The organism is Hymenobacter guriensis, from assembly GCF_015773195.1.
Classification (GTDB): domain Bacteria; phylum Bacteroidota; class Bacteroidia; order Cytophagales; family Hymenobacteraceae; genus Hymenobacter; species Hymenobacter guriensis.
In genome coordinates this window covers 1-57,671 of sequence record NZ_JADWYK010000018.1, presented here as the reverse complement: position 1 = coordinate 57,671, position 57,671 = coordinate 1, and the positions used below count along the sequence as shown (strand labels likewise).

Here is a 57,671-nt window from a genome sequence, read left to right as displayed (position 1 = left end):
TGACCCACGAAATCACCGTAAAAAGCACCTTTGAGGGCGTCCACTTCGACGTATCGGATGTGAAGCCCGAGAGCGTAGCCTACCAGGTGAAAGCCTAAACCACGGATTCGCGCGGATTTTTCGGATTTCGCGGATTTTGTAGTCGGCGCGGTTCCAATTGGAGCAGAAAACAAAAGGGCTTGCCTTCCAGCAAGCCCTTTTTAATCGTCTACAAAATCCGCGAAATCCGAAAAATCCGCGCAAATCCGTGGTTCACTTCTCCCGCTCTATCGTGTAGTTGATCAACTGCTCCAGGGAAGTGCGGGAGGAGGAAGCCGGGAAGGTGCGAAGGATGTCTAAGGCTTCGTCGCGGTAGCGCTCCATGGTGCGGATGGCGTAGTCGAGCCCGCCGGACTGCTTCACGAAGTCGATAACCTGCTGCACCCGGTCCTTGCGGCCCTCGTTGTTTTTCACGTTGAAGATGACGCGGCGCTTGGTGAGCCAGTCGGCCTGCTGCAGGGCGTAGATCAGGGGCAGCGTCATCTTTTTCTCCTTGATGTCGATGCCCACGGGCTTGCCGATTTCGGCCGTGCCGAAGTCGAACAGGTCGTCTTTGATCTGGAACGCCATGCCCACTTTTTCGCCAAAAAGCCGGGCCCGCTCCACCGTTTCCAGATTGGCCCCGGCGGAGGAAGCCCCCACAGCGCAGCAGGACGCAATGAGCGAGGCCGTTTTCTGGCGGATGATGTCGAAGTACACGTCCTCCGTGATGTCGAGGCGGCGGGCTTTTTCAATCTGCAGCAGTTCGCCCTCACTGAGCTCCTTCACGGCGTTGCTCACGATTTTGAGCAGGGCGTAATCGTCGTTTTCCAGGCTCAAAAGCAGGCCTTTGCTCAGCAGGTAGTCGCCCACGAGCACGGCAATCTTGTTTTTCCAGAGGGCGTTGATGGAGAAAAAGCCCCGGCGGTAATTGCTTTCATCTACCACGTCGTCGTGCACGAGGGTGGCCGTATGCAGCAGCTCGATGAGGGCGGCCCCGCGAAACGTGGCTTCCGGCAGCGGCCCTTCCGGCTCCGTGCCGCTGATTTTGGCCGTGAAGAACACGAACATGGGCCGGATCTGCTTGCCCTTGCGCTTCACGATGTAGCCCATGATCTTATCGAGCAGCAGCTGCTTGGTTTGCATGGACGCGCGGAATTTCTTTTCGAATTCCTCCATCTCGGCGGCAATAGGCGCCTGTATCTGGTCCAGCGTAACGGTCATGCAGGTATTTTGGGCGCTGCAATGATACGGGGAAAAGGTGAGATGGTGAGATGGTGAGATGGTGAAATGAGGAGTGTGACTTTTCTCCCTGCACGGCTGGCGCAACAAAAGATTACTGAGCCGGCCCCTGTTATCCGAAGCCGGACGAGAGCCTGAATTGCGGAACCACCAGAACATTAAAATCACCATCTCACTCTCTCATCGTCTCACCTCTTATCTTCGTCGCTATGCCTGCACTGCCCGTTCGCCTCGATTTTCTGCTCTCCAGCCCGCACCATGCGCGCCCCTTCGCGGCCGATGCCCGCTACGTGCCCAACGGCCAGGCTAAACCGTTGGTAGTGTTTGTGCACGGGTTCAAGGGGTTCAAGGATTGGGGCCACTTCAACCAGCTGGCCGACTGGTTTGCCTTGCAGGGCTTCGTGTTCGTGAAGCTGAACCTTTCCCACAACGGGCTGGTAGTGGGCGGCACCGGCGACCTGGAGGACCTCGAAGCCTTCGGCCAGAACAACTTCTCGCTGGAGCTGGGTGACATCGGCGCCCTGCTCGACCAGCTACCGGCGCTTCTTCCCGCTGCCGAGGCCGATTGCGCCCGTCTGGCCCTCATCGGCCACAGCCGGGGCGGCGGGCTGGTGCTGCTGAAAGCCGCTGAGGACCCGCGCGTGCAGGCTGTGGTTACGTGGGCGGCCATCAACAACGTGAATCCCGGCTGGCCCGAGCCGCTCCTGCAGCAATGGCAGCAACAGGGCGTATTTCACGTGGAGAATTCGCGCACCGGCCAGCAGCTGCCCCTGTATTTCCAGATTGTGGAAGACTACCACCGTAACCGCCTGCGCCTGGATATTCGCCACAACGTGCGCCGCAAGCTGCAGGGCCGCCCCCTGCTGGTGGTACACGGTGAGCAGGACGAAACCGTGCCGGTGAAGCGCGCCTACGAGCTGCGGGAGTGGTACCCGGCTGCCGAGCTGGCCATCCTGCCGGGCGTCACGCACAACTTCGGCGGCGCCCACCCGTGGCAGTCAGATGAGCTACCCGCCCAGGCTCGCCAAACCGCCGAAACCACCGCAGCCTTCCTGCGCCGCGTGCTGTAAAGAGAAGGCGTTTCGACCACACAGTATTCCGCTCCACCAAACGTCATTCCGAGCATGTGGCGCATCAAGCCAGGGACCGAGGAATGACAGACGTCCCTTTTTTCTCACCCAGACTCCTATGCCCCTTGCCTACCTCCTGCTTGGCTCCAACCTCGGCGACCGGGCTGCTACGCTGAGCCAGGCCCGGCAGCAGCTGGGCGAAACGGCGGGTACCCTCGTGGCCGCTTCGGGCGTATACGAAACGGCGCCCTGGGGCCTGACGGAGCAGCCCGCTTTCCTCAACCAGGCCGTGGCGTTGCGCACTGCTCTCTCCCCTACCGAGCTGCTGGCCGCCTGCCTGGCCGCCGAGCAGCGCGCGGGCCGCACCCGCCACGTGCGCTGGGACGCCCGCACGCTGGACGTGGACATTCTGTTCTTTGATGACGTAGTGCTGGACACGCCCGCGCTCCAGCTACCCCACCCGCGCCTGCCGGAACGCCGCTTTGCCCTGGTACCCCTCTGCGAAATTGCCGCCACCATGCGCCATCCGTTGCTGCATTGTACCATAGCTGACCTCCTGGCAGCTTGCGCGGATACGCTGCCGGTAGAGCGGGTGAGTTAACTTCGTTTCCCTTATTACAAAACTCTATTAACACGTTAACCCAATGCTTATCACAGAAATACACGTGTATGACGCCCTGGAGAAGACCACCACGACGCTGGCTGTGGAACAGCTGGCGGATACAAGGTTCAGAGCACTAGAAAATGATATGTTCGATGCACGACTGACCTTCGGAATGGAATTCGAAACGACTATCAACGAAAGCGGCGCGCACGAGGTCCTGCGCATTACCAAAGCTTCGGAGTACACCACGTGGCGCTTCTGCCTAAGCCCGCGCTACAAGGAATCGGAGTACCGGCTGTTGGGCGATGAGGTGATGCGGCAGGGAGGTTTCTGGCAAGTCGATTTAGGTATCTTCGCCATTGTAAACCTACCCCCGCACAGCCCCTTTGATCTGCCCGAAATATTCAGGCTGTTCGGCCTGGAGCCGCCGGAGCTGGTGGCGTAGCTCGGCCACCGGTTGACCGCCCTACATTTACCAGGCCGCTCCGCCCGGGCAATTTCTGTCTTCAGTAAAAAGTGCCTTAAGCCTCTGCCCGCAGCCACGCGGCTGCGGCCTGAGCATCGTTGAAGACGCGGTAGCGCAGGGCGCCTTCGCGGGCATCCTGCATCAGCGAAGTCATACCCAGGCGGGCAAATACATCGTTGGGCAAGAGCACGGCGGCCAGCATTTCGCGCTGCACGGCATGGCTGACCTGCAGCCACTGCTCCCGGATCCAGGTGCGCTCCTCGTCTGTGAAGGGCGTCAGCAGGCGTTGGTTGGCCAGCATCTTGTTCCAGCCCCGCAGCTTCAGCAGGTTCTCCAGGTGCGTTAGAAAAGCCCGGTACTCACTCATCACCCGGTCGCCCGCGTTGTAATCTATCACCACGTAGCCGTCCGGGTGTTCGTAGAGGCGGCCAATGGGATTTTCATAGTAGAGAGCAAGTCCGGTAAGCTGAAGCATGGCAGTAGCACGGCAAAAAAGGCAGACAAAACGCCGGCAATAATACGCACCAGCCTGAATTGAGGCTGAAACAGGCTCGTCTGGCTAGCCGGCTGCCAAGTGCTTTACAACCTTCGCGGTGGCTTATGGGTTTCAGAGTCGGTACTCTACCGGGCGCTCTTCCTTTCATCCGTGCTTTTGCTTTTTCTATGGCTTCTTCCTCTTCCGCTGATTCACCGCTTATCGTGCTGGCTGGCGCCACCGGCTCCCTGGGGCTGCTGATTGCGCATCATCTGCGCCAGCGCGGCGCGGCCGTGCGGGCCTTGGTACGCCCCGCGGCCAGCACTACGGCGGAAACTGAATCGTTGCGGCGGCAGGGCGTGGAGGTGGCTGTAGTAGAGTACGCCAACGCGGCGGCACTCCGACAGGCCTGCACCGGCGCCGTGTGCGTGGTGTCGGCGCTATCGGGGCTGCGGCCGGTGATAGTGGACGCGCAGACGCAGCTGCTGGAAGCGGCCGTGGCGGCCGGGGTACCGCGCTTTATTCCCTCGGATTTTTCGGCCGACTTCACTCGGTTGCCCGAGGGTTCCAACCGCAACTTCGACCTGCGCCGGGAGTTCCAGCGCCGGCTCGACCAGGCGCCTATTCAGGCCACGTCCATCCTCAACGGCATGTTTATGGACCTGCTCACCGGTCAGGCGCCATTGGTTCAGCCCGCCATCCGCCGGATCGTGTACTGGGGCGACGCCGACCAGCCACTGGACTTCACCACGATGGTGAACACGGCTGAATTTACGGCGGCCGCCGCCCTCGATGCCACCACGCCCCGCTACCTGCGCGTGGCCGGCCAGGTAGCCAGCATCCGCGGGCTGCAGGCCGAGGTCCAGGCTGCCACGGGCCAGGAGTTCAGGCTGCTGCGCGTAGGCGGGCTGGGGATTTTGGGCGGCCTTATTACCGTAACCCGCACGCTGCTGCCGGCCAAAGACGAAGTGTTTCCGCCCTGGCAAGGCATGCAGTACCTGCACAACATGCTCAGCGGCCAGGCCAAACTGCCGGAGCCGCTCGACAATGCCCGCTACCCCGATATCCGCTACACGCAGGTGCGGGACGTGCTGGCGGGGCAAAGCTGACGGAAGTAGCCTCTCTTAATTTCTGGCGAAATACCCACCGGCAGCCTCGTTTTTTTCAGGCGCTTTGCTTACCCTTTACGGGCGGGTAGTGCGCCCGGCATAAGCTTATCCTGGGGCACTTGCGTTCTGCCTGCCTCCTCGGAACCTGCAGGCTGCCGCTTCTTTTGCGTAAATAGTATAAAGAGAGCCGTCAGCAAAACCGTCTGCAGAAAGGTAAGACCAGCACATACGGCGGCCTGCAGCGGCGAGAGGTGACCGGTTGACCAGCCGAGCAGCCAGGCGTTCAGGGAAATCAGGAACATATGCGTGAAGTACACCACCATGCTATAGGTGTTGATCAGCTTATGATATTTCCGGATGCCGGCTGACTGAATATGCAGCACGCCATAGAACAGAAACACACTGATGGGCAGCATACTCACCGCCAGCTGATACTGAAGCGGCCCCTGGACAAACCAGCCAAGCAGCATGAATTCTGTGCCCACGCAAAGCCCTGTCAGAATGACAAACTTCCGGGCCCTGATTTGCAGGAAAACGTCTTCGTATTTGGCCACGAGTACGCCGCCGAGGATAAACGGAAAGCCAACTCCCAGGTAATTGGCCGTTGCATAGCCCAGCAGATACATGTGCTTTAGCTGGAACAGTGGTATCACCGCCGGGAACCAAGCCTCAACCACCACCCGCAGACTGCCATTTAAAACTTGGGCCAGGACAAAGCCGGCCAGTGCCAGCCAGACTCCTTTGCGCAGCTGCTGTCGGCTGTCGAGAACATACGAAACGAAAATGCCGAATAGCAGGGGTGGAATAAACCACAGAACCAGATACGGTCCCCTTACCAGATAACGCTCGAAAAGTACCTTGAGCGGCTGCAGGGAAAAGTTGCTTGCCACTAGCTGAGGCACTACTACCGTACCGAAGTGGAGCAAACAAAAGAACATGTAAATCAGGCCAACCCAGCGCAGATAAGCCGCCACGTACCGGCGCGGCTCCCGGGCATGGTGCCAGCCCTGGTAGGCCAGGAAGCCCGCTATCATGTAAAAACATGGCACCACCATACTTGCGGCCTGAACCAGTCCTGGTAGTTGCTGATTGAGCTCCATGTACGTATCCGACAGCCGGATATGATTCTGCATGACCAGCAGCGAGCCGATCAGCTTGAATATCGTTATGCCCGGATAATACCGGCGTAACCCGTTAGTCATGCTTAATCTGTTCTAAAACGAGTTGCTTTATCGACTCACTGGAGATTTTACCGGAGCCGGAGAGCGGAAATTCGGTTAGCGGTACCACGTATTTCGGCACTTTAAACTGCGACAGGCGCGTGGCCAGATCGGCCTGTATCTGAGCAGCGCTTACCGAGGCCCCAGGCTGTACAATGATAGCGGCGCATACCTGCTCCCCATAAAGCTCATCGGGAATGCCTACCACGAAGGCTTCGGCCACGCCAGGATGCTGCAGCAAGGCATTTTCTACTTCCACGGGGGAAATCTTTTCTCCACCTCGGGAAATAAGTCGCTTCAGCCGGTCGGAAATGATGAGGTAACCTTTGGGGCTGATGTAGCCGATGTCGCCCGATTTAAACCAGCCTTCGGGCAGAAAGCTTTCCTGCGTTATCGACGTTTGGGCGTAGCGCATCACGCGGTGGCTGCGAAGCTGGATTTCACCGGGCTGGTCGGGAGGTAGTACTTCCCCCGTATGCAGGTCGGCTACGCGCACCTGCACGTGCTTGTCGATGGGCCCACAAATGCTGTGGGGCGTAGCCTGAAACTCTTCGTAGGCGATGAAGCCATTCAGCAGGTTCATACCTCGCAGTAGTTTCAGAAACAGGTTTACCCACAGATTGCCTTGCTTGGTCACGAGGCAGGTGCCGTTGGCCACGGCCCCGGCTTCTGAGGAGCCGTAGCTCACGGTGAAGAAGTATAGCTGTGGAAGTTTGGCCAGGATTTTTTCGAGCATGGGCCCGTTCACGGCCGCTGAAGTGAAGGCAATACCCAGCACCGACATAAGCGGGGTGGTGTGCGCCAACGGACTTGTAAGCATAGCTTGCACCATGAAGGGCGTGCCAATCAGAAACTGGCATTTTTCCTGAGCAGCCGACTGCAACGCCCGCACCGGATTGAAGCGCGTGAGCATAACCACGCGCACATTGCTAACCTTCAGGGCCGTGAACAGCAGCCCAATACCCCCCAGATGGTAGAGCGGCAGCATGACCAGAGCCGTAAAGCGGTTAGTTAGCTGGTCGCTCAAGCGCGTGATGCGCGCTTTCAGCCACCCGCCAAGGCCGCTGCGGTTGGTTTGCTTCGCAATCAGGAAAGAAGCCGTGGTGCGAAGTACTCCTTTGGGTTGGCCAGTGGTGCCAGAGGTATAAAGCAGAAAAGCAGGCTCTTGGGTGTAGGAAGCCCGGAAGAGGGTCAGCAGGCTTTCGTCGGGCAACTGGTTTTCGGTCTTCAACAAGTCGGAGAGTGTCCGGAACGGCGACGGTACTTCTTCGGGTGGCCCCTGCACAAATACGTGGGGTGGCAGCCAGATAGAGAAGCCCGGGGTAGCCTGAGCCTCGGTGGCCAGCTCTGCCGAGGGCAGCAGCTTGGGCCCCGTACCCAGTAACAAAGCCACCGGGCGGGCATCCAGGCAATACGCCTTAAGCTCTTCATTTTTGGAGTAGGCATTGATGGGCACGGCCACCGCACCCACCGCTACTATGGCCAGCAGCGTCTGAATCAGCTCAGGGCTGCCTTCCATTAGAACGGCTACCCGGTCGCCTTTCTGGATGCCAAGGCGGTGCAACGCCCCGGCCAGCAGCCGGACACCAGCCCACAGTTGCTCCCAGGTGCAGCTTTGCTGTAGCTCGGGAAAACAGAAAGCCACATCCCGGGGCGAGTAACGGGCCCGGTGGCAAAGCATTTCAGGAATGGTATCCGGGTTGAGGGCAGAAGGATGTATCATAAAGAAGCCCGTCCCGGCAGTAACATGCATCGGCGGCATCTGCTTTTCATTCCTCTGCCATGACAGCATAAAACAGGCCGGCACACGATTACGCTATTGCTTAGGGCTAAGGGGTAGGTGTAAAGAAGCACTCGGAGTCGTTGGCTTCTGAGCAGTGTAGTGGACGAAAATACAGCTGAGGCTTTTCCGACTCTATTTGGCAAGATACGGCAACTGCTGCATCTACTCAAGGCCTTCAACTTATCAGCAAACTATTACACTACATCCCTGAATTTTTCCGCGTATTTATGCAGCTATGAAACACCTTCTGCTGGCGGGCCTGCTGCTGACGCACGTAGCCTGCGCCCAAACCCCCAGGCATACTGCGGGTAAGTCTAAGTCCGCAGCCGTAACCAAGCAGGCCGGCAACCCGGTATTTCCCGGCTGGTATGCCGACCCGGAAGCAGTCATCTTCGGCAAGGAGTACTGGGTATATCCTACCTACTCGGCCCCGTTTGATGAGCAGGTGTTCATGGATGCTTTTTCGTCGCCTGACTTGGTGCACTGGACCAAGCACCCGCGCATTGTGGATACCACCAGCATCCGGTGGGCCCGGCGGGCTATGTGGGCCCCGGCCGTGGTCAAAAAGGACAGCAAATACTTTCTGTTCTTTGGGGCCAACGACGTGCATGAGGGCGAAGTAGGCGGGATTGGCTTGGCCGTGGCCGACCGGCCCGAGGGCCCGTTCCGCGACTACCTGGGCAAGCCGCTCGTGGGCAATATTCACAACGGCGCCCAACCCATCGACCAGTTCGTATTTCAGGATCAGGATGGGCAGTACTACCTCATTTACGGAGGCTGGTCGCACTGCAACATTGCCCGTCTCAAGCCCGATTTCACCGGCCTGCTGCCTTTTCCCGACGGCCAAACGTTCCGGGAAATTACTCCGCAGAATTATGTAGAAGGGCCGATTATGTTCCGGCGCCAGGGCAAGTACTACTTTATGTGGAGTGAGGGCGGCTGGGCCGGGCCCGACTACTCCGTGGCTTATGCCATAGCCGACTCCCCGCTGGGACCGTTCCGGCGCATTGGCAAGATTCTGCAGCAGGACCCGGCCGTAGCTACCGGCGCCGGCCACCACTCCGTGGTGCAGGTGCCGGGCACCGATGAATGGTACATTGTGTATCACCGCCGCCCGCTTTCGGAAACCAACCTGCACCACCGCGTCACTTGCATCGACCGGATGTACTTCGATGCCCAGGGCCATATTCAGCCAGTGAAGATTACGCAGGAAGGCGTAGCGGGCCGGAAGCTGTAGCGGGCCCCGGCACGCCTCTTTTTCTGGCCATTATAGGCCAATAAGCATCATATTCACAGAGTCTTGCTGTGGGTGTTTGGCTTTACGTCTTGTCTCTACGCAGCCCATTCGTCCGGGCTTGCGTTATTTGGGTTGCGCCCGCACCGTTGCCCTGCCTGTTTTCGCCTGATGATGAACAAACCCTTTTTTGCAGTATTGCTGGCCGTCACGGCGCAGTTGCTGCTTCCTGCGCCGGCTGCGGCCCAAACCGACTTTACGCCTACCTGGAGCAAGGGTGTGGTGTGGTACCAGATTTTCCCGGAGCGCTTCAGCAACGGCGACCCCAGCAACGACCCCAAGGTAACCGACCAGGATGGCGCCTACCCCTTCGACACGGCCTCGCCCTTCCAGATTCATCCGTGGCAGAGCGACTGGTACCAGCTGCAGCCCTACGAGCAAAAGAACAGCAAAGACCTGTACTATAACCTGCAGCGCCGGCGCTACGGCGGCGACCTGCAGGGCGTGCTCAACAAGCTGGACTACCTGCAGAAGCTGGGCGTGCAGGCCGTGTACCTCACGCCGGTATTCTGGTCGCCGTCCTCCCACAAGTACGACGCGCTGTGCTACCACCACGTCGACCCCACGTTCGGGCCCGACCCGGAGGGCGACAAGAAGCTCATAGCTACCGAAGACCCGCTCAAGCCCGAAAGCTGGGTGTGGACCAAGGCCGACCTGCTGGCGCTCAAGCTGATTGAGGAAGTACACAAGCGCAGGATGCACATCATCTTCGATGGGGTGTTCAACCACCTCGGGGCCAAAAGCTTTGCCTTTCAGGACGTAGAGAAAAACCAGCAGGCCTCGCCCTACGCTGATTGGTTTATGGTCAAGAGCTGGCGCGACGCGAGCAAGGGCACCAGCTTCGAGTACAACGGCTGGTTTGGGGTGAAAACCCTACCTGAGCTCAAGGAAGATGCCAACGGCATCGTGGCCGGGCCCAAGCAGTACATTTTCGACGCTACCCGGCGCTGGATGAACCCCATGAACAAGGGCGCCGACCACGGCATCGACGGCTGGCGGCTGGATGTGGCTTACGACGTGGGTCACCCCTTCTGGAAAAGCTGGCGCGCCCACGTGCGCAGCCTCAACCCCCAGGCCTACCTGACGGCAGAGCTGGTGTTTCCAGTTGAGCAAACCCGGCCTTACCTGAGCGGCGAAGAGTTCGACGCCACTATGAACTACAACTTTGCCTTTGCCGTGCACGACTTCTTTGTGCAGGATGCCACGGCCTCTACTGCCTCGCAGTTTGATGCCCGCCTAAAGGAGCTGCGCGAAGCTTTCGGGCCGGGCGTGGCTCTGAACATGCAAAACCTGGTGGACAGCCACGATGCCACCCGCATTGCCAGCGCCGTGGCCAACCCCGACGGCAAGAAGTTCGGCGACTGGGGCCAGTACTTCAACTGGAGCCAGAAAAGCAACAACAAGAGCTACAACGCCCGCAAGCCCACGGCCCCGCAGCGGCAAAAGCAGAAGCTGATTGCCGCCTTCCAGATGCTGTACCTGGGCTCCCCGATGATTTTCTACGGCGACGAAGCCGGCCTCTGGGGCAGCAACGACCCCGACTGCCGCAAGCCCATGCTCTGGCCCGAGAAAACCTACGACCCCGAAACCTTCAACCCCGACCAAACCCGGCACGACCCCGACCCGGTAGCCTTCGACCCGGAGCTGTTTGCCTGGTACCAGAAGTTTATTGAGCTGCGGGCAAAGCATCCGGCCCTGCGTCTCGGCACTTTCAGCACCGTGGCCACCGACGACGCGCAGAAGCTCTACGCCTTCCGCCGCCAGCTGGGCTCCGATGATGTGCTGGTGGTCTTCAACCGCGGCAATCAGCCCGCCACCTTCACCAACGACCTCCTGACCCAGACAAAGTACCGTAACGCCTTCACCAAAAAGCGGGTAAAGCAGGTTACTATTCCGGCTATGGATGTGCTGGTGTTGAGTAAGAAGTAAAAGCATCCGGTTTGGCAACGTAAGCAGGCGCTGGATATGGCGTCAACAAAAGTGCCGCTTAGGAAAACTGAGCGGCACTTTTGTTGACGCCATATCCAGCGCCTGCTGGGGCGGCAGCAGCCAAAGCCCCAAACCCGATATCAGGCGCGGGTAGCAAGACACTCGCAGAAAAAAGTAAATCCGTTAATATTTACTTTGAAATACAAAGCACTTTTATTTCATTTGCATCGACCCAGTTTCTTTGCCGGCCAACGCTCCCCGCGTGTGGTGTCGGCCAGAGAGATGCCGGCCCCAGTGTTTTTTCTCTTTCACACCTCCAAACCGTACCGCTATGACGCTGCCCCTCAGAACTCTTGTTCGCCTTGCGCTGATAACCGCCGGCATTCTGCTGGTGCCCCTGGTGCTCACGCAGTTCTCCGATGGGGAAGGCTGGAATCTGTTTGATTTCATCGTGGCCGGGGGCCTTATATTCGGTACGGGCCTGGCGTACGAGTTGGTAGCCAGCCGGCGGGGCAATACTGCCTACCGGCTGGGCACTGGCCTGGCGCTGGCGGCTACCTTGCTCCTTATCTGGGTGAACCTGGCCGTCGGGATTATCGGGAGCGAGGACAACCCGGCCAATCTGCTGTTTGGAAGCGTCTTCCTTATCGTATTTCTCGGGGCTATCCTGGCGCGACTGCAGCCCCGCGGCATGGCTCGCACGATGCTGGCGGCGGCCGGCGCGCAGTTTCTGGTGCCCGTGGTAGCAATGCTGATCTGGAGGCCCGAGCTTACCATGGGAGTGGCCAAGGTGTTGGCGGCCAATCTGCTGTTCGTTGCGCTTTGGGTGGGCGCGGGTCTGCTCTTCCGACAGGCCAGCGGCCCCCGACCCGAAGCAGCATCCACCGCTTCCGGGGCAGCGTAGGCTCCCTCCCGGACCGGCAGCTCTGCTCCTGGCGCTACGAATACCGGCGTCGCCAGATTTTGTACCAGTGCTTGTTGCTTGGGTAGCTGCGCGTGGCCGTGATGTTGTTGACTACCAGGGCCACTCCGAGCAGCAGCAGCACACCCACGAGCACCGGCATCAGCACGTACCAATACCCCAGCGCCTTGAGCTGCGCCGAGCCCACCGTGGCAATAAGGGCCGTGGCACCACCCGGCGGGTGCAGGGTTTTGGTTATCTGCATACCCACAATGGACAAGGCCACTGCCAGCGCCGCCGCCAGCCACAGCTCTTCGCCCGCCATTTGCTGTACCGTTACGCCAATAACCGCGCTGATGAGGTGCCCTCCAATAAGGTTGCGCGGCTGCGCCAGCGGGCTGTTCACGACCCCATAAATCAGCACCGAGGAGGCCCCGAACGAGCCCACGAGCAGCAGCGTATCGGAAGGGCCAAAGACGTAGCGGCTCAGCAGGCCAATCAGCCCCATGCCGGTAAACGCCCCGATAAATGTCCAGAGGTGCTCTTTATAGTCGAACAGGGTTTCCTGGTAGATGATGACCCGTGCCCGGCGTGCGTGTCCGCGTAGCTTTCTTCGCATGTGCAGTGGTTGGCGGCGGCCGGCTATCCTTCGGCAAATATAGGGCAAGGCTGTAGGAAGGCCAACTCAAGCGTAGATGCCTCAGCGCGGCCCACGAGTTGTCAGGACCACATACCGGAGCGTCAACGGCCTGAGCCAAGACCTCAGAGCCTTGGCCGGGGCGGCAGAGCGTTTTACCGGGGTACCCATGACCATATCCTCGCGGCCCTGGGCTTTGCTGGGGTAACAGGAAGGCGAGGCAGCCGCGCCGCCGGTTGCTTCCGGCGCGCAACCGGCTAGGGTTGCTGGGCCAGGGCTTTTGCCGAAACCGAGGAAGCTGGTGCTGTAAGGAAACTGCCCGAAACGAAAAGCGCCACCCCGGTTTCCCGGGGCGGCGCGGTATCAGCTTGCCGCTGATGCGGCAGCGGAGGCACAACCTTCGCTCTATACCAGCGTGTGGGCGCAGAATGCCCAAAGGCCGTCATGCTCTATCTGGCGTCCGTTTGCCGTAGCATCTCTACCGCTGGCTTATCAATTCCATTACAACGAAGAAGTAAAGCAGCTTCAACTTCGCGGACGCCGGATAGAGCGTGACGAAGCTTTTCGCATTGACTCTGAATCGTTTTTCAGCTGGAGTTTTCGGCCCTCAGCTACTACAGCTTGATGCCCTGCGCCGCCATGGCCTGTTCCTGCTGGGCCTGGTTAGCCAGGAACTCGGCGTGCTGCTCCGGGGTGCGCTCGGTGCCGAGGCTGGTCAGCTGCTCGCGTAGCTTGTCGGCCGGCAAGTCGTTGCAGTAGATGGGGCCGCCGGGCTGCTGCCGCCACGATTCGCGCAGGCTGCCGGCGTCAATGGCGTCGTAGCCCAGCTCTTCTACCAGTTGCATTACCTTCTGCTTGGCGGCGGCATCATCGGAGGCCACGGGCAGGGCAACGCGGCCGGGCGTACCAGCGGGCTTCCCCGGCTGGGCGAGGTGGTCGGCGAGGATGTTGTTGAACACCTTCACTACGGGGCGGCCCAGGTGCTGCTGCACCCAGCCGCTTTCGGTCAGGTCGCCGGTTTCCAGCTCCGGCAGCTGCCCGTCGCGCAGCAGCGGGTAGTAGTTGCTGGTGTCGATGATGGGCACCTCGGCCGGTACGCTTGCCAGCAGGTCTTTGGGCAGGTCGGGAATGTTTTTGAGCGGGATGGTTACCACGATGAGGTCGGTGCCGCGCTGGGCCGCTTCCTGGGTGGTGACGGGCGTAGCGCCGGTTTTCCGGGCCAGGTCCTGCAGCGTCTCGGGGCCGCGGGAGTTGGCAATGTATACTTGATGGCCGAGGCCCGTAAGCCGCCCGGCGAGGGCGCTGCCGATATGGCCGGCGCCAATGATTCCGATGTTCATAGTTGGGGTGGTTAGTAGTTCGTGCGCCGGTGACGTGCCGGTGCAGGGAGGTAAACAACGGAGGCGGGTGTTTTGCTTTTTTCTTCTTGGGATGGGCTAGAATGGTTAACGCCGCCGGAGCGGGGCTCGGGCGGCGTTGGATGGTGGTAATTAGGTAAGACTATGGACACACATTACGTCAGTCATATCTTTTCCATACGACTTGCTTCTCTTGTTCAAGAGTCAAATCCTGAATTGGAACTACTTTAACTATATCTAAATCTTTTAGTTTTTGCCAAAAAACAGCCTCATTATCAGTCTTTATAGCATCGACAATCAAAGATATATTCTGCCTCACTTCAAATTCATCTGCTCTCAAACTTTCAAGCTCAATTTTAGCTTCTTCACCAAACCAATGTGCATAGTCATTATCTGTATTATTTTTTATAGACGACTCTAAAACACTTTTCAACATTACAGAGGCTATCAAGGTAAAAACAACTTGTGCGTATGCTTTTAAAAAACGAATATCATACCTCAGTACATCCTCATCCAGTATAATTCTGTTATTTTCATCGACTGATTTAACTAACTTGTGCATAGCCTCGTCATTAGTTTGCAAGTAGCCATCATCATGCTTGCAGCAATTGGCAATCATTCTAAGCCTGTCAACTAGGCTATTAGCAACGGATCTTTGCGATGCACTCTTGTATAGTAAGTCTTTTTTCAATCCATACACTTCATTAAGCTCTTGAAAAGAAGATTTTAAGTTTACAGCATAACCCTTAAATATTCCGAAGTGAGAACCTTCTGAAAAGGCAAACATATGCTTAACTAAACTTTCTATCTTATGATATATCAAAACATAAGCATTTCTCAAACATTCCTGAACTGGGTCCTCAAAGAAACCTCTTGGTAGATCAATACTCTCCTTCAAGCTTGCCGATTCATATTCATCTACAAGTGATAATGAGTACGCTTTGGCCGCTGGTAAATAATATTCAATATACTTCTTCTCTAGTTCATCAATATCGAATGCAAAGAATATATTATACTTTATAAAAGCAGCTGAATGATCATTAACTTCTCCATGCACAGCCTCAGCGTGGTTGCTCATTGCTTCATTGATACGACCGTAGATAAAATCTATCTTATTCATTTTCGCTTGCAAGTTTCCATTATGGAGTAATTATACTTATTTTCTCACATCAGCCTCATTTTGCCACTCTTGCTTTTTAGTTCTTCCGCCGCGCTCAGGATTGTATCTTAGCTGCCAGCGTAGTTCTGTTCCCTGTAGCGCGGAGTTTCTGCTTTTGCTTCCTAGCTACCACGAAGCGGGCAATTTCCTGAGCGGCTTGCACCGTCAGCGGCTCGGCAGGCGCAACGACTAAATCCACCTTGCGAGGCTCTATGCCTATTTTCTTGCTCATAGTTGGTGTGAGTATTTGATTATTTATGCCCAATTGAATTCCATATAGGCTTAAGGTCTCGAATAATTTTCTCTTCTATGCTAGACACGCTAATCCACTCATTGTCAGATAAGCCCAACTGTTCGCGAAGTTGCTCTTCCGATTGTGCAAAAACTATAAGCTGATGGTTGGCCATAAGTGCAGTTGCAATTAGCCCACGTTTAAAATGATAGACGTACTTGCCTTTTGTGTACAACCATCGTTTCGCGAAAGTATTGGTAAACTTTCCACAATAAACGATTGAGTTATCCTGCACGATGAGGTATACTCCCTTTCGAGTAGAAAAGAACTTCTCATCATTTACTATGTAGCGAACTATCGGCCCATCCTTATTTTCTCCATCTACAGAATCTAATTCTAAGATTTTATCGAATTTGAGTGGGGTGTTTGCTAAATGCATTGCTTCCTATTTTCAAATGCCTATTATAAGTCTAACTCCTACTCTCGCCCCGGAATCTTCACCCCGCGCTCCTCGGCTACCTGCTGGGCCAGCTCGTAGCCGGCGTCGGCGTGGCGGAAGACACCCATGCCGGGGTCGGTGGTGAGCACGCGGCGCAGGCGCTCGGCTTTTTCGGGAGTGCCGGTGGCCACGATGACCATGCCGGAGTGCGTGCTGTTGCCGATGCCCACGCCGCCGCCGTTGTGCAAACTCACCCAGTCGGCGCCGGAAGCAGTGTTGGCCAGGGCGTTGAGCAGGGGCCAGTCGGCTACGGCGTCGGAGCCGTCCTTCATGCCCTCGGTTTCGCGGTTGGGCGAGGCCACGGAGCCACAGTCGAGGTGGTCGCGGCCGATGACGATGGGGGCCGAAACTTCGCCGCGGGCCACCAGGTCGTTGATGACCAGGCCGAACTTTTCCCGCTCGCCGTAACCCAGCCAGCACACGCGGGCGGGCAGGCCGATGAAGGGCACCTTGGCCTGGGCCTTCTCGATCCAGCGGGCCAGCATCTTGTTGTCGGGGAAGGTTTCGAGCAGGGCGCGGTCGATGCGCAGGATGTCCTGCGGGTCGCCGGAGAGGGCGGCCCAGCGGAAGGGGCCTTTGCCCTCGCAGAACAACGGGCGGATGTAGCCGGGCACGAAGCCGGGGTAGAGAAACTGCCCGTTCTCGTCGCGCACCCGCAGGCCGCCTTTTTCGGCCTGGCCGCGCAGGTTGTTGCCGTAGTCGAGGGCCACGGAGCCGGCCGCCTGCATATCAATAATGGCCTGGCAGTGCTTCACGATGGAGGCAATGGCCTGGCGCTTGAATTCCTCGGGGTTGTTTTTGCGCAGCTCTAGTACCTCCATGATGTCGCCCTCGGGAATGTAGTCCATCAGGTCGTGGGCCGAGGTCTGGTCGGTGATGATGTCCACCTGAAAGCCGCGGGCCAATAGCTCGGGCAGCACGGTGGCGGCGTTGCCGGTGAGGCCCACCGACCAGCCGATGCGGTCTTCTTTCGAGCGGAGGCAGATTTCAAGGGCGTGGTCGAGGTCCTTGGCCTGCACGTCGAGGTAGCCTTCCTGCACTTTCTGCTTTACGCGGGCGTCAATGGGTTCGATGACCAAACACACGCCGTCGTTCATCGTCACGGCCAGCGGCTGCGCGCCGCTCATGCCGCCCAGGCCTGCCGTGACGGTGATAGTACCGCGCAGCGTGCCGCCGAAATGCTTGTCGGCCACGGCAGCAAAGGTTTCGTAGGTGCCCTGCAGAATGCCTTGGGTGGCAATGTAAATCCAGGAGCCGGCCGTCATCTGCCCGTACATCATCAAACCCAGCTTGTCGAGCTCGTCGAAGTACTCCTGGGTGCTCCAGGCGGGCACGATGTTCGAGTTAGCAATAAGCACGCGCGGGGCGTGGGCCCAGGTGCGCAGCACGCCCACGGCCTTGCCCGACTGCACCAGCATGGTTTCATCGGGCTCCAGGTTCTTGAGGGTGCGCACAATGGTCTGGTACTCCTTCCAGTTGCGGGCCGCGCGGCCGGCGCCGCCGTACACGATCAGCTCGTCGTACACTAAGCTCACGGCCGGGTCCAAGTTGTTTTCGAGCATGCGCAGGGCCGCTTCGGCTTCCCAGGTTTTGCAGCGCAGCTCGGTACCGTGCTGGGCTTTTACCGTTTCCTCGGGCTTGTACTCGTAGTACATGGGCCGGGTGGTGGGCTTTTCGGCCGAGGATTTGGAGGTGGCTTCGAGGTTGAGTTCAGGCGTTTCGAGAGTGGAGTGCGACATAGTCGGGTGAGGTAGTTCCGGATAGTGGGTGGAGTGGCGAATATAGCGTTTTCGGCGCGTGGCAACCGGGTTTTTCAGCAGCGCAGCCATTAGGCTAAGGCGGCGGCTTTCGGCTGACTCTCTCGCCCTGCTAGCAGGTAATTCCACTCCCAAGTGCTTGCGCCATGACCGGTCGGCATTAATCTCAATATTAAAATAATATTATTAAATAAGCCAACTGACGATTTAGGTGCAAGATTATGACAATTTTATTATAAAGCGGGTTACAAAGATTTAGGGGCAAGTATAAACCCTTCGACTGCGACCAGGTAGGCGCGGCTCAACCACTTCTCTTTTCACCAAACCCTTCACCCTAGTATGAAAAAGGTTCTTTTCTTGGCGCTGGCTACGGCCTCGCTCACCTTCGCCTCGTGCGGCGGCAATCAGCAGGAAGGCGCCAGCGAAGGCACCGGCACGGAAACCGGCACGGAATCGGGCGACATGGAAACGGGCGCCAACTCCGACATGGGTGCCGACACGAGCATGAGCGGCACCGGCGACGCCAGCGGCGCGGGCGCTACCGACGGCAGCACCTCGGGCAGCACTTCCGGTACCACAGCTGGCGGCTCCACTTCCGGCGCGGGCACCACAGCTGGTGGTTCTACCTCCGGCGCCGGCACCACGGCTGGTGGCTCTACTTCCGGCATAGGTACCACGGCTGGTGGCACGGGCTCTACGGGCACGGCCACTACCTCGGGTCAGTAAGCTTTTTTGAAGTTAATGAAAAGCCCCTCGCAGCTTTGCGAGGGGCTTTTTGTTTCAGCCGGTTCCAGGCACGGAGCAACCCTCTCTTTTAAGACTGGGAAACCCAAGTTATAGGGCTCGACGAAAAATTTCCTGGCATATGGTGAGCCATCATTGCCTTATTGAGAGTATAACCGCCTGATGTGCAGCTTGGCTGCTGTGCAACTACGCTTTCTGGCTTCTACCACAACCAACTTGTCTCATGAAAAAGATTCTTTTCCTGGCCCTGGCAGCGGCCTCTTTTACCCTGGCTTCCTGCGAAGGCAACGGCACCGGCTCGGAGCGCGGTGAGGGCGACCAAACTACCAGCATGGCTACCAACTCGCCAAGCGAGCAGGCTGAAGCCGGCGCAAACACTGACACTACCGCTACCACCGACACCACTACTACCACTCCATAAGGTATCGGTCGGCAAACAGTAAAAGCCTCTTGCCAGCAAGGGGCTTTTTTGTGTCCATAACTCAGTGGCTATAACATGGCTGCCGCCTGATACTACTCGCGTAACCGCTTAGTGCCTAACGCCCGTTTGCCTGCAAACGAACCCAAAATTTTATTATTAGTACGCCATCGATACAACTAAGCGCATATATCACGCACCTTTTTCAGATTATATACCTCTGATTATCTGCACATAATACTTAATTACCAGCAGGCAGTACGGCACTTGGGAAACGCTTCTATCACAAGCTTGCTGCCGTAGCCGGGCAAAAGCCTATACGGTTCCTTCAGTTTCTTTTGTCTGCCAGTTTATCGACTCTATTTTTCAACGAATTATTTATATACCTTGAGGATCGATATACGATTCTTTATAATGTTTATCTTATATAGCCTATTCTGGCCTTTTATCAAAGGTTACTTATCATAAGTGTATCCACCTTCTAAATAGCGACTTAGCAAAAGCCTGCTTTTAAGTTGCTCCAATTGATATATATGCTGAGTTCAGCTCCGCTGCTCAACATACAGTTTAACAGCTCTTACCCAAGCTATTGCTTGCAGAAAGCCCTTTGCAGCAATCGTTTCCACAGCGTTCCGGGAACGATTGTGCCAGATTCGGTTCCATTTGTCACTCCCCTACAATTACATAACCCCACCAAACCTCTCTACAATGGGTAAAACCCTACACAACCGCCTGCTCCGCCTACTGCCGGAGTGGCTCGCGGGGCCGCACACCCCCCGCGCCCGCGCCGTAAAAGCAGCCGCGCTTTCGGTGCTGAGTATTGGTCTTGCCACCGCCCCGGCCCACAGCCAGATCGTAGCCGTAGGCTCCGGCAGCTACACCACCCAGTTTCCGGGAACCGACGCCGCCGGCCGCAACGCCGTGCCGGCCGGCTCGCCCCTGCTGAGCGGGGTGGCCGCCACCAAGCCGGTACCTACCAATGAGTGGTGGTCGGGCAAGCTGCGCAACAACCACACGAATAACATCTTCAACTACCCCCTTACGCTGCGCACGCACGAAACGGGTCTGGTGGTGAACTACATTATACCGCCGGCCAGCACCACGGAATACCGCCAGCCCAACAGCGACGTAATGGCCGTGACGGTGGGCGTGCAGAGCCTGAATGCCACGGCCGCCACCGTGTCGGACTACTCCGACTGGACCGTGACCATGAACTGGCACAGCGGTTCCAACGACTTCAATGCCACCGTCGGTATGGGCATGCCCTTCGTGTACCTGACCAAAGGCGCCTCCGACGTGGCCACGGTGAAGGTAGCCGTGGGCACGGTAACCATCAACGGGGAAATGCTGCTGATCAAGGACTCTTATAATGGAGCCGATTACGCGGTGTACGCCCCCGTGGGGTCTACCTGGACCAACAATGCGGGCACCTACACCTCTACGCTGAATGGCAAGACGTACTGGTCCATTGCCCTGCTGAACCCAACGGCACCGGATGCCCTGGCCGCCGCCAACGCCTATAAGCAGTACGCCTACGTATTCCCGGCCAGCACCAAGGTCGACTGGGTGTTTACTGAGAGCACCTCCGTAGTGAAAACCACCTTCACCGTGACGCCCTCTGTGAAGGAAGGCGCCAATGGCGTAGTCCTACAAGGACTGCTACCCCACCAGTGGGGCTACATGGCGGCGGGCTCGGCTCAGCCGGCCGGGCAGATCTACCCTTCGGTGCGGGGCCAATTGAAGATGCTGGCCGGCAACGTGTTTTCCACGGCCTACACCTTCCACGGCATTCTGCCCACCCTACCCTACCTCGATAACTACAGCACCGGATTTAGCCCGGTGAAGTTGAACGACAAGGTGCAGGCCCTGCAAAACAATGGCCTGGCCGAGTGGACGGACTCCTACAACGAGGGCCAGGAAATGAACAAGCTGATTCAGACGGCTCGCATTGCCGATGAAACCGGCAACACCGCCGCCCGCGACCAGATCGTGAATACCATCAAAAACCGGCTTCAGGACTGGCTGTCGGCGGAAAGCGGGGAAAACGCCTTTGTATTCTACTACAACTCCACCTGGTCGACGCTGTTCGGGTATCCCGCCGGCCACCACCAGGACGACAACATCAACGACCACCACTTCCACTGGGGCTACTTCATCCACGCCGCCGCCTTTCTGGAGCAGTACCAGCCCGGCTGGGCCGGCCAGTGGGGCGCCATGGTGAACATGCTGGTGCGCGACGCTGCCAACCCCAGCCGCACCGATACCCAGTTCCCCTTCCTGCGCAACTTCGACCCCTACGCGGGCCACTCCTGGGCTGATGGCTTTGCCAGCTCGCCTATGGGCAACAACCAGGAATCGACCTCGGAAAGCATGCAGTTCAACTCGTCCCTGATTCACTGGGGCGCTATCACGGGCAACAAAGCCACCCGCGACCTGGGCATCTACCTCTACGCCACCGAGCAGGCTGCTATTGAGGAATACTGGTTTGACGTGAACGACCGCACCTTCCAGCCCAACTACGCCTACAGCGCCACCGGCCGCGTGTGGGGCGCGGGCTACGACGCCGGTACCTTCTGGACCCAGGACATCCGCGCCGTGTACGGCATTCAGCTTTATCCTATGCACGGCGGCTCACTGTACCTCGGTCAGAACCACGCCTACGTGCAGAAGCTCTGGACGGAAATCACCCAGAACACGGGCATTCTGCAGAATGAAGTGAATGCCAATACCTGGCACGACCTGCTCTGGGAATACCTGGCGTTTATCGACCCGGTGAAGGCCATTCAACTCTACGACGGCTTCCCCAACCGGCCCATCAAGTTCGGGGTTTCGGATGCGCAGACCTATTACTGGCTGCACGCCATGAATGCCCTGGGTCGGGTAGATGCCTCCGTGACGGCCAACAACCCCGAGGCCGTGGTCTTCAACAAGGCCGGCGTGAAAACCTACGTGGCGCACAACTACACCAACGCGCCCATCACCGTAAACTTCTCCGATGGCTACGTGCTGAACGTGCCGGCCCGCAAGCTGGCCACCAGCAAGGACGTGGCCGTGGCGGGTACGCTTACGACCAACGCCTCGGAAGTAGCCGCCAACGGCAGCGTGACGCTGAGCGTGGCTACCACCGGCTCCGGCGTAACGGGTGTGGAGTTCTTCGACGGCAGCACGTCTTTGGGCACGGTAGCCACCGCGCCTTACACCAAAACGGCTGCTAACCTGAACGTGGCTATCCACAACTTCTACGCGAAGGTGTACGCTGGCTCACTCTTCAAAGTCACCAACATTGCCTCGGTGCAGGTAGGTAAGCAAACCTCCTTCACGGGTGCGCCGCAGGCCGTGCCCGGCACCATTGAGGCCGGTAAGTACGATACCTACGCCGGCGGACTAGGCCAGGGCATTGCCTACAACGACGCCAGCGCCTCCAACCAAGCTACCTTTGAGCCGTCGCCCACGGTGGCGTTCCGGCCTACGGAGTACGTAGATGCCGTAAGTGATGCCGCCGAAGGCACGACCGTTGGCTGGGTGGATGCCGGCGAATGGCTGGAGTACACCATCAACGTGGCTACGGCCGGCACGCACACGCTGGCCCTGCGCTACGCCGCTGGCAACTCCACCGGCGGGGGACCTTTCTCCCTCTCGATTGATGGCAACGTCATCAGCGCCAACCAGACCGTGACAACTACCGGCGACTGGGGAGCCTGGGGCACGAAAACCATTACCGGCCTGAACTTGCCGGCTGGGGAACATGTGCTACGCCTGAGCTTCACGCAGGGCGGCTTGAACGTAGGCCGCATGACGTTCACCTACACCGGTACCTCAACCAACACCCCGCCTACCGTTAGCCTGACTTCGCCGGCCAACGGCGCCGGCTTCACGGCCCCCGCTTCCATCACGATTAATGCCAACGCCGCCGATGCCAACGGCACGGTGAGTAAAGTAGAGTTCTTCCAGGGCGCAACCAAGCTGGGCGAGGATCTGACGTCGCCCTACTCTTACGTCTGGACGGGCGTAGCGGCCGGCACGTACTCCCTCACGGCCAAAGCCACGGATAATGCCGGCGCAGTAACTACTTCCACGGCTGTAAGTGTGAGCGTGACAGCGGCTCCCACGGCGCAGGCCATTCCCGGCACCATTGAAGCCGAGAGCTACACGGCCCAACAAGGCACCGACAAGGAAACCACGACCGATACGGGCGGCGGCCAGAACGTAGACTGGTATGAAACCGGCGACTGGCTTGACTATTCGGTCAACGTGGCTTCGGCCGGGCAGTACACTGTGGGCTTCCGCGTGGCCTCGGCCAACGGCGGGGCGACGCTGCAGCTGCGCAACAGCGCCGGCACGGTGCTGGGCTCGGTGAATGTAGGCAACACGGGCGGCTGGCAGAGCTGGCAGACGCAGACCACGACCGTAACACTGCCGGCCGGCGTGCAGACCCTGCGCCTGTTTGCCTCCGCCTCCACGGGCACGAATGTGAACTGGCTCTCCTTCACGGCCGTAACGACCAACACCCCGCCCACGGTTAGCCTGACTTCCCCGGCTAACGGGGCCAGCTTCACGGCTCCGGCTTCCATCACGATTAACGCCAACGCGGCCGATGCCAACGGCACGGTGAGCTCGGTGGCCTTCTATAATGGTACCACGCTGCTGGGCACGGACACGTCCTCGCCCTACTCCTACACCTGGACCGGCGTGGCCGCGGGCACCTACTCCATCACGGCCCGCGCCACCGATAACGCCGGGGCGGTAACCACGTCTTCGGCCGTTAGTGTGACGGTAACGGCCGCTCCCGTTGGCCAGACCATTCCCGGCACCATTCAGGCCGAAAGCTACTCGGCCATGCTCGGCATCCAGACCGAGACGACCACCGACACGGGCGGGGGCCTGAACGTGGGCTACATCGAAGCCGGCGACTGGATGGACTACGCCGTGAACGTGACCACGGCCGGCCAGTACACCGTGGGCTTCCGTCTGGCCAGCGAGCCGGGCGGCGGAAGCCTGCAGCTGCGCAACAGCGCCGGCACCAGCCTGGGCAGCGTGACGGTTGGAGCGACCGGGGGCTGGCAGAGCTGGCAGACCCTGAACGCCACGGTGACCTTGCCGGCCGGTGCGCAGACCCTGCGCGTGTACGCCACGGCCGGGGGCGTGAACATCAACTGGCTCAGCTTCACCGCTGTGACCACCAACACGCCGCCGACGGTGAGTTTGACTTCGCCCAGCAATGGCGCGACGTTCACGGCTCCGGCTTCCATCACGATTAACGCCACTGCCGCCGATGCCAACGGCACGGTGAGCTCGGTGGCCTTCTACAATGGCACTACGCTGCTGGGCACGGACACGTCCTCGCCCTACTCCTACACCTGGACCGGTGTCGCTGCGGGTACTTACTCTATCACGGCCAAGGCCACCGACAATGCCGGGGCAGTAACGACTTCTTCGGCCGTGAGCGTGAGCGTGAGCAATGCATCCACGGGCGGCTACTGCGCCGTGACTTCAGACTTCAGCTACGGGGCCGTGAGCAGCGGCGGCAACCTGACCATCACCTTCCACCCGCTGGGGGCCACGGCCGGTGGTAACCTGGCGCTGCTCTACCTGCGCCAGGGCACGAGCGGCGCTTATCCAGGCTACACGATGACCAAGAACGCGGCCGGGGACTTCACCTACACGCTGCCCATGGCCACGGGCACGGTCGTGAACCTGTACTTCACCTATCAGGTGGGCGCCGGGGGCCCCGAGCGCAACAACTCGGCCACGCCTTTCTCCTACACCGTGGGCACTAGCTGCAACCTGCAGGCCCGTACCGGCACGGCCCTGGCAACCAACGCCTCCTCGGCTGCAACGGCTGAGCTGCACGTAGCGCCCACGCCCAGCCTGGGCGATGCCACGGTGCATTTCCGGTTGCCACAAGCTGGTGCCTACACGCTCACGCTCTACGACATGAACGGGCGGCTGCTCCGCACGCTGGCTACGGGCCAGGGTAGCGGCGCTCAGACGGTGACGCTGAACACGCGCCAGTACTCGGCCGGTGTGTACGTAGTGCGCCTCACCGCAGGTCAGCAAACCCTGACGCAGCGGTTGGTGGTGAGCCATTAACCCACAGACGGTAGTTTGTCCCAAAAAGCTCCACCCGATATGGGTGGAGCTTTTTATTTGGGCAAAGGCGAGATATAGCCCGTAGCAGCTGCTTTTGCGTATGGCATTTACAAGACCAATTCACCTGACTTCTATGAAACAAGTAGCTGCTGGCGTACACCAGCTCACCATCCAACGCTTCGTCAATCTGTATTTCGTAGAAACCACTACCCCCGGGGCATGGGTGCTGGTAGATACCGGCCTGCCCGGCTCCGAAAAGGACATCATTGCGGCCGCCGATAAGCTGTTTTATCCGGGTACGCACCCCGAGGCCATCATCCTTACCCACGGCCACATAGACCACTCCGGCTCGGCGCGGGCCCTGGCCGAGCACTGGAAGGTGCCAGTGCTGGCTCACCCGCTGGAGTTGCCTTTCCTCAGGGCTGAAGCCGTGTACCCACCCGCCGACCCCACCGTAGATGGCGGCGGCACGCTGGCCTTTGTGGCGCGGTTTTTCCTGCCCCAGAGCTTCCAGCTGAGCGACGTGGTGCAGGCCCTGCCTACTGAATCGGAGGAGGAAGTGCCTTACCTGCCCGGCTGGCGCTGGCTGCACGTACCCGGCCATGCGCCCGGCCAGGTTGCCCTGTTCCGCGACGAAGACCGCACCCTGCTTGGGGCCGATGCCTTTGCCACAGCCAACCACGAGTCGGTGCCTTCCCTCTTGCTCCAGATACCGCAGATCAGCGTAGCCGGAGCGCCTTTCAATTACAACTGGGAGCAGGTGCGCGAGTCGGTCCAGAAGCTGGCGGCCCTGCAGCCGCTGGCCATTGGCTGCGGCCACGGCCCGGTTATTACGGGTTCGGCGGCGGCTGAAGGCCTGGCCAGGCTGGCAGCCGATTTCCCGATGCCAGCGCACGGCCGCTACGTGCAGGAGCCGGCCCGTCTGGATGCAGGCGGCGTCCAGCACCTGCCCCCGGCTCCCCACGATGCGCTGCGGGACAAGCTTCGGCTTACGGCCGTGGGCCTGGGCGCTCTGGTAGGGGCAGCACTGGTAGTGCAGCGCTACAAAAAGCACCAGCAGAACGAGTACCCGCTGAAACAGTCGGAAGCACCTAAGCGCAAGCGCACGGGAGAAGTAAAACGCTTTGTACTGTAAGCTCCTGGCAGGTTTACAAGCATGAAAAGCCCCGCATCTTCACTGATGCGGGGCTTTTCATGAATTAGAATCTGCGCATAGTCTACTGGCGCACCGTGATACCGCCATTGGTCGTGACGGCCCGGATTGGGGCGCCGCCGCTGCCCAGCGTGGTAGCTACTTCCTTGCTCATCATGCCGGTTTTGGTGACGGGCAAGTCGCTGTTGATGCCGCCCATATTGGTGCTGGTGTAGAACCTGGCCGAGTAGCTTTTGGGCAGTTGCCAGGTGATGCCGCCATTGGTGGTCGATACGTCGAGGCCCGCACCGGTCCATTTCTCTCCGGCCAGCTTGATACTGAGGCCGCCGTTGGTGGTGTTGCCTTTCACGTTGCCGCCTACTTCTTCGAGCGAGATTCCGCCATTGGTGGCATCAAACGCAATATCGGCCGATACGTGGTCGACGTGGATGCCGCCATTGATGGTTTTCAGGTTGAGGGCCGTGTGGCGGGGCACGAACACCTCGTAGCTCACGGCCCAGCCGTTTTCGCTGCCTTCGGCCCGCAGCTTATTGCCTTTAGTACTGATGCTGATGCCCTGGGCGGTTTTCTGCGCGGCTTCGGCCGAGCGGGCCCAGGCCGATACTTTCGCCCGCACCTTCACCTCGGTGCCATCGTAGCCGTGCACGGTGATGCCGCCGTTGGCGCGGCCATCAATCAACAGGGTGGCGGTGCCGGGGCTGGCCAGGGTCAGGTCGCGGGTTTCGCAGAACTGCTTCTGGGAGCTTCGGCCGTCCCCATCCTTGCAGGTCAGGGAAAAGTTGGTGGTGGTTTGGGCAGTGGCAGCCGTAGCGGCGAAGCCCAGAGCGAGGGCGAGGAAAGTGGTTTTCATAGCTAAAAGAGAAAGGAGAAAGGAGAACGTGAAAGCCAGGGTCTTCAGGACCCGTACTTGCCCTATAGATGAGTGGCCGCGGCAAAGCGTTGCCTGAGGCATGTCTCAAGCTGAAAATTTTATACGAAGCCTTACGTAGATGCCTTGGTTAGCCGCGAGGCAACGCCCGTGAGGTAGGCCGTGATGATGGTAGCCGCCAGCCGCCCCGTCTGGTTGTCCCGGTCGTAGAGCGGATTGAGCTCCACCACCTCAAACAGACGCACTGCTTCGGCCTGGCCTGCCAGGAAAGCGGCTTCCGTGGCCTGGCGCGGCGTGAAACCATCGGCGCTTGGGGCCGATACGGCGGGCGCATACGCCTCGGCGCACCCATCAATATCAAAGCTCACAAACGCTGGTCCGCCGGTGCTGGCCCGGCGCAGGGCGCGCGTCATGTACTCGGGCATACCGTCCTGCTGCACGTGAGCCAGGGGCACTATATGGGCTTGTTGGGCGTGCAGAAAGTCGATATCCTCCCTGGTGTTCAGATTGGAGTGCAGACCGATTTCGGTGAACTGCTTTCCGGCCAGAAACCCTTCCCGCAGCAGATTGCCAAAGGGCGTACCGCTGCTGATGAGGCCAGGCTTGTCTTTCACGTCGGCGTGGGCATCAAGGTTGATGCCGCCCACGGCCTGGGCCCCGTTGGCATCGAACAGGCCGCGCACGGTGCTGTAGGTGCCGTCGTGGGAGCCGCCCAGCACGACCACGCGCGGGTAGCGGCCCAGCAGCCGCGCCAGTTCTTCCCGGATGAGCTGGTGGTTGGCGGCGTGGTCGGCGGAGGCGCGCAGGGCCAGGTTGCCGGCATCGGCGATGCGCAAGTGGTCGAGGCTGACGTTGTGCTCCAGATTATAGGTTTTGTGGTAGCGGCGCAGCTCCCGCCGGATGGCGTCGGGGGCGCCGGCGGCCCCGGCACGGCCGCCTTCGAGCACGGTGCCGAAGTCGAGGGGCAGGCCCACGAGGCACACATCGGCCTGGGGCAGCGCGGCGGCGGGTTGAATCAGTTCACGCAGGAAAGTAGCCATGGGCCAAAGGTAGCTGAACGGGCCGGAGCCGGATAAGCGGCGGATAGCGTAATTTGCGGGATGAAGCTGCGTATCCTTTTCTCTTTGCTAGCCGTGCTGTTCCTGGTTTCCCAGGCAAGAGCTCAACAGGCTCCTACCCGCCCCAAATCCGGGTTCTATACCACCTACGAGTACCTTACCTACGCCATCCTCGACCAGAGCGCGGGCCCCGAGCCGGTGGCAGCCCAGGGCGTGGGCGGCACCCTCACGCTTCGCCCCGACGGCACCTACCAGAAGCGCCTGACGCTGGCTGCCAACGGTACCACCCTGCACTTCGACCAGGATGGCCGTTTTGCCTTCACTGCCGACCATATCACCTTCACCTATACCGACAGTAAAGGCCAGCCCCGCACCGACGAAGGCACCTTCATGCTCCGTAGCGGCTTACTTACGCTTACCATGCAGGGCTACCCGGCCGGTAACCAGGGAATCTATACGCTACGCGGGCACTAAAACATAACTTTACTTATCCTGATCCGCGCTTTATCAAAGAAAAAACATAGGATATACGCATAAATTTCAAAACTTAAAAACCTGATATCATGAACCAAACAGCTGTAAAGTCTATTTGAGGGGAAAACTAATTTCATCCTATGTTTCGGTTGTCTACGCTTGCCCCATTTAGTCTTTTTCTCATTTTGATTGCTGCCGGCTGCCTGCGTAAGGAAGAAGTAGCCCCGGCCACTGCTCCCACCGCCGTAGCTGCTTCGGCCGATGCCACGGCGGCCACCGAGCCGGGCGTGCTTTACACCATTCTCAAGGGCCAGCACTACGCTACCAGCAACCCCGTGCGGCTGGTAAGCAAGACCAAGCTCAAGTTCTCGGTGAAGTTCGACAACACGGCGAGCTACAAAACCAAAGCCACCAACAACCAGGCTGACGTGAACAAGCTGTACGGCGTGGCCGATTGCAACTCCCTGCACCAGACCAACAGCGCCCGGTTTGGCTGGCGCTGGTACCAGAACCGCCTGGAGCTGCTGGCTTACTCCTACCGCGCCGGTGTAAACACCACCACCCTGCTCACGGCCATCGACCGCAACAAGTGGTACACCTGCGAGCTGCAAATCACCGATGGCAAGTACACCTTCCTGGTGAATGGCAAGAAAGTGGAGCACAAGCGCAGTTGCACGGGCGCGGCCAAGGGCTACCAGCTCTACCCCTACTTCGGCGGCGACGAAACGGCCCCGCAGAATATTACCCTGCGCCTGCAGGACCTACCCTAACGCCACAGGCTATGAAGTAACCCGGCGCCCCGGTTTTCAGCTTTATGTGCTGGAAGCCGGGGCGCCGGTGTTTGCGGACGGATGCGTTGCGCCCCGCCGCCGTTTCTGCTAACTTGCGGCCCCTTCGGCCCGCCGGCCGGGTGGCTTACTCATTCACTCAATTACTTATTCACCATAGATGGGACGCGCGTTTGAATTCCGCAAAGGCCGCAAAATGAAGCGCTGGGACCGGATGTCCAAGGATTTCACCCGCATTGGCCGGGAGATTGTCATGGCCGTGAAAGAGTCGGGACCCAACCCCGACACCAACTCGCGCCTGCGTACGGCCATGCAGAACGCCAAGGGCGTGAACATGCCCAAGGACCGGGTGGAAGCCGCCATCAAGCGCGCCAGCAGCAAGGAAGAAAAAGACTACCAGGAAGTGGTGTATGAGGGCTACGCGCCCCACGGCGTGGCCATTGTGATTGAAACCGCCACCGACAACCCCACCCGCACGGTGGCCAACGTGCGCATGTACTTCAACCGCGGCAACGGCGCCCTGGGCACGGCTGGCTCCTCCGACTACACCTTCACCCGCAAAGGCGTGTTCAAGCTGGCCGCCGAAGGCCTCGACCTCGACGAGCTGGAGCTGGAGCTGATTGACGCCGGCGCCGAAGACGTGTACGCCGACCAAGAAGAAGACGAGCACGGCGCTGTGAAAGACTACATCGTGGTAGAAACCGCCTTCACCGACTTCGGGCAGATGCAGAAGGCACTGGAAGAAAAAAGCCTGAACGTGGTATCGGCGCAGCTGCAGCGGGTGCCCAACACCACCGTGCACCTTGAAGGCGAGCAGTTGGAAGAAGTTATGAACCTCATCGAAAAGTTTGAGGAGGACGACGACGTGCAGGCCGTGTATCACACCCTTGGGTAGTCAGCGTTTCTGAAGACGTAGAAGCGGGCCACTCCATCAGGGTGGCCCGCTTTATTTTTTAGTGGAGTACTCAATACCTTTTAGCCATGTCTATTCACGACACTATCCGCCACATCCATCATAGCCTCATCCAGACGTTTGCCGCCCTGGATACCTGGTTTACCAAAGATGCCGACCTGCGCCGCTACCGGCCGCTGGATGGCGGCTGGACGGTTGATGAGATTCTGGAGCACGTGGGGCTCACCAATCATTTCCTGCTTATTCTAATTCATAAAGCCGCGCGCAAAGCCCTGCAAAACGCTCAGCAGCAGGACCTGGCAGTGGCTCTTGCTGAGCAGATATTTCAGCAGGATAAACTGGCCGAAATTGGCCGGCATAAGTCCTTTCCCTGGATACGGCCCGAGCATATGGAACCCAGTGGCACAAAGCCCATGGCCGAAGTTCGGCAACAGCTGGAGCAGCAGCTGCAGGAATGTTTGCAGACGCTGGACAACCTACCGAACGGGGAAGGCATCTTGTACAAGACGACGATGTCGGTGAATAGCCTGGGCAAGATTGATGTGTATGAATACCTGTATTTTCTGGCCCAGCACGGCCAGCGCCACCTGCAGCAAATGGCGCGCAACGAAGTTGAGTTTGATACCGGCCGGCTGTAATTAGTCACTTGAACTTGCCTTTGTCGGTCTAATCAGTTCGTTTTTCTTTCTCTTACTGCGGCTAGTCAGCTGCGCCGGTTACCGCATGAAATTTCTGAGCACTCTTTTCCTAGCCTTCCTCTCCCTAACGACCACCGCCCAGCAGCAGGAGTTGGCCGCCCTGCTCAAGCGCGAAAATGTACCCGGCTTGCAGGTGGTGTACTCCAAAAACGGCAAATCCACCGCGTATGCGCTGGGGCAGCCCAAAAGCGGCACCCCGCAGGCACTGACGGGCAAGACCACGTTTCAGGCAGCCTCTCTGGGAAAGGTGGTGCTGGCCTACGTGGCCCTGCGCCTGCACGACCGGGGCGTGCTGGCCCTGGACAAGCCCTTGCTCTCCTATGCGCCCTACCCGCGCCTGGCCGTCCAGCCCGGGGCCTATAAGATTACGGCCCGCATGGTGCTGACGCACTCCGCCGGCCTGCCCAACTGGGCCGAAAATCCGCTGGCCGAAAGCTGGAAAACTTCCATCCTACGCCTTAAATACGCCCCCGACAGCTGCTGGAATTACTCCGGCGAAGGCTACGTGTGGCTGCAGAAAACCCTGGAGCACCTCACCGGCAAGTCCTGGGAAGAACTGGCGCAAGAAGAGGTATTTAAGCCCCTGAAAATGCAGCACAGCAGTTTTGTGTGGCAGCCGGGCTTCGACAAAAACGCCAGTTTCGGCCACGACAACGATGGTAAGGCTACCGAAATCCGCCGGTTCGCGGAGCCCAACGCGGGCTTTAGCTTGCTGTCCACTGCCGAAGACTACAGCCGGTTTGTGCAGGCCCTGCTAGCCGGTACCGGTCTGCAGCCGGCTACCCACCAGTTACTGGTCCGGCCCGCCAACGAAGCCAACCGTTGCGGCCACGCCCTCACCCCCACCGATGCCCACATTGCCTGGGCCTGCGGCGTGGGGCTGGTAACCACCAGCCGCGGCCCCGCCCTGTGGCACTGGGGCGACAATGGCGACTTCAAGAACTTCTTCCTGGCTTTTCCCGAGCAGCAGGAAACCCTAGTGCTGTTCACCAACGGGGCCAACGGCCAGCGCCTCACCGACGACGTGCTGCAGCTGTTTTTTGGGCCCGGCGAGTACCGGGCGATGCAGTGGCTAGCCGAGGAGTAGACGGATATATACTTATATACTATTCAAAGAATCAAAAGAACATCATGCTGAGCGCAGCCGAAGCATCTCTACCGCTTCGTTAGGTTGCTGCTAAATAGTCCGAGGTAGAGATGCTTCGGCAAGCTCAGCATGACCCAAAGCCGATTCTCAAATTTTGATTCTCAAGCCTTACTCTACTTAGCTTTTATGTCTTCAATCCTAACCCGCCCTTTTGCCCTGCTTCTTCTGTTGCTATTGCTCCCAGAGCTTCCGGCTTGGGCGAAGCGGCCCGACAACCTGCCAGCCTGCTGGAAGCAGCAAGTCCAGCCGGTGCAAACCACTTACCTCACCCTGCGCTACCACGAAACGCTGGCGCAGCTGGAGCATAGCTTCCAGCCCTGGCAGGCCACCAACTACACCGGCACCGGCCGCATATGGAGCACCGCCACCAGCTTTCTGAAGAGCGACACCCTACGGCAGGAAGCCAAAACGTACTTCTCGCGTACCCAGCTCACGCCCGCCACCCTACTATTTCAGGACTACGGCGACGATAAGCCGACCCGCGTGACGCCCAATGCTTTTCGTGGGCAGGCCCTGCAGGCGGCGCGCTATACTCCGGCTCCGCTTCTGCACTACTTCTCCCAGCGCAAGCCCAAGCCCGCGCCGGAAAGCACCCGCACCGAAACCGTGTACCAGGATACCCTCGGCGGCAATATTGTGCGGCTCTACATTCGAACTGCCGATAACCGCCTGAGCAAGGTAACCGCCCTGAGCCACGACGAGCTGTTCGGGGACGTGCTGACGACCTACACCTACCAGGATTACGCCTCCGTGGGTAAGCTGACCTACGCCCGCACCATCGTTGTTAGTAAAATCAACGGCAAGCTCACGGATACTGTGCGGGTAACAGCGGCGACCCTGGAGCCGGCCGCGCCTACGCTGCTCACAGCACCCGCCGGGTATGCCCTGGTTTCGCCCCCCGTCGTCAAGCCCGAAGTTACCGTAACGCACCACGGCGCCCACCTGCACTTTCTGGAGCTCAAGCACACCGACGATAAAGTGCTGGTGGTGGAGTTTAGCTCGTTTCTGCTGGTGGCCGAGGCGCCGCTGAATAGTGAGAATGGAGAGCTGATTCTGGCCGAAGCCCGCAAGCTGGCCCCGGGCAAACCCGTACGCTACTTTGTGGCGGGCCACTACCACCCGCACTACCTGGGTGGACTACGGCCCTTTGTGCACCGGGGCGTCACCATCCTCACTACGCCCGCCGATGTGCCCTACGTGCAGTACCTGGCCGCCGCCCCGCACACCCTGCACCCCGACAGCTTGCAGCTGCACCCCCGCCCGCTGCGCACCGAGGAAATAACCACCAGCAAGACCATTGCAGAGGACGGATTTGAGATGCAGATTCACGTCATCGGCAGCAAGTCGGCGCACACCAACGACTATTTGGTGTACTACTTCCCCAGTGAAAAGCTGCTGTTTGAGGACGATTTGGTGTGGATAGCGCGGCAGGGCCCGAGCCGCAAGGCCAGCGCCCGGCAGGTAGGCTTGTATCAGGCTATCCGCGACCTGGGCTTGCCCGTGGAAACCATTGTGCAGTCGTGGCCGGTGCAGGACTACGGGGTGAAGACCGTTATTCCGTTTCGGGAATTGGAGCAGTCGGTAACGGGCAAGTAGCATAGGCGTGGGCAACAGTTGGCGCCGGCGGGAATTATCGGTAGGTTTAGCTTTCCGCACCTTTCCCACTCCTTCAACCATGCGCACTCCTTTCCTTGGCACCTGCCTGCTACTCCTAGGCCTGTTCAGCGGCGCCTGCTCCTCGCCCACCAAGCCGGAAACCACTACTGCCGACGGCAGCCTCACCACTTACTTCAGCGGCGACACCGCCCGGGTAAAAACCGGGGGCGTGCAAATCGTTTCTATCAACACGCCTAAGGGCAAGTTCAACGTGTGGACGAAGCGCTTCGGCAACAACCCGCGCATCAAGCTGCTACTGCTCAACGGCGGGCCGGGAGCCACGCACGAGTACTTCGAGTGCATGGAAAGCTTCCTGCCCCAGGAAGGCATCGAGTTCATCTACTACGACCAACTGGGCTGCGGCAACTCCGACAACCCCAAGGATACGGCCATGTGGAGCCTGCCGCGCTACGTGGAGGAAGTAGAACAAGTACGTCAGGCCCTCAAGCTCGATAAAGACAACTTTTACCTGCTGGGCCACAGCTGGGGCGGCATCCTGGCTGCTGAGTACGCCTTCAAGTACCAGCAGCACCTCAAGGGCCTCGTCATTTCCAACATGATGATGAGCATTCCGGCCTATAACAAGTACGCCAACGAGGTGCTGGCGCCCCAGCTCAAGCCCGAGGTGCTGGCCGAAATCCGCAAGATTGAAGCGGCTAAGGATTTCCAAAACCCACGCTACATGCAGCTGCTGGAACCCAACTTCTACGCCCAGCACCTGTGCCGCCTGCCCCAGCTGCCCGAACCCATGACCCGCTCCCTGGGCAAAACCAACCAGTCGCTGTACGTGACCATGCAGGGCCCCAGCGAGTTTGGCGCTTCTGGTAAGCTCCTGAACTGGGACCGGGTAGCCGATCTACCCAAGCTCACGGTGCCCGTACTCAGCATCGGCGGCCGGCACGATACCATGGACCCCGAGCATATGCGCATGGTAGCCCAAAAAGTGCAGCACGGCACCGCCCTCATCTGCCCCGAAGGCTCCCATATGAGCATGTATGACGACCAAGCCACCTACATGCGCGGCCTCACGAAATGGATGCTAGGCGTGGATAAAGGCGAGAAAGCAGTGAAGCTGTAAGACGTTTCCCTTAAGCAGATTAATCTTCTAAATCCTTACCTATCTCCAGTCTTTTTTATGCTTTCTTTCTTACAAGCCTCACGCTGGTTTGCCTTGGTTACCGGCCTGCTATACTCGTTGCCACAGCTTGCGCAATCGCAACATCTTGCTATAGAAACCGAACATTTCCCTGGTGCCAAGCGCATGAAGACAGAATCATTCAACCGCGGGCCGGCCGGATTTTGGACAGTGTACCAATTTGATGCCCTAGGCCGGGCCGTGCTTGAAAAGCGTTACCAGGGCCGGCGTCACTTAGCTACGTATATGTATACCTACAATCAGCGCAACCAATTGCTTCGGCACGTTACAGTGTTTGACATCAACAATCGTCGAACCCAACACAGCCAATATACCATCTACCGTTACAATGCTGATTCCTCACGGGTGCTTCGGGAAGTATGCTATACCGATACGGACACTCTATATGTCACGCAGTTTCTGAAATTCGATTCGGATAACCGCCCTACCAACTGTAGCGTTACGAATTATACCAATGGCTTGAAAAGCCCTTCTACATCCGCAGTAGAACTCAGCTATACAAACGGCCGAGTAACTCTCAGACACAGCCGCAGCACTAGTTACGACCAGAAAAGCACCACTTCCCACACGGAAACTTACGAGTACAATCCTCAGGGCGACTTGGTAAAGCTCCACCGCGCCCCACAACCGCAGGGTGGCTAGTTTGATGGCCAGGGGGACGAAATTGAGTACGCTTACGACTATTCACTTCGGGGTCCCTGGACGCGACAGTATCAGTACTTTGAAGGGAAAAAGATACTCATTGAGAAACGAACCTTCACGTATTAGAGTACTTTTTCGACAGCTATGTCCGTTCCCTACCGTACCCTCTTCCTGCTGGAAGCCGATACCACCTATATCCTCGAAATCAAGCGCCTTGACGTGCAAAGCGCTAACCCCGCCGACGTATACTCCTGGCTGCGCTTCGACAAAGCCACCCAGATGCTGGAGTTGCTGGAGTTTGTTTCTATGACGAAAGCCGATGGCGAGCAACAGCGCGAGTTTCAGCAGGGCAGCTTACGGTTTACGCCTACCCAGGGCCAGTATCAGCCTATAGGCGGTAGCGCGCCGCTGGCTTTGCGCGTGCTGGCTCCGGCTGAGCTACCAGATGAGCTAGATGCGGCCGTGCAGCAGTTCCTCGCCTCTAGGCCGGCCAATTAACCAAACTGGCTCTTCACATGATAATGTGAGTAAGGCATTTTAAGGCAACGCTTACCACGAAACAAGAATCTGAAGGGGCATCAGCAAGTAAATAATCTGCCTGTCCACTCTTTTTCTCTTTCTCAGTAAGCTATGCAAACCGAACTTCACTCCCTCCAACGCCAGGTAACCTGGTTGAAAGGCTATGCCCTGACCAGCAGCCTGCTCATGCTGGCCTTTATATTATTCAGCCTGACCACGGCCAATAAATCCGTTATCCGCGCCCAGGGTATCGTCATTGAAGATGCGCAGGGCCGCGACCGTATACTCATTGGGGCCCCCATACCAGCCTCCCGCAGCCGCGTCCGGACGAATCTGCAGCGCGTAGCCAAAGAGTGGGCGCCCAAGCTGGGCGGCAAGAAATACATGGACTGGTACGCTGGCTACGACCACAGCGCCAACGGCATCGTGTTTCTCAACGAGCAGGGCTTCGATAAAGTGGTGGTGGGCGAAACCATGCCGGACCCCAACACGGGCCGCCGCCAAGTACGCTCAGCCGGGATGACGTTCAACGATGACCAGGGCTTTGAGCGGGGCGGCGTAGGCGTTTCGGTAACAGCCGAAGGAAAGACCCGCGGTGCCTTCGGCCTGGACGACGAACAGGGCGAGGCCATCCATATGTTTGTGCTGGAAGATGGCACCCGGGGCCTGCGCGTGGGTCACGACGACGGGTACCTCTTCCTTGGCAAAGCCGTTCCGCACAGCATGATAGCCGGGTCCGACAAAGCCATGACCGGTGCCCTGGCCGTTGACCGCACCGGGCAGGTTATTTGGCAGCAGAGCATGCTGGCTCAGTCCAGCCAGCCCCATAGTACACCGCGCTAGCCGCCTCTGTCCGGCGCGCGACTAGGCCCAAGCTGGTAGGCCGCCTTGATTCTGCGTAACTTGCGGCCCGCTTGCGTCTGGGTGATGCGGCGGGCCGCTTGCTTGGCTTTTGCCTAAGCACGCACTACCAGGCACGAAGTCCCCTCCCTATGCGTCTCAACAAATACATCAGCGAAAGCGGCGTCTGCTCCCGCCGCGAAGCCGACCGCCACATCGAGCAGGGCAACGTGCTGGTCAATGGCAAGCGCGCCGCCATCGGCGACCAAGTAACCAGCAAGGACCGCGTTGTAGTCAACGGCATTGCCATCGAGCCCCGGGCCGAGGAAGATGCCATCTATATTGCCTACAACAAGCCCCCAGGCATCGTAACTACCACCGATACCAGCATCCGCGACAACATCATCCGGGCCATCAAGCACTCGGTGCGCATCTTCCCGGTGGGCCGCTTGGATAAGGAGTCGCAGGGGCTGATTCTGCTGACCAGCAACGGTGACATCGTCAACAAAATCCTGCGTGCCGGCAACCAGCACGAGAAGGAGTACGTGGTGATGGTGGACAAGCCCCTGCGCGACGACTTCATTGAGGCCATGGCCAATGGAGTGCCCATTTTGGGAGTGATGACGCAGAAGTGCAAGGTGGTGAAAGAGACACCCTACATCTTCCGCATTACCCTCATCCAGGGCATGAACCGCCAGATCCGGCGCATGTGCGAGCATTTCGGCTACGAAGTGGTGCAGCTGGAGCGCATTCGGGTGATGAACATCAGCATCAAAGGCCTGGGCCTGAACGAGTGGCGCGAGCTGACGGAAAAGGAGCTGAAAGTGCTGTTTGAGATGCTGGAAAACTCCAGCAGCGCCGACGACGGTTCCACGCCGCGCCGCCGCAAGAGCGTATCCACCGCCACGCAGTGGGCCGACCGCCCCGGCCGCAAAACCGCCCGTCCCATCACCATACGTCCCGCCGTGGCCCGCCCCGCCTCCACCGACGACGAAGCCGACGCAACGCGCAAACCCAAAACCAAGCTTGCCGGCGCCTGGGTAGACAAGCCCGCTCCCGGCCGCAAATCCTCCGCCCCCAAAGGACTGGCTTCGGCGGGCCGGTCGGCGGGCTCGGGCCGGCCTACCAACGTGGTAGGCCCGCGGCCCGGCGCAGCTGCCGGCAAGCCGGGCCGCCCGGCCGGCGCCTCGGGTGGCAAGCGTCAGACCGCCTCTAAAACGCTCAACCGCACGCCCAAAGGCAACTCGGGCACCCGCGGCAGCAGCCGCAACGCCCCCAGCCGGGGCGGTAAACGGTCGTGAACTTCGTTTCCTAGCTGACCAACGGGCTGCTCTACCACGGAGCAGCCCGTTGTGTTTTGGGGAAGGCAGAAGTAGGGTGCAGGGCTTGCCCCCGCCCATCGGTGAACGAACCTTGCACTCGTTGTTCAACGACGGGCGGGGGCAAGCCCCGCCCCTACATCACGTTATGCTTAGGCGCTTCTTCTCCTTCATTTAGGGAAAATATCCTTGCTTGAAAAATCAGATTGCTCCCCTGAACTATTCAGATTTCTAGCCTCAAAGTGAGTTTCAGGGCGCTGCAACCCCCTTCCGCTGCGCGTGGCCTAAAGTCAGATTTTGGAAATTCTTACCCAACCGTAAGCCGCGGCAGAACGCTATGTTTGAGCATCGGAAGCTTGCTGGCCGATGTTTCTTTCACTTTCACCTGTTGCCTGAACTGTTATGAGTACCAAACCCTCCAATGCCTTTGTGGCCGCCTCCTGGGTGGCCTTGCTGGCCGGCATGGCCGCCTTCATCGTAGGCCTCTGGAACGCGCAGATGCTACTCAACGAAAAGGGCTATTACTTTACCATTCTGCTGTTCGGGCTGTTTGCGGCCGTGTCGCTGCAGAAGAGTGTGCGCGACCAGCTGGAAGGCATTCCCGTCACCAGCATCTACTACAGCCTGTGCTGGTTTTCCACCATTGCCGCCATTATGCTGCTGGCTGTGGGGCTCTGGAATGCTTCCCTGGCGCTCAGTGAAAAAGGGTTTTACGCCATGTCGTTTATGCTCAGCCTGTTCGGCGCCATTGCCGTGCAGAAGAACACCCGCGACAGCAAAGGCAACACCACTCCGTTGGAGTAGCTTCTCCCTGGCTTTAGCCTATGAACAGTATTCTTCAGCAGCGGCTGGTGCAGCAGCAGCTGGCCGAGCCGTCGGGTGGCACGCCTGCTACCGTAGCCACCCGGCTGGTTGGGCTACAGGCGCAGGAGTACAGTCAGGCCCAGTGGGCGTTGGGAGTGCGGCTGCCGGGCTGTTCAGCGCAGGACGTTGCGCAGGCCTTTGCTGATGGCTCCGTTATTCGCACCTGGCTGTTTCGGGGTACGCTGCACTTGGCTGCGGCAGCCGATGTGCAGTGGCTGCTTACATTGCTGGCCCCCCGGATCCTGGCTGGCAGCCGCACCCGCCACCAGCAGCTGGGGCTTGATGAGGCCACTTTGCACCGATGCCGGGCCGTACTGGAGCAGGCCCTGTCCCGGCGCCAGCTCCTCACCCGCTCCGACGTTTCGCTGGCTTTGCAGCAGGCCGGTATTCCTGCCCAGGGCCCACGCCTGCTGCACATCCTGCAATGGGCCAGCTTCAACCAAGTGATTTGCCAAGGGCCACAGCAGGCAAAAGAGCCGACGTTCACGCTGCTGGACACTTGGCTGCCGCCTACGCCACTCAGGTCTCGCGAGGAAGCCCTGGCCGAACTCACTCAGCGGTACTTCACCGGCCACGGGCCGGCTACTGTAACTGACTTTATCTGGTGGTCGGGCCTGACAGCTGGCGATGCGCGGCGAGGGCTGGCAGCCGCAGCGCCCGGCCTACAGCGACAGGTAATAGCGGGGCAGGAATACTGGAGTGCAGGTGCTGGCCCTGCCTGTGCGCCGGCGCTGCCTTTCACCTACCTGCTGCCAGGCTTTGATGAATATTTCCTGGGCTATAAAAACCGGGAGTTGTTTATCGACCCGCGCTACGTTTCCCAGGTAGTTTCCGCCAATGGGATTTTCAAACCCATTATCGTGGTCGATGGCCAGGTAGCCGGATGCTGGAAACACATTTATACGGCCCACGCGGTATGGTTGGAAACCCGGTTTTTCACCCCCGAACTAGCTCAGGGAGCTACCGGCCTGGCAGCCGCAGCGCACCGGTACAGCCAGTTTGTGCAGCGCCCTACTCACTTGGCGTGAGGCGGTCAGCCGGCTGTTGGCACCTGCCTGCCGCGCTGACCCGTCTTTTCTTAGCGGGTGTCAGGCTGCTTCACGTGTATTTTGCGGCCCGCTGCGTAGCTTTGGCTCCGGCGGGCTGCGTTGCGTGCGGCCCCATCAAAACCAACTCTGAACCGCCCTGCCATGCACCTCCGTACCGACTGGACCCTCGACGAAGTAAAAGCTATTTACAATTTGCCCGTGCTGGAACTGGTGAGCCAGGCGGCCGCTATTCATGCCCAGACGCAGGCCACCGGCGAAGTGCAGGTGTGCACCCTGCTGAGCGTGAAAACCGGCGGCTGCCCCGAGGACTGCGCCTACTGCCCGCAGGCCGCCCGCTACCACACTGGCGTGCAGGCCCACAAGCTGCTGCCTGACGCCGAAGTGCTGGCCGCGGCCCAGCGTGCCAAGGACGGCGGCAGCACCCGCTTCTGCATGGGCGCCGCTTGGCGCGAAATCCGTGACAACCGCGACTTCGACCGGGTGTTGGGCATGGTGGAGCAAGTAAACCATATGGGCCTGGAAGTGTGCTGCACCCTGGGTATGCTGAACGAGTACCAGGCCGAGCGCCTCAAGCAGGCCGGCCTCTATGCCTACAACCACAACCTCGACACCAGCCGCGAGAAGTACGACGACATCATCACGACCCGCACCTACGACGACCGGCTGAACACGCTGGAGCACGTGCGCAAAGCCGGTATTTCGGTGTGCTCAGGCGGTATCATCGGACTGGGTGAAACCGACGAGGACCGCATTGCCATGCTGCACACGCTGGCCACGCTGCCCCAGCACCCCGAGAGCGTGCCGGTGAATGCGCTGGTGCCGGTGCAAGGCACGCCCCTGGCCGACCAACCCCGCGTGAGCGTGTGGGAAATGCTGCGCATGATTGGCACGGCCCGTATCCTGATGCCCCACACGATGGTGCGTCTCTCGGCCGGCCGCCAGGAAATGCCCGTCACGGAGCAGGCCCTGTGCTTCCTGGCCGGCGCCAACTCCATCTTCAGCGGCGAGAAGCTGCTGACCACGCCCAACCCCAACTTCGACGCCGACAAGCAGATGTTTGCTTTGCTGGGCCTCAAGCCCCGCAAGTCGTTCAAGGATGTGCCCGAAGGCGCTATGGTACTGGGCCGCGAAACTGCTGTGGAAGCGTAAGCTTCGGCAAGCTCAGCCTGACACAATTCTTTCCTGCCGCATGAGCATTGTATTTGATCTGAACCTTGACTACGGCTACGCCGAAGAGTTCCGGCAGCAGCACGAGCCCCGCGAGGCCCACGAGCTGATTTCGGAACTGGAAGACGAGATTGGCGCGGCCATCAGCGGCATTGTTTCGCTGCACGGCGTGCTGCCGTCGGTGGGCGACCGGGTGGAGGTAGAAGACAGCTGGGTGGTCATCAGTGCCCGCAGCTTCGGGCGGGACGGCAGCGTATGGCTGGCCGCTACCCGCTTCGACGCCTAGCGCCGGCCCGTTCTCGTTGAGCTCTTTGCGCACCGGCCGCCGCCTGCATTGCCGGGCAGCGGCCGGTGTCTTGTTTCACCTTATTTACCAGAAAACATGCGCTTTTTCCGCTCTTTTCTTTTCCTGCTGCTGATTGGCTACACGGGTGCAGCCTTCGGGGCCAAGGTCGATACGCTGGCTATTCCCAGCGCGGCTATGCACAAAACCTACCGCGCCAACGTGGTGCTGCCCAACGCTTACACCAAGCAGAAAAAGGCCAGCTTTCCGGTTCTGTACCTGCTGCACGGCGCCACCGGCCACTACTCCGACTGGCTGGCCAAAACACCCGACAAGCAGCTGGTGCACCGCCTGGCCGACCAGTACAACCTCATCATTGTGATGCCGGAAGGAGAGGAATTTGCCTGGTACATCGACAGCCCGGTGAATCCGGGCAGCCAGTTTGAAACCTACATTACCCAGGAAGTAATCCAGAAAATCGACCAGACGTACCGCACCGTGCGCGACCGGAAAGGGCGCGTCATCACCGGCTTGTCGATGGGCGGGCACGGGGCCCTTTACCTCTCGGCCCGTCACCCCGACCTATACTGCGCGGCTGGCAGCATGAGCGGTGCCGTCGACATCAGCACGGCCCGCTGGAGGCAGAACCCCGAGGAAGCCAAGCGCACTTCCGAGCGGTTTGTGCCCATTCTGGGCCCCGTGGGCGCTACTCCGGAAACCTACCTCAGCAAGTACATGGTGCTGCCCCTGGCCGATCAGTTCAAGGCTAACGGCCTGCCCCTCATCATCGACTGTGGGGTGGATGACTTCCTCATTGAGCCCAACCGGGAGCTGCACCGCCGCCTGGTGTACAACGCCACGCCCCACGAGTACACCGAGCGGCCCGGCGCCCACACCTGGGAATACTGGGAAAACTCCCTCCCTTTTCACGCCTTGTTTTTCGCCAAAATCCTGCGCGCCAACGCCGTGCTGGTGCAGTAGAAAGTTATCAGTAGCCTACGTGAGTCTTATCGTTTAATATCCAGAACTGCCCAACCTGACTAATCGAAGACCAGCGCTAATTTTCTCCGAAGAGAAGCGTGACATTATATCCTCTCGAAACCTATTCTCACTATGTCCACTCGCTGGCTATTCACATTGCTGCTTTGGGGCCAGGTTTTATCCAGCAACTGTCAAGACTTTGCGCAGGCCTCATTCCGCGAAATGTCCCTATCCACTGTTACAAGTGCTGCCTCCTTGGCAAAGTTAAACTATGCGCCAGGGTATACTGTGAGAAACATTGCCGGAAAACTAGTAGTCAGAAAGAGCCACGAACAATTTCTCACACAGCTGCAAACGCCCGACGGAACTTTCATCGGCCAGAACCTAGGAGAATGGGGCGGGCAATTGATGTTTCAGCCAAATACGCGCCAGAGCAAACCTGTGCTCCTTAAAAAGGGAAACATCCGTCTGATTTTTCAGATTAATGGCCGCGTTTACTTCATCGAGGGCTTATCTCACGGGGGTGTAACTACTGGGGCACTCTATCAACTCACCAGGAAGCTTCCGACGTTTACATGGACCAGACTGACTGATTTCGAGGACTCGCCGGAGGCATTCGCCATAGTGGACAATGACGTTTACATTGTCCAATCTCACGGCTTTATGGTCTTACGGAACCTACAGAAAGAAATGGTTTTAGAAAAGGCATTTTGGAGCGGTCTTTATCCCAATTCAGTGGCTGTTTTTAGCGACGGAGAGGTATGCATTGGTATGCGTGGAGGCTATGTAAGGCTGAATACCAAAACTAAGGTCCTTCGGTTCTTTCAGCATATGCCTTGAGACGTCCTTTATTTGTTCACTGAAATGGCCCTGATAAAACACAAGGTTGCACTTCTACGGCATGCCGAAGGCACCAACACCTCATTAACCGGCCTTTAGGCAATGTCTGACCTCTCTCCCCTGCACCAGCGCTTGGCGGCGCAGCTAGCCCAGCGCGAGGCCGCTGGTACCCGCCGCTGCCTTTCGCTGCCGGCTGCCGGGCTGGTTGACTTCAGTTCCAACGATTACCTGGGTTTGAGCCGCCACCCGGCCGTGCAGGCAGCGCTGCAACTGGCCACGGCCGAAGCGGCGGGCAGCACCGGCTCCCGCTTGCTCACGGGCAACTCCGCCGCAGCCGAAGCCCTGGAGCAGCAGCTGGCCTGCTTCCACCGCGCCGAAGCCGCGCTACTGTTCAACTCCGGGTACGCGGCCAATCTGGGCTTCTTCGCCGCCGTGCCCCGCCGCGGCGACACCATCCTTTACGACGAAGCCTCCCACGCCTCGGTGAAGGACGGCATCCGCGGCTCCTTCGCCACCGCCTGGAGCTTCCGCCACAGCGACCTGCACGACCTGGAGCGCAAGCTCGCCCGCGCCACCGGCGCCGTGTTTGTGGCGGTAGAAGCGTTGTACTCCATGGATGGGGACATGGCCCCGCTGGCCGAGCTGGCCGCCTTTTGCCGGGAGAAGGAGCTGTACCTGGTGGTGGACGAGGCCCACACCAACGGCGTGTACGGCGCGCTGGGCGAAGGACTGGTAGCCGAGCTGGGCCTGGAAGACGCGGTGTTTGCCCGCATCCTCACTTTCGGCAAGGCCCTGGGCAGCCAGGGTGCCGCCGTGGCCGGGGCCGCCGTGCTGCGCGACTACCTGCTCAACTTCAGCAGGCCCTTCATCTACACCACCGCGCTGCCCCCGCTTACCATTGCCGGTCTGGCGGCGGCTTACGCGGTGCTGCCCACGCTTACGGCGGAGCGGGCGCAACTTTTCGCCCTTTCTGATTATCTGAAGGCTCAGCTCAATGTGGTGCCCGGCCTGCACGTACCGCCGGGCAGCCACATCATTCATCCTGTTTTCTTCACCGCTAATTCTGGTCCGGCCCAGGTGCGGCAGGTGGCCGCCGCCGCCCAGTCCTCCGGCTTCGATGTGCGCGCCATTGTGTCGCCCACGGTGCCGACGGGCACCGAGCGGCTGCGGCTCATCGTGCATTCGTACAACACCGAGGCGCAAATCGAAGCGCTGGCGCGGGTATTAGGGCAAACAACGGCAGGTGGAGCGGTACAACTGCCGCTTCGAGGAGGAAACTAACATGCTTCAGTTGACAGTGTAGGACAATTTTCACCTCATTAATAACACACAGCATGAGCACGGAGGATTTCGAAAAGATTATCAGCCCTTTCTTTTGGTCTGAACACGAAAACAGTGCTTCTGTATGCTTAAATGTCGGAGAGTATAAAACCGAAATTTTTAAAGCACGGGCAGAAGAAGGCTTTGAGGGAAATGGCTACGATTGGGCTTCCTTAGCCAACGTATTTTTAGAAGAGAAGCTACCGCACCTTGTTGGCATAGTGAAGTTTGACCCGGAAGGCAGCATGTACTGCGCCTACTCAGCGGACAAAGCGGCTCTGAAACAATTTGCTATTGCTTTCAAAGAGGCTGTGGAAGATAAAGACGTAGTACACGACTTGTTTTCTCGGGCGGAACTGGATTAGAGCCCCTGTTATTGACTCTTTTCAGCATACCGAAAAGCAAGAAATCAAGTAGTGGAACGACTCTTCATCACCGGCATCGGCACGGACGTAGGCAAGACCTTCGTCTCGGCCATCCTCACCGAAGCTCTGCAAGCCGATTACTGGAAACCCGTGCAGGCCGGGCTGGAGCCCACCACCGATGCGGCCACCGTGCGCAGCCTCGTGCAGAACCCAGTCAGCCGGTTCTGGCCCGAGCGGCACCGGCTGCAGCTGCCGGCCTCACCCCACGCCGCCGCCGCCGCCGAGCAGCTGACGCTTCGCCCCGGGGACTTCCACCTGCCCGACACCGATAACCACCTGCTGGTGGAAGGCGCGGGCGGCCTGCTGGTGCCCCTGGCGCCCGGCTTCCTGGTAGCCGACCTTATTGCGCAGCTTGATTTGGACGTGGTGGTGGTGTCGCGTAACTATCTGGGCAGCATCAACCATACGCTGCTCACGCTGGAAGCCCTGCAAACGCGCGGTCTGCGGGTGCGCGGCCTCGTGTTCAACGGGGAGCCCACGCCCGCCACGGAGGACTTCATCCGACAGCACACCGGCGTGCCTGTAATGCCCCGGGTGCTGCCCGAGCCTCATGTTTCGGCGAAGGTAGTGAGCCGGTACGCGGCGGAGTTTCGGGCGTGGTTTGGGGTGTAAAGCCGGTTTGCTTCTGTTTGAATTCACCGGATAAGTTGAGCCCGCAGAGGACGCAGGAGTTTACGCGGAGGGCGCGGAGGTCTTTTGACGGCAGAATAACCGGACGTTAGAAAACCTCGGCGTCTTCGGCGGTTTCTGCGGGCTAAAGTCGCCCGCGCCACCTTAGGCCGGCCCGGCCCTACCTTTGCCCCATGCCTACCCTCGCCGAACGGGACCACTCCGTATTGTGGCACCCCTACACCCAGATGCAAACTGCCCCGCTGCCCGTGCCCATCGTGCGCGGGGAAGGCAGCTGGCTTATTGCCGAAGACGGCACGCGCTACCTCGACGGTATTTCCTCCTGGTGGGTGAACCTGCACGGCCATGCTCATTCCCACATTGCCGGGCGCGTGAGCGAGCAGCTGCGCACTTTGGAGCACGTGCTGTTTGCCGGCTTCACCCACCCTACGGCCGTGGAGCTGGCCGAGCAGCTGCTGGTCTTGCTGCCCGCCAACCAGGCCCGTGTCTTCTACTCCGACAACGGCTCTACGGCCGTGGAAGTGGCCCTGAAGATGGTGCTGCAGTACTTCCACAACCTGGGTCAGCCGGAGCGCCGCACCTTTCTCTGCTTCCGGAATTCCTACCACGGCGACACGTTCGGAGCTATGGCCGTGAGCAGCCGGGGCGCCTTCACCCAGCCCTTCTGGCCTTTGCTCTTCGACGTGGAGTTTCTTGACGTGCCGGTGCCCGGCCGGGAGCAGGAAGTACTGAGTCAGCTTGATGCGCTGCTGGCGCGGCCCGACGTAGCCGGCTTTATCTTCGAGCCGCTGGTGCTGGGCACGGCGGGCATGGTGATGTACGCGCCCGAGGTGCTGGATGAGCTCATCAGCCGCTGCCACCGGCGCGGCGTGCTTTGCATAGCCGATGAGGTAATGACGGGCTTCGGGCGTACCGGTCCCCTCTTCGCAAGTGGGCTACTGCCCCGGGAGCAGCCCGATATCATGTGCTTTTCCAAGGGCCTCACGGGCGGTACGCTGGCTATGGGCCTCACGACCTGCGCCGCCCCCATCTACGCGGCGTTCCTGAGCGACGACAAGATGAAGGCCCTGTTTCACGGCCACTCCTACACGGCCAATCCCGTGGCCTGCGCCGCCGCCCTGGCCAGCCTGGAGCTTACCCGCGCCGAGGCCTGCACTCAGCAGCGCCAGCGCATAGCCGCCGCCCACGCCGCCTTCCGCCAGGAAATCGAAGGGCTGCCCGGCATCCGGCAGGTGCGGCACCAGGGTACCATTCTGGCCGTGGAGTACGACCCCGGCGAGGGCACCAGCTACTTCAGCCGCCTGCGCGACGCCTTCTACCAGCTGGCCATCGACAACCACGTGGTGCTGCGCCCCTTGGGCAACGTGGTGTACCTGCTGCCGCCCTACTGCACCACCAACGAGGAGCTGGAGCTGCTCTACGCCGTGCTACGCCAGATGCGTGCGTTGGTGCTCGACTTCCTGCCTGCTCCTACCCTGCCCGAATACCTGCATGACTAGCCCCGATACTGCCGCTGATCTGATTGTCATCTGGGGTCGGGGTCGGGTGTCGGCGCTGGGCACGGCCAAGGAGTGGAACGAGCCGCTGACTTCGCCCTTTTCCACGCACCCGAACAAATTACCTGTAGCGGCCCTACCAGTTGCGGCTGAAGAAGCCCTGGCGGAGCTGCGCGCCAGCCACTCCGCCTACCGGCAGCTCGACCGCACGGTGCTGCTGGCCCTGCTGGCTTCCCGCCAGGCAACCGCCGCCGCCGGTTGGGCACCGGAGTCAACCCCAAATCCTTCCACCGAACCAGCAACCAGAAACCAGAAACCAGAAACTAGAAACCAGCTCGCAGTAAGCATTGGCAGCAGCCGGGGCGCCACGGGACGGCTGGAGCAGTTTCACGCGGAGTTCCTGAGTGAAGGCAGCGTACCGGCCGCCGCTTCGCCGCTCACCACGCTGGGCAACGTGGCCAGCTGGGTGGCCTTTGACGCGGGCAGCACGGGCGGGGCGGCCCTGAGCCACTCCAGCACCTGTAGCAGTGCATTTCAGGCACTGGGCAATGCGGTGGCCTGGCTGCGGGCGGGCATGGCCAAGCGGTTTCTGGCCGGGGGTACGGAAGCTCCCCTCACCGACTTCACCCTGGCGCAGATGCAGGCCATTGGCATCTACTCGCCCCTGGCGGCCACCGACTGGCCCTGCCGGCCGGGGGCCGGGCGGCCGTCTACATTTGTGCTGGGCGAAGGCGCGGCCATATTCGCCCTGGAGAGGCTGAGCGGGGCGGCCTGGGCAGAGGCGGGCCGTCCGGAGTTGCCGGTGCTCGAAGGCGTTGGGTTTGGGTTTGAGGCGCTGGGCAGCAAAACCGGCCTCTCGCCAGATGGCCAGCACTTTCAACAGGCCATGCGCCACGCCCTGGAGCAGGCCCGCGCCCTGCCCGCCCACATCGACGCGGTGGTGCTGCACAGCCCCGGCACCCCGGCCGGCGATGCGGCGGAGCGGGCGGCTTTGCGCGCCATCTTCGGGGAAAACCTGCCGCCGCTGCTGTCCAACAAATGGCTGGTGGGCCACACCTTGGGGGCTTCGGCGGCTCTGAGTCTGGACTTTGCTCTGTACGTGCTCGAAACCCAGCAGTGGCCGGTGGCGCGGTTTGCTTCTGATCTGGCGGCTGCTTCTCCGAAACCCATCCGCCGCATCCTGGTAAATGCGGCCGGCTTCGGCGGCAACGCGGCCAGTGTGGTAGTGGCCCTGCTGCCAGATCAGCCGTAGAAGCGCATGGTTTCGTGCTGTCACCAAGTAGGGTGCGGGGCTTGTCCCCGCCCGTCGTCCTCGCCGTTCGAGCGTACACGTGCAACGACGGGCGGGGACAAGCCCCGCACCCTACAGTGTTTGCGCACTTCGCTTAATGAGGCGTGTGCCTTCAACTTTTATGTCATGCTGAGCGCAGCCGAAGCATCTCTACCGCTTCGTTGCAATGGTATTAATTAGCCAGAGGCAGAGATGCTTCGACAAGCTCAGCATGACGGTTTACACCGGCAACATCACAAGGCAAATCCGCGTCCCTACCTCGTCTTCAACCTGCTTTCTATGCCCCGTTCGTTTCTACTCCTGCTTGGTTTGGGTTTCTCAGTCCCCGCTTTGGCTCAGACGCCGCCCGCCACTACGCCCGACCCGCTGATCCGCCGGATGGTGGAAGATGTATCGGAGAAAAACCTGCGGGAGGACATCGACAGGCTCGTGAGCTTCGGCACCCGGCACACGCTTTCCGCTACTAAAAGCAAGAAGCGCGGCATTGGGGCGGCGCGGCGCTGGGTGGAAGACGAGTTCCGTAAGTATAGCAAAGCCAGCGGGGGCCGCCTGAAAGTAACCCAGGACACCTTTACCATCAAGCCCGACGGCCGCCGCATCAACCGGCCGGTGCTCATGGCCAACGTGATGGCCACCTTGCCCGGCACCGACACTTCCGATAAGCGGGTGTTCATCGTGAGCGGGCACATCGACTCGCGGGTAACGGATGTGATGAACGCCACCGCCGACGCGCCCGGGGCCAACGACGACGGCTCGGGTACGGTGGCCGTGATGGAGCTGGCCCGGGTGATGAGCAAGCAGCAGTTTCCGGCTACCATCATCTTCGTAGCCGTGCAGGGCGAAGAGCAGGGCCTCTACGGCTCCACCCACTTGGCCCGGCGCGCCAAGGCCGAAAACTGGCAGCTGGTGGCTATGCTCAACAACGACATCATGGGCAGCTCCCAGGGCCACGACCCCGACCTGAAGGACGACAAGCGCCTGCGCGTGTTCAGCGAGGGGGTGCCTGCCACCGAAACGCCCGAGGAAGCCAGGGTGCGCCGCACGCTGTCCTCCGAAAACGACTCGCCCTCCCGCAACCTGGCCCGCTACACCCGCACGGCCTGCCAGCAGTACGTGCCCGGCCATGAGGTGGTACTGGAGTACCGCCCCGACAGGTTTCTGCGCGGCGGCGACCATACCCCCTTCAACCAGGAAGGCTTCACGGCAGTGCGCTTCTCCGAAATGAACGAGGACTTCCGCCACCAGCACCAGGACCTGAGGCAGGAAAACGGCACTGAGTATGGGGACTATGCCAAGTACATGGACTTTGCCTATCTGCGCAAGAATACCGGCGTGAACCTGGCTACCCTGGCCTCCCTGGCCCTCGCCCCAGCCGCGCCCGAAAGCGTGGGCGTGCTCACGGCCCAGCTCACCAACCGCACCCAGCTGCAGTGGCAGGCTCCCCAGGCCGGCGAGCGGCCCGCCGGCTACTACGTGCTCATGCGCGAAACCAGCGCCCCCGAGTGGCAGCAGAAGTTCTTCGTGACCGATACCAAAGCCGACCTGCCCCACAGCAAGGACAACTACATTTTCGGGGTGGTAGCCGTGGATGCCGAGGGCCACGAAAGCCTGCCCGTGCTGCCCAAGCCAGTGCGGTAAGGAAACCGGGCATTTGTTCAGCCCGTCATGCTTCGACTACGCGGACGCCAGATGAAGCATGACGGTCTAAGGGCTTTCTAAACAGCTCTATTCTTTGATATATGAGAATACGCTACCAAATCCGCTTATACAGCGTCGTATTGGGGCTTTTGTGGCTGCTGCCGCTAAGCGTTTCAGCGCAACGCCAGAAGAGCAAGCTGGAGCTGCAGACTGACTCTTTGAGTCAGGAGCTGCGCAGCGCGGGAGTAGATACCTTCTGCGTGTACGAGGACTATTGCGTGGGCTGCCGGGCTGGTTCGCCGTGTGACACCAAAGGCCTTTTCATTCCTACCTATCTGTTCTGGAAGAAATCCGGCCACAGCTACCGCCGCTATCTTGACAACTGTACGCTCGGTGAAGCCCAGGAAGTTAAAGCCGTTTTCTGGAAGTATTTCGACCGTTTCCGTAGCGAAATACAGGCAGAGGAAATTAAGCGCTTTCACATAATGAACGAGGGCAAGGCAAGCAGAGTCTTTCGAAATCACGGTAACCATGCCTCATTTAGCATTATCACCCAGAAAGACACAACAGACCAATATTTTGATTATTTCTCACTTGCTAAATTTTATAGATTCTCCAAGAAGAAGAAGTACAACATCTACTACCAGCAGAATCGTAAGACACACATTTACAAGCTGTATAAGCTTCTAAGCGAAGCCGCAGCAGCAGACCCCAAGCTCCCGCTAGCGCGCGTTTCCGCCGCACAGTAGCGAACAAGGCTTCACTGCCCGTTTTCGTTCGCCCCTTAACCTGTCTCCGCATATCCTGTAAAGCCGTATCATGCTGTATGTCTGCTGGAGACATACAGTATGTCTAACAGAGACATTCTCTATGCCTGCTGGAGACATGTGACATGTCTGCCAAAGACATTCTACATGTCTCCAGCAAACATTTGCTATGCGAAGCAACACTACGGCTCACGCAACGGTAAGCACTGCTCCCAGAGTCCCCGTGCGCAGATGACTGCTATTACGGGGTTTGATACGTACCTCCAGCCGGTAAGTGCCAGCCGGGAGCGTGGGTGGCACCAGAAATAGCTGCTCGGAGGGCGTATTCTTCAGGATGCGCTCCAGGCGGACGGGGTTACCGTTGCCGGTGGCGGGCACCAGAAACACGCCTTGGGTGGGGTCGGTGGGGTTGTGCTTGAGGTTGGCGCCGCGCAGCCGGGCCGTAGCGCCGGGCCGCAAGGTGGTGTTGATGGCCTCGGTGAGCAGGTCCTCCACCTGTTCGGGGCGCGGCGCGCTCTGGCTCACGGCCCGCACCTGCACGAAGCGCAGCTCGGTTTCGGCCCGGCGCAGGGCGGTGCCGGCCGACAAACGCAGGCGGCCCTGGTGGCGCTCCGGGTCGAATGCATCCTGGGCAGCGGGCCAGGAACCGGTGAGGCTGGGGCGCACCACGAACAGGTCGGTTACCACGTTTTCGCCGCGCTGGGCCCGCCGGATGACGGCCGTCTTCAGCTCCTCGTACATGGCCAGAAACTCAGCCCTGGTGATGGTGGAGCCGGGCCGCACGATGTCGGCAGCCAGATCTTCAATGGTAGCGGTGCCGGTGATATGCACCTGCGCCCGCCGGTCGTGGCCGGCGGTTAGCTTGTTGTCGACGAGGGAGTAGGCAATGTCCATAGCAGCGGAGGTATCGTTCCCGGCAAATATGCTGTTTTCGGGCACACGCTGCACCAGGGTCGGCGCTGAAGTACACTGACTTACGACTTTTTTTACCGGCATTGACGGCTGCCGTAGCCCCGCCGTTTGGCCGGGGCGCCGAATGTGCGTTTCTTGTAGCTTCCTCCTTATTCTCTATGAAGAACCTATGGCTGTGGCTACTGATTGGCTTGCTTTCGGGCGGAAGGGTGGCGGCGCAAACCCCTGAAAGCGTCGGTCCGGCCGCACCGCGCATCCAGGTCGTCATCGTGGGCACGGTGCACAAAGCCACCCGCCGCTTCACCCCCGATTCCGTCGCCCGCATTCTGCAGCGCGTGCAGCCCGATTTAATCCTGGTGGAGCTGGACAGCTCGTTTTTCACTGCGGACTTTGAGCTCCGGCGCCCTTCCCGCGAAAACGAAGCCCTGGGTGTGGCCTTGTACCGCCAGCAGCACCCCGTGCCCATGCGCCCCTTCGACTACGAAGGCCGCAATGATTTTCACCGCCAGCACGGCCTGCTCACCAAGCCCGGCGAAGTGCTGGCCTTGCTCGACGGCCTCTACAAGCAGCGCCGCCTTACCCCGGCGCAGGGCACCATCCTCGACCGGTACTACCAGCTCACCGACTCGGCCAACCGCACCTCCGCCCGCACGCCCTACGCCATCAACCAGCCCGCCGTGTACGCGCTGATAGCGCGGCGGCAGCACATGCAGTACCAGGAATTAAACGCCGTGGTGCAGGCCCGTCCCGAGCTGGCCGAGTACCACGCCTTCTACCAGCTGAATGCCGACTTCTGGGACACACGCAACCAGGCTATGGCCGCTCATATTCTCACCCACATCCGCCAGCACCGGGCACAACGTATTGTAGTGCTGGTGGGGCATTTCCACAAGTACTATCTGCTCCGGGAACTGGCGGCGCGCCAGCAGGCAGAAGGGTTTGAGCTGCGAGAGTATTATTCATTTTAGTTCAACTGTAATCTTTATAATTCAAGCACCATAAACTTTCTCCACATGAAATCTTTTTTCGTTTTCCTCTTTATTATAGCCCTAATCTTGCCTGGCTGTATTATATATCCACGAATGGTCCATATTTATATAACTCCCGAATATAAAGCCATTGTTATTGACCAAGCTGGCCGACCTGTTTCCGGTATAGTAGCTACGTTTGAGCAAGAAAATACTCAGCAGCCCAGTGACACAACAACTGCAGACGGCATTATTTATCTTGCTCCTAAAAGAACATTTATTGCATTCGACTATATCACAATGGACCCAACTATGTATATAAAGGCTACTATAAAGCCTGCCGATATTCATAGCAAAATAAACCCAGTTGTGCGCAGATTGAACTTTTGCTATTGCAGTAAAAGAATTACAACAATAACCGATACGGTAGTAATCAAATAGCTGATTTTCCGCGAAAAAGTATATACCATTCTTTCCAGGTACCTTTGATTGCCTTTACCATACTATCTCTTTTCACTCGTTATGAAGAAAGCTACCTATCTGCTTGCCCTGGCTTTGCTGGCGGCAGTTCCGGCCGCGCTGGGCCAGGCGCCCGCCTACCAGCCTCCAATGGGCTACTCCTTCCGCGACGCCGAAGATTACGCCAGCTACGCCCCGCAGGTAATTGAGGCGGCCAACTGGCTAGAAGCAACCCCGCTAGACCAAGAGCCAGACATGCGCCGGGCCGTCAACCGTTTTCTGCTGCAATGGGTGAGCGGCTCGCCCGCGGTGAAGGTGAAGCTGCAAACCTTCGTGACGGAGCTAAGCCGCCAGGAACCCAACTACATGATGCTGTTTCTGGCCGGCTGGGCGCGCTACCAATTGCAGCACCCGGGCGAAAAAGATGCCCTTACCCTAAACTTGGCCGGCCTGACACCCGTGCTAAAAATGTACCAGGCCAACCCTGCCCAAAAGAACAAAGTCCTCGACGAGCTGCTGCAGGAACAGGCCAACGGCACCCTCCAGGCCTGGGTGCAGAAGCGCGTGCTGCCGTAAGCTGAGCCGTTTATCAGCCGTGTATTTATGACGCTTTCTGACCCTCTGCGCGCTGTTTGCGCAGCCATTTTCCTACTGCTTTTGCCAAGCTGCGGTACCAATCAGCAGCCAGCCACCCAGGCCCCTGCTGCTCCGGCCGATTCAATTGTTGCTTCTCCTGCGCCGGCTTTGCCGCAGGCACCAGCCCCGGCTGACCAGGCCGCTGAGCAGACGGTGCGCCGCTTTATCGGCTGGTATGCCGCTACTATGGAAAAGCTGCCGGGGGACTTCATTCTCAACGCGGATGGGCAGGATACCACGAAATTCTACGCGGTGAATTTTCCCGGCACCGAACAGTGGCTCACGGCCCTGAAAGCCAGCGGTTTTTTCGCCGATTCCTACCTGCAGAAATGGCGCACCTACTTCCGCCAGCAGAATGATTCGCTGCGGGCGCACCCGCAAAACGACGGCCCGCCCCCGGGCTTTGACTTCGACTTTCTGACCTATTCCCAGGAAGCCGATACCAAGCTGACTGAGCTGCGGGCCGGCACCTTTGCTACTACTTTTCACGACAAAAACCACGCGCTGGTAAAGGCGCGTGGCCCCCACCACAACCAAGGCGACGAGAACTGGCAGGAGGCCCTGGACGTGAGCCTGGTGCGGGCTGCCAACAACCGCTGGCTGATTGAGGCTATCAGCAATACCTCATTCTGAGACGACATACCGGGTCACCTCGTGGCGTAGAAATCGTAAACTGTCCGCAAAAAAGATTTTTTGGATTCTCACTTCCTGCCGTATACTTGCAGCCACAAGGGCAGCTAACGGCCCCGCTCAGCACCACTTATGTTCTCAGCTTTCACCTACCTTTCTTCTGCTACTTCGCTGGTTTCGGCGAAGCAGGTGATGGTGTGCGACAAGCGGAGCGGCGGCCTGATGGTCAAGAAATCGAAGAAATGTAACCCGACCCGACCGTCGCACTAGTTCGTCTTGCCCGAATCTGAACCTCCAAGCGCCGGTCCTCCCAAGGGTCGGCGCTTTTTTCTGGTCTTTTCTTTCGCAACCCATATCACCTCTCTGTTCCCATGAAAGTTCTCAAGTTTGGCGGCACGTCGGTAGGCACGGCCGAGCGCATGCGCACCGTAGCCGAGTTGATTCACGCCCCCGAAGAGCCCCGCATCGTGGTGCTGTCGGCCATGTCGGGCACCACCAACGCCCTGGTAACGATAGCGCGCCTGCTCTACGACGGCGAAATAGCGGCCGCCACGGCTCAGACCGAGATTCTGCGCCAGCACTACCTCATGACGGCCCGCGAGCTGCTGCCTCAGGCCGAAGTAGCCACAGCCGCCATCGGCCAGCTGGATGCCTGCTTTCGGGCCATTTTCGACTTGATGCGCAACCCGCTCACGCCCGTGGGCGAGCGGCTGATTCTGGCCCAGGGCGAGCTGCTGAGCACCCAGCTTTTCCACCGCTACGTGACCGACGTGCTGGGCCGCCCGGCCGTGTTGCTGCCCGCCCTTGACTTCATGCGCCTCGACAAGGACGAAGAGCCCGATGGCGCATACATCGAGCAGCACCTGCAGGAGCTGCTGGCCCGGCACGATGGCCAGACCCTGTTCATCACCCAAGGCTACATCTGCCGCAACGCCCAGGGCCTCATCGACAACCTCAAGCGCGGGGGCTCCGACTACTCGGCCTCGCTGATTGGGGCGGCAGCCCGGGTAGAGGAAATTCAGATCTGGACCGACATCGACGGGCTGCACAACAACGACCCACGCGTGGTGGAAGACACCTACCCCATCCGGGAGCTGTCGTTTGACGAGGCGGCCGAGCTGGCCTACTTCGGGGCGAAGATTCTGCACCCCAGCTCGGTGCTGCCGGCTCGCCAGTACGGCATTCCGGTGCGCCTACTCAACACCATGCAGCCCGAGGCGCCCGGCACACTCATATCCGCCCAAACTGGCGACGAAGCCATCAAGGCCGTGGCGGCTAAGGACGGGCTGGTAGCCATCAAGGTGCGCAGCAGCCGCATGCTGCTGGCCCACGGCTTCCTGCGCCGCTTGTTCGAAGTATTTGAGCGGTACCGCACCCCCATCGACATGATTACGACCTCGGAAGTGGCCGTGTCCCTCACCATCGACGATGCTACCCACCTGCCCGAAATCCTGGAGGAGCTGTGCAGTTTCGGCACAGTGGAAGTAGACGAGCAGCAGACCATTATTTGTCTGGTCGGCAACCTGATTCAGGAAAACCACGGTTCGGCCCGGCAGGTGTTCAACGCCCTGCAGAACATTCCGCTGCGCATGATCAGCTACGGCGGTTCGCCCAACAACATCAGCGTGCTCATCAACACCCCTGATAAAACCCGTGCCCTCCGCTCTCTCAACGAAGGCCTGTTCCGCCGCAAAGCCGAAGCAGTGTAGCGCTTAGCTGCTGCGGCTTCTCTTTTTTATTCGCTTTGCACTCTCTGCTACATGTCGTTTCGTTTACCGGCGGATCTGCTGGACCGCCCCACGCCCTTTTACTTCTACGATCTGGCGCTGCTGGACCGCACGCTCACGGCTTTGCAGCAGGCAGCCCGACCCCGCGGCTTCCAGGTGCATTATGCCCTGAAAGCCAATGCCAACGCTCCCATCCTGGACCTTATCCGCCAACACAGCCTGGGCGCCGACTGCGTGAGCGGGGGCGAAGTGCAGCGTGCCCTCGACGCCGGCTTCGCCCCCGACCACGTGGTGTTTGCCGGTGTAGGCAAGAGCGACGCAGAAATCAACTTGGCGCTGGCGGCAGATATCTGGTGCTTCAACGCTGAGTCGGTGGAGGAACTGACGGTGCTGAACGAGCTGGCCGGAGCGCAGAACCGCCGCACCCGCGTGGCGTTGCGCGTGAACCCCAACGTGGACGCCTACACGCACCCGCACATCACCACCGGCCTCGACGCCAACAAGTTCGGCATCAGCCTCTCGGACCTGGGCGGCGTGATTGAGCAGCTGGAAAATCTATCGAACCTGGAGTTGGTGGGCCTGCACACGCACGTGGGCTCCCAGATTACCAACCTCACGGTGTTTGAGAAGCTTAGCCAAAAGCTCAACGAGCTGCAAACCTGGCTTGAAGACCGGGGCCACCACCTGCCGCACCTGAACCTGGGCGGGGGCCTGGGCATCGACTACCACCAGCCCGACCAGCACGCGGTGCCCGACTTCGAGCAGTATTTCCGCACGTTTGAGCAGCACTTGCAGCGGCGCCCGAACCAGCAGGTGCACGTGGAGCTGGGCCGCTCCATCGTGGCGCAGTGTGGTTCCCTGGTAAGCCGGGTGCTATATGTGAAGCATAGCCAGCAGCGCCGCTTTGCCATCCTCGACGCGGGCATGACGGAGCTGATTCGTCCGGCTCTCTACGGCTCCTACCACGCCATCCAGAACCTCACCAGCCAGCTTCCCGCCCAGGACTACGACGTAGTGGGCCCTATCTGCGAGTCGTCGGACACCTTTGGGCGCCAAGTGCTGCTGCCCGAAACCCGCCGCGGCGACCTGCTGGCCATTCGTTCGGCCGGGGCCTATGGGGAGGTTATGTCGTCGGGCTACAACCTGCGCGAAAAGGCCGGGGCGGAGTATCGGTAGCTTTATTGATGGGAGAAAAGCTGCGGACTCTTCGCCCGGCGTCTTTTCCCGGAAAGAAGAGTTCGGGCGTAAAACCGTTTTCTGGTGAGAATATATTAAGTGTATAGTCCCAGGGCGTGATGGTGTATTTTCCGGGCAGGACTTTCGCACTCAGTTATGGGACAAGTACTCCACGG

Annotated in this window: 53 protein-coding genes (1 of these 53 running past the window's edge); 42 read left to right on the top strand and 11 right to left on the bottom strand. The window is 59.6% G+C overall.

Annotated features, from left to right (window positions below):
* Positions 1-98: the end of a hypothetical protein gene (locus I5L79_RS20810; protein ID WP_196957014.1), read on the top strand. Its footprint begins 202 nt before the window's first position; the window shows 98 of its 300 coding nt (coding positions 203-300); its start codon lies beyond the left edge, outside the window; its stop codon occupies positions 96-98.
* A gap of 154 nt (positions 99-252) precedes the next feature.
* Here the strand turns inward: I5L79_RS20810 and I5L79_RS20805 are convergent, their stop codons facing one another.
* Positions 253-1,242, bottom strand: coding sequence for a polyprenyl synthetase family protein (locus I5L79_RS20805; RefSeq protein ID WP_196957013.1), 990 nt, complete (start codon positions 1,240-1,242; stop codon positions 253-255).
* 227 nt (positions 1,243-1,469) lie between these two features.
* Here I5L79_RS20805 and I5L79_RS20800 point away from each other — a divergent pair, with 227 nt between their 5' ends.
* The 3 genes from I5L79_RS20800 to I5L79_RS20790 all read left to right on the top strand — a co-directional run bounded on the left by I5L79_RS20800 (position 1,470) and on the right by I5L79_RS20790 (position 3,379).
* Entirely contained in the window at positions 1,470-2,330 is an 861-nt protein-coding gene (locus I5L79_RS20800; protein WP_196957012.1) for an alpha/beta hydrolase family protein, read from the top strand.
* Between the two features lie 118 nt (positions 2,331-2,448).
* A complete protein-coding gene (folK, locus tag I5L79_RS20795; protein WP_196957011.1) occupies positions 2,449-2,931 on the top strand; it encodes a 2-amino-4-hydroxy-6-hydroxymethyldihydropteridine diphosphokinase in 483 nt (160 codons plus the stop codon).
* Positions 2,932-2,974: 43 nt separating this feature from the next.
* Positions 2,975-3,379 (top strand): hypothetical protein, encoded by a 405-nt coding sequence (locus I5L79_RS20790; protein WP_196957010.1) that lies wholly within the window; start codon positions 2,975-2,977, stop codon positions 3,377-3,379.
* A gap of 76 nt (positions 3,380-3,455) precedes the next feature.
* On the opposite strand, the gene I5L79_RS20785 is transcribed toward I5L79_RS20790, so the two are convergent.
* The gene (locus I5L79_RS20785; RefSeq protein ID WP_196957009.1) at positions 3,456-3,875 is read right to left on the bottom strand and encodes a hypothetical protein; all 420 of its coding nucleotides are present in this window, start codon (positions 3,873-3,875) and stop codon (positions 3,456-3,458) included.
* Positions 3,876-4,063: 188 nt separating this feature from the next.
* Here I5L79_RS20785 and I5L79_RS20780 point away from each other — a divergent pair, with 188 nt between their 5' ends.
* Positions 4,064-4,984 (top strand): NmrA family NAD(P)-binding protein, encoded by a 921-nt coding sequence (locus tag I5L79_RS20780; RefSeq protein ID WP_196957008.1) that lies wholly within the window; start codon positions 4,064-4,066, stop codon positions 4,982-4,984.
* A gap of 68 nt (positions 4,985-5,052) precedes the next feature.
* Here the strand turns inward: I5L79_RS20780 and I5L79_RS20775 are convergent, their stop codons facing one another.
* A complete protein-coding gene (locus I5L79_RS20775; RefSeq protein ID WP_394368818.1) occupies positions 5,053-6,186 on the bottom strand; it encodes an acyltransferase family protein in 1,134 nt (377 codons plus the stop codon).
* Positions 6,179-7,927, bottom strand: coding sequence for a class I adenylate-forming enzyme family protein (locus tag I5L79_RS20770; RefSeq protein WP_196957006.1), 1,749 nt, complete (start codon positions 7,925-7,927; stop codon positions 6,179-6,181). Before I5L79_RS20770 ends, I5L79_RS20775 begins: the two co-directional genes overlap by 8 nt.
* Positions 7,928-8,222: 295 nt before the next feature.
* On the opposite strand from I5L79_RS20770, the gene I5L79_RS20765 reads away from it, so the two are divergent.
* From I5L79_RS20765 to I5L79_RS20755, 3 genes are all read left to right on the top strand, one after another.
* Positions 8,223-9,224, top strand: coding sequence for a glycoside hydrolase family 43 protein (locus I5L79_RS20765; protein ID WP_196957005.1), 1,002 nt, complete (start codon positions 8,223-8,225; stop codon positions 9,222-9,224).
* 168 nt (positions 9,225-9,392) lie between these two features.
* Entirely contained in the window at positions 9,393-11,210 is a 1,818-nt protein-coding gene (locus I5L79_RS20760; protein ID WP_196957004.1) for a glycoside hydrolase family 13 protein, read from the top strand.
* 331 nt (positions 11,211-11,541) lie between these two features.
* Positions 11,542-12,114, top strand: a complete 573-nt coding sequence (locus I5L79_RS20755) for a hypothetical protein (protein ID WP_196957003.1) — start codon at positions 11,542-11,544, stop codon at positions 12,112-12,114.
* Between the two features lie 34 nt (positions 12,115-12,148).
* On the opposite strand, the gene I5L79_RS20750 is transcribed toward I5L79_RS20755, so the two are convergent.
* From I5L79_RS20750 to hutU, 4 genes are all read right to left on the bottom strand, one after another.
* The gene (locus I5L79_RS20750; protein ID WP_196957002.1) at positions 12,149-12,730 is read right to left on the bottom strand and encodes an HPP family protein; all 582 of its coding nucleotides are present in this window, start codon (positions 12,728-12,730) and stop codon (positions 12,149-12,151) included.
* Positions 12,731-13,362: 632 nt separating this feature from the next.
* Positions 13,363-14,181 (bottom strand): NADPH-dependent F420 reductase, encoded by an 819-nt coding sequence (locus I5L79_RS20745; RefSeq protein ID WP_394368819.1) that lies wholly within the window; start codon positions 14,179-14,181, stop codon positions 13,363-13,365.
* A gap of 85 nt (positions 14,182-14,266) precedes the next feature.
* Positions 14,267-15,226: a hypothetical protein gene (locus I5L79_RS20740; protein WP_196957000.1), complete on the bottom strand. Its 960-nt coding sequence runs from the start codon at positions 15,224-15,226 to the stop codon at positions 14,267-14,269.
* Between the two features lie 748 nt (positions 15,227-15,974).
* Complete coding sequence (gene hutU, locus I5L79_RS20730) at positions 15,975-17,735, bottom strand: urocanate hydratase (protein WP_196956998.1); 1,761 nt, start codon at positions 17,733-17,735, stop codon at positions 15,975-15,977.
* 357 nt (positions 17,736-18,092) lie between these two features.
* Between hutU and I5L79_RS20725 the strand changes: the two genes are divergently transcribed.
* The 4 genes from I5L79_RS20725 to I5L79_RS20710 all read left to right on the top strand — a co-directional run bounded on the left by I5L79_RS20725 (position 18,093) and on the right by I5L79_RS20710 (position 26,140).
* Positions 18,093-18,479: a hypothetical protein gene (locus tag I5L79_RS20725; RefSeq protein ID WP_196956997.1), complete on the top strand. Its 387-nt coding sequence runs from the start codon at positions 18,093-18,095 to the stop codon at positions 18,477-18,479.
* Positions 18,480-18,720: 241 nt separating this feature from the next.
* On the top strand, positions 18,721-18,918 hold the full coding sequence (locus I5L79_RS20720) for a hypothetical protein (RefSeq protein WP_196956996.1): 198 nt from the start codon (positions 18,721-18,723) through the stop codon (positions 18,916-18,918).
* A gap of 705 nt (positions 18,919-19,623) precedes the next feature.
* On the top strand, positions 19,624-25,005 hold the full coding sequence (locus I5L79_RS20715) for a carbohydrate-binding protein (protein ID WP_196956995.1): 5,382 nt from the start codon (positions 19,624-19,626) through the stop codon (positions 25,003-25,005).
* Between the two features lie 133 nt (positions 25,006-25,138).
* A complete protein-coding gene (locus I5L79_RS20710) occupies positions 25,139-26,140 on the top strand; it encodes an MBL fold metallo-hydrolase (RefSeq protein ID WP_196956994.1) in 1,002 nt (333 codons plus the stop codon).
* Positions 26,141-26,222: 82 nt separating this feature from the next.
* Here I5L79_RS20710 and I5L79_RS20705 read toward each other — a convergent pair whose 3' ends face one another.
* Complete coding sequence (locus tag I5L79_RS20705) at positions 26,223-27,008, bottom strand: DUF4097 family beta strand repeat-containing protein (protein WP_196956993.1); 786 nt, start codon at positions 27,006-27,008, stop codon at positions 26,223-26,225.
* Between the two features lie 131 nt (positions 27,009-27,139).
* Positions 27,140-28,066 carry an arginase family protein gene (locus tag I5L79_RS20700; RefSeq protein ID WP_196956992.1) on the bottom strand — a complete coding sequence of 309 codons (927 nt, stop codon included), beginning with the start codon at positions 28,064-28,066 and terminating at the stop codon, positions 27,140-27,142.
* A gap of 60 nt (positions 28,067-28,126) precedes the next feature.
* Here I5L79_RS20700 and I5L79_RS20695 point away from each other — a divergent pair, with 60 nt between their 5' ends.
* From I5L79_RS20695 to I5L79_RS20580, 24 genes are all read left to right on the top strand, one after another.
* Entirely contained in the window at positions 28,127-28,558 is a 432-nt protein-coding gene (locus I5L79_RS20695; RefSeq protein WP_196956991.1) for a hypothetical protein, read from the top strand.
* A gap of 185 nt (positions 28,559-28,743) precedes the next feature.
* Positions 28,744-29,328: a hypothetical protein gene (locus I5L79_RS20690; RefSeq protein WP_196956990.1), complete on the top strand. Its 585-nt coding sequence runs from the start codon at positions 28,744-28,746 to the stop codon at positions 29,326-29,328.
* A gap of 178 nt (positions 29,329-29,506) precedes the next feature.
* Positions 29,507-30,241: a YebC/PmpR family DNA-binding transcriptional regulator gene (locus tag I5L79_RS20685; RefSeq protein ID WP_196956989.1), complete on the top strand. Its 735-nt coding sequence runs from the start codon at positions 29,507-29,509 to the stop codon at positions 30,239-30,241.
* Positions 30,242-30,327: 86 nt separating this feature from the next.
* Positions 30,328-30,897 carry a DinB family protein gene (locus I5L79_RS20680; protein WP_196956988.1) on the top strand — a complete coding sequence of 190 codons (570 nt, stop codon included), beginning with the start codon at positions 30,328-30,330 and terminating at the stop codon, positions 30,895-30,897.
* Between the two features lie 85 nt (positions 30,898-30,982).
* Positions 30,983-32,044, top strand: coding sequence for a serine hydrolase domain-containing protein (locus tag I5L79_RS20675; RefSeq protein WP_196956987.1), 1,062 nt, complete (start codon positions 30,983-30,985; stop codon positions 32,042-32,044).
* A gap of 186 nt (positions 32,045-32,230) precedes the next feature.
* Positions 32,231-33,700: an MBL fold metallo-hydrolase gene (locus I5L79_RS20670; RefSeq protein ID WP_196956986.1), complete on the top strand. Its 1,470-nt coding sequence runs from the start codon at positions 32,231-32,233 to the stop codon at positions 33,698-33,700.
* Between the two features lie 79 nt (positions 33,701-33,779).
* Entirely contained in the window at positions 33,780-34,838 is a 1,059-nt protein-coding gene (locus I5L79_RS20665) for a proline iminopeptidase-family hydrolase (RefSeq protein WP_196956985.1), read from the top strand.
* Positions 34,839-34,895: 57 nt separating this feature from the next.
* Entirely contained in the window at positions 34,896-35,558 is a 663-nt protein-coding gene (locus tag I5L79_RS20660; RefSeq protein WP_196956984.1) for a hypothetical protein, read from the top strand.
* 144 nt (positions 35,559-35,702) lie between these two features.
* On the top strand, positions 35,703-36,056 hold the full coding sequence (locus tag I5L79_RS20655) for a hypothetical protein (protein WP_196956983.1): 354 nt from the start codon (positions 35,703-35,705) through the stop codon (positions 36,054-36,056).
* Between the two features lie 132 nt (positions 36,057-36,188).
* Positions 36,189-36,920: a hypothetical protein gene (locus tag I5L79_RS20650; protein WP_196956982.1), complete on the top strand. Its 732-nt coding sequence runs from the start codon at positions 36,189-36,191 to the stop codon at positions 36,918-36,920.
* Between the two features lie 149 nt (positions 36,921-37,069).
* A complete protein-coding gene (gene rluF / locus I5L79_RS20645; RefSeq protein WP_196956981.1) occupies positions 37,070-38,218 on the top strand; it encodes a 23S rRNA pseudouridine(2604) synthase RluF in 1,149 nt (382 codons plus the stop codon).
* A gap of 420 nt (positions 38,219-38,638) precedes the next feature.
* The gene (gene yiaA, locus I5L79_RS20640) at positions 38,639-39,040 is read left to right on the top strand and encodes an inner membrane protein YiaA (RefSeq protein WP_196956980.1); all 402 of its coding nucleotides are present in this window, start codon (positions 38,639-38,641) and stop codon (positions 39,038-39,040) included.
* Positions 39,041-39,060: 20 nt separating this feature from the next.
* Positions 39,061-40,128, top strand: coding sequence for a winged helix DNA-binding domain-containing protein (locus tag I5L79_RS20635; RefSeq protein WP_196956979.1), 1,068 nt, complete (start codon positions 39,061-39,063; stop codon positions 40,126-40,128).
* Positions 40,129-40,290: 162 nt separating this feature from the next.
* Entirely contained in the window at positions 40,291-41,298 is a 1,008-nt protein-coding gene (bioB, locus tag I5L79_RS20630) for a biotin synthase BioB (protein ID WP_196956978.1), read from the top strand.
* A 40-nt stretch (positions 41,299-41,338) separates the two neighbouring features.
* Entirely contained in the window at positions 41,339-41,602 is a 264-nt protein-coding gene (locus I5L79_RS20625; RefSeq protein WP_196956977.1) for a hypothetical protein, read from the top strand.
* 96 nt (positions 41,603-41,698) lie between these two features.
* Positions 41,699-42,580 (top strand): alpha/beta hydrolase, encoded by an 882-nt coding sequence (locus I5L79_RS20620; protein WP_196956976.1) that lies wholly within the window; start codon positions 41,699-41,701, stop codon positions 42,578-42,580.
* A gap of 132 nt (positions 42,581-42,712) precedes the next feature.
* Complete coding sequence (locus tag I5L79_RS20615) at positions 42,713-43,420, top strand: hypothetical protein (RefSeq protein ID WP_196956975.1); 708 nt, start codon at positions 42,713-42,715, stop codon at positions 43,418-43,420.
* Between the two features lie 102 nt (positions 43,421-43,522).
* Positions 43,523-44,701: an aminotransferase class I/II-fold pyridoxal phosphate-dependent enzyme gene (locus I5L79_RS20610; protein ID WP_196956974.1), complete on the top strand. Its 1,179-nt coding sequence runs from the start codon at positions 43,523-43,525 to the stop codon at positions 44,699-44,701.
* A 53-nt stretch (positions 44,702-44,754) separates the two neighbouring features.
* Entirely contained in the window at positions 44,755-45,105 is a 351-nt protein-coding gene (locus I5L79_RS20605; protein WP_196956973.1) for an immunity 51 family protein, read from the top strand.
* Positions 45,106-45,156: 51 nt separating this feature from the next.
* Positions 45,157-45,777: a dethiobiotin synthase gene (gene bioD, locus I5L79_RS20600; RefSeq protein WP_196956972.1), complete on the top strand. Its 621-nt coding sequence runs from the start codon at positions 45,157-45,159 to the stop codon at positions 45,775-45,777.
* A gap of 191 nt (positions 45,778-45,968) precedes the next feature.
* Complete coding sequence (bioA, locus tag I5L79_RS20595; protein ID WP_196956971.1) at positions 45,969-47,294, top strand: adenosylmethionine--8-amino-7-oxononanoate transaminase; 1,326 nt, start codon at positions 45,969-45,971, stop codon at positions 47,292-47,294.
* Entirely contained in the window at positions 47,287-48,543 is a 1,257-nt protein-coding gene (locus tag I5L79_RS20590; protein WP_196956970.1) for a beta-ketoacyl synthase N-terminal-like domain-containing protein, read from the top strand. The genes bioA and I5L79_RS20590 overlap by 8 nt, the downstream gene beginning before the upstream one ends.
* 318 nt (positions 48,544-48,861) lie before the next feature.
* Positions 48,862-50,220 carry a M28 family metallopeptidase gene (locus tag I5L79_RS20585; protein ID WP_196956969.1) on the top strand — a complete coding sequence of 453 codons (1,359 nt, stop codon included), beginning with the start codon at positions 48,862-48,864 and terminating at the stop codon, positions 50,218-50,220.
* 101 nt (positions 50,221-50,321) lie between these two features.
* Positions 50,322-50,969, top strand: coding sequence for a hypothetical protein (locus tag I5L79_RS20580; RefSeq protein ID WP_196956968.1), 648 nt, complete (start codon positions 50,322-50,324; stop codon positions 50,967-50,969).
* A gap of 207 nt (positions 50,970-51,176) precedes the next feature.
* Here I5L79_RS20580 and I5L79_RS20575 read toward each other — a convergent pair whose 3' ends face one another.
* Complete coding sequence (locus I5L79_RS20575) at positions 51,177-51,881, bottom strand: DUF4469 domain-containing protein (RefSeq protein ID WP_196956967.1); 705 nt, start codon at positions 51,879-51,881, stop codon at positions 51,177-51,179.
* A 176-nt stretch (positions 51,882-52,057) separates the two neighbouring features.
* Between I5L79_RS20575 and I5L79_RS20570 the strand changes: the two genes are divergently transcribed.
* The 6 genes from I5L79_RS20570 to lysA all read left to right on the top strand — a co-directional run bounded on the left by I5L79_RS20570 (position 52,058) and on the right by lysA (position 57,495).
* Positions 52,058-52,867: a hypothetical protein gene (locus I5L79_RS20570; RefSeq protein WP_196956966.1), complete on the top strand. Its 810-nt coding sequence runs from the start codon at positions 52,058-52,060 to the stop codon at positions 52,865-52,867.
* A gap of 45 nt (positions 52,868-52,912) precedes the next feature.
* Positions 52,913-53,308, top strand: coding sequence for a hypothetical protein (locus I5L79_RS20565; RefSeq protein ID WP_196956965.1), 396 nt, complete (start codon positions 52,913-52,915; stop codon positions 53,306-53,308).
* An 81-nt stretch (positions 53,309-53,389) separates the two neighbouring features.
* On the top strand, positions 53,390-53,902 hold the full coding sequence (locus tag I5L79_RS20560; protein ID WP_196956964.1) for a hypothetical protein: 513 nt from the start codon (positions 53,390-53,392) through the stop codon (positions 53,900-53,902).
* Positions 53,903-53,983: 81 nt separating this feature from the next.
* Positions 53,984-54,595 carry a hypothetical protein gene (locus I5L79_RS20555; protein WP_231403243.1) on the top strand — a complete coding sequence of 204 codons (612 nt, stop codon included), beginning with the start codon at positions 53,984-53,986 and terminating at the stop codon, positions 54,593-54,595.
* A 368-nt stretch (positions 54,596-54,963) separates the two neighbouring features.
* Entirely contained in the window at positions 54,964-56,301 is a 1,338-nt protein-coding gene (locus I5L79_RS20550; RefSeq protein ID WP_196956962.1) for an aspartate kinase, read from the top strand.
* Between the two features lie 51 nt (positions 56,302-56,352).
* Positions 56,353-57,495, top strand: a complete 1,143-nt coding sequence (gene lysA / locus I5L79_RS20545) for a diaminopimelate decarboxylase (protein ID WP_196956961.1) — start codon at positions 56,353-56,355, stop codon at positions 57,493-57,495.
* Positions 57,496-57,671 lie beyond the last annotated feature (176 nt).

Coding starts and splice junctions, on each gene's coding strand:
- I5L79_RS20805 (WP_196957013.1), bottom strand. CDS start 1,242: ATGACCGTTACGCTGGACCAGATACAGGCGCCTATTGCCGCCGAGATG.
- I5L79_RS20800 (WP_196957012.1), top strand. CDS start 1,470: ATGCCTGCACTGCCCGTTCGCCTCGATTTTCTGCTCTCCAGCCCGCAC.
- folK (WP_196957011.1), top strand. CDS start 2,449: ATGCCCCTTGCCTACCTCCTGCTTGGCTCCAACCTCGGCGACCGGGCT.
- I5L79_RS20790 (WP_196957010.1), top strand. CDS start 2,975: ATGCTTATCACAGAAATACACGTGTATGACGCCCTGGAGAAGACCACC.
- I5L79_RS20785 (WP_196957009.1), bottom strand. CDS start 3,875: ATGCTTCAGCTTACCGGACTTGCTCTCTACTATGAAAATCCCATTGGC.
- I5L79_RS20780 (WP_196957008.1), top strand. CDS start 4,064: ATGGCTTCTTCCTCTTCCGCTGATTCACCGCTTATCGTGCTGGCTGGC.
- I5L79_RS20775 (WP_394368818.1), bottom strand. CDS start 6,186: ATGACTAACGGGTTACGCCGGTATTATCCGGGCATAACGATATTCAAG.
- I5L79_RS20770 (WP_196957006.1), bottom strand. CDS start 7,927: ATGATACATCCTTCTGCCCTCAACCCGGATACCATTCCTGAAATGCTT.
- I5L79_RS20765 (WP_196957005.1), top strand. CDS start 8,223: ATGAAACACCTTCTGCTGGCGGGCCTGCTGCTGACGCACGTAGCCTGC.
- I5L79_RS20760 (WP_196957004.1), top strand. CDS start 9,393: ATGATGAACAAACCCTTTTTTGCAGTATTGCTGGCCGTCACGGCGCAG.
- I5L79_RS20755 (WP_196957003.1), top strand. CDS start 11,542: ATGACGCTGCCCCTCAGAACTCTTGTTCGCCTTGCGCTGATAACCGCC.
- I5L79_RS20750 (WP_196957002.1), bottom strand. CDS start 12,730: ATGCGAAGAAAGCTACGCGGACACGCACGCCGGGCACGGGTCATCATC.
- I5L79_RS20740 (WP_196957000.1), bottom strand. CDS start 15,226: ATGAATAAGATAGATTTTATCTACGGTCGTATCAATGAAGCAATGAGC.
- hutU (WP_196956998.1), bottom strand. CDS start 17,735: ATGTCGCACTCCACTCTCGAAACGCCTGAACTCAACCTCGAAGCCACC.
- I5L79_RS20725 (WP_196956997.1), top strand. CDS start 18,093: ATGAAAAAGGTTCTTTTCTTGGCGCTGGCTACGGCCTCGCTCACCTTC.
- I5L79_RS20720 (WP_196956996.1), top strand. CDS start 18,721: ATGAAAAAGATTCTTTTCCTGGCCCTGGCAGCGGCCTCTTTTACCCTG.
- I5L79_RS20715 (WP_196956995.1), top strand. CDS start 19,624: ATGGGTAAAACCCTACACAACCGCCTGCTCCGCCTACTGCCGGAGTGG.
- I5L79_RS20710 (WP_196956994.1), top strand. CDS start 25,139: ATGAAACAAGTAGCTGCTGGCGTACACCAGCTCACCATCCAACGCTTC.
- I5L79_RS20705 (WP_196956993.1), bottom strand. CDS start 27,008: ATGAAAACCACTTTCCTCGCCCTCGCTCTGGGCTTCGCCGCTACGGCT.
- I5L79_RS20700 (WP_196956992.1), bottom strand. CDS start 28,066: ATGGCTACTTTCCTGCGTGAACTGATTCAACCCGCCGCCGCGCTGCCC.
- I5L79_RS20695 (WP_196956991.1), top strand. CDS start 28,127: ATGAAGCTGCGTATCCTTTTCTCTTTGCTAGCCGTGCTGTTCCTGGTT.
- I5L79_RS20685 (WP_196956989.1), top strand. CDS start 29,507: ATGGGACGCGCGTTTGAATTCCGCAAAGGCCGCAAAATGAAGCGCTGG.
- I5L79_RS20680 (WP_196956988.1), top strand. CDS start 30,328: ATGTCTATTCACGACACTATCCGCCACATCCATCATAGCCTCATCCAG.
- I5L79_RS20675 (WP_196956987.1), top strand. CDS start 30,983: ATGAAATTTCTGAGCACTCTTTTCCTAGCCTTCCTCTCCCTAACGACC.
- I5L79_RS20670 (WP_196956986.1), top strand. CDS start 32,231: ATGTCTTCAATCCTAACCCGCCCTTTTGCCCTGCTTCTTCTGTTGCTA.
- I5L79_RS20665 (WP_196956985.1), top strand. CDS start 33,780: ATGCGCACTCCTTTCCTTGGCACCTGCCTGCTACTCCTAGGCCTGTTC.
- I5L79_RS20660 (WP_196956984.1), top strand. CDS start 34,896: ATGCTTTCTTTCTTACAAGCCTCACGCTGGTTTGCCTTGGTTACCGGC.
- I5L79_RS20655 (WP_196956983.1), top strand. CDS start 35,703: ATGTCCGTTCCCTACCGTACCCTCTTCCTGCTGGAAGCCGATACCACC.
- I5L79_RS20650 (WP_196956982.1), top strand. CDS start 36,189: ATGCAAACCGAACTTCACTCCCTCCAACGCCAGGTAACCTGGTTGAAA.
- rluF (WP_196956981.1), top strand. CDS start 37,070: ATGCGTCTCAACAAATACATCAGCGAAAGCGGCGTCTGCTCCCGCCGC.
- yiaA (WP_196956980.1), top strand. CDS start 38,639: ATGAGTACCAAACCCTCCAATGCCTTTGTGGCCGCCTCCTGGGTGGCC.
- I5L79_RS20635 (WP_196956979.1), top strand. CDS start 39,061: ATGAACAGTATTCTTCAGCAGCGGCTGGTGCAGCAGCAGCTGGCCGAG.
- bioB (WP_196956978.1), top strand. CDS start 40,291: ATGCACCTCCGTACCGACTGGACCCTCGACGAAGTAAAAGCTATTTAC.
- I5L79_RS20625 (WP_196956977.1), top strand. CDS start 41,339: ATGAGCATTGTATTTGATCTGAACCTTGACTACGGCTACGCCGAAGAG.
- I5L79_RS20620 (WP_196956976.1), top strand. CDS start 41,699: ATGCGCTTTTTCCGCTCTTTTCTTTTCCTGCTGCTGATTGGCTACACG.
- I5L79_RS20615 (WP_196956975.1), top strand. CDS start 42,713: ATGTCCACTCGCTGGCTATTCACATTGCTGCTTTGGGGCCAGGTTTTA.
- I5L79_RS20610 (WP_196956974.1), top strand. CDS start 43,523: ATGTCTGACCTCTCTCCCCTGCACCAGCGCTTGGCGGCGCAGCTAGCC.
- I5L79_RS20605 (WP_196956973.1), top strand. CDS start 44,755: ATGAGCACGGAGGATTTCGAAAAGATTATCAGCCCTTTCTTTTGGTCT.
- bioA (WP_196956971.1), top strand. CDS start 45,969: ATGCCTACCCTCGCCGAACGGGACCACTCCGTATTGTGGCACCCCTAC.
- I5L79_RS20590 (WP_196956970.1), top strand. CDS start 47,287: ATGACTAGCCCCGATACTGCCGCTGATCTGATTGTCATCTGGGGTCGG.
- I5L79_RS20585 (WP_196956969.1), top strand. CDS start 48,862: ATGCCCCGTTCGTTTCTACTCCTGCTTGGTTTGGGTTTCTCAGTCCCC.
- I5L79_RS20580 (WP_196956968.1), top strand. CDS start 50,322: ATGAGAATACGCTACCAAATCCGCTTATACAGCGTCGTATTGGGGCTT.
- I5L79_RS20575 (WP_196956967.1), bottom strand. CDS start 51,881: ATGGACATTGCCTACTCCCTCGTCGACAACAAGCTAACCGCCGGCCAC.
- I5L79_RS20570 (WP_196956966.1), top strand. CDS start 52,058: ATGAAGAACCTATGGCTGTGGCTACTGATTGGCTTGCTTTCGGGCGGA.
- I5L79_RS20565 (WP_196956965.1), top strand. CDS start 52,913: ATGAAATCTTTTTTCGTTTTCCTCTTTATTATAGCCCTAATCTTGCCT.
- I5L79_RS20560 (WP_196956964.1), top strand. CDS start 53,390: ATGAAGAAAGCTACCTATCTGCTTGCCCTGGCTTTGCTGGCGGCAGTT.
- I5L79_RS20550 (WP_196956962.1), top strand. CDS start 54,964: ATGAAAGTTCTCAAGTTTGGCGGCACGTCGGTAGGCACGGCCGAGCGC.
- lysA (WP_196956961.1), top strand. CDS start 56,353: ATGTCGTTTCGTTTACCGGCGGATCTGCTGGACCGCCCCACGCCCTTT.